Origin of the sequence: Mucilaginibacter sp. (assembly GCF_041088075.1) — a bacterium.
In the GTDB taxonomy this organism is placed as follows: Bacteria; Bacteroidota; Bacteroidia; order Sphingobacteriales; family Sphingobacteriaceae; genus Mucilaginibacter_A.
This window is the reverse complement of sequence record NZ_JBGCVY010000065.1, coordinates 57,672-104,116: the sequence shown is the minus strand read 5'-3', so window position 1 is coordinate 104,116 and position 46,445 is coordinate 57,672. Positions and strand designations below refer to the sequence as shown.

The window sequence follows — 46,445 nt, the reverse complement described above, 5'->3', positions numbered from 1 at the left end:
CGCTTGGATGGACGGCTTTAAGGGATTGGTTATCAGATATGAAGTCCTATCCAGGAACTGGATGGCGATGCACTGGATGGCATTCTGCGTATTTTTCCTCAGAAGAATTAACAAAAAAATAAAAGTTTAAACAACTTCAATTTAAAAAACACACCCCTACCCCTCTCAAGAGGGGAAAGCTGCACGAACGACACCAGAAAGACAAAACACTCCCTAACCCTACCAAAAGGGGAAAGCGCACAAACGACACCAGAAAGATAGACGCTATACTTCCCCTCTCGAGAGGGGTTAGGGGTGTGTCCTTTTTTAATCATTTATTTTATTGTTAAACCCATCTGCATAAATTTCTAACGTCCTTAAAACATTAAACATATCTGTTTGCACTTCCTGTTCTGTAAACCTTAATATCGTTAGTTGCTGTTGTTCTAATTCTTCCGTTCGCTTTAAATCTTTATCTGTAATTTCCTCATGGTATCTTCCGTCAATTTCAATCACTAAATTTAGTTCTGCGCAGTAAAAATCTACAACATAATTTAACAACGGTTTTTGACGATGAAAATCATATCCTAAAAACTGTTTCGCCTTTAATTCCTGCCAAAGCCTGATTTCTCCCGGTGTGCTGTTGTTTCGGAGATTTCGTGCCAGTTCTTTTAGTTTTGGGTTGTAGGGAATGATTTTTCTTGGCATACATTGAACATTAAAGCTAATCGAAAAACACACCCCTGCCCCCTCTCGAGAGGGGAATGCAGGGTGTAAACCTACCTAAATTAACCCTTGCAAAACTATCATACTTCTTTTATGCCCTAAAAAACTATAAACTTTCTTTGATCTTTTGGATGATATTGGTGCTCGAACTGTTGTTCAAATAATTGATCAACTCTACTTTTCCGCCATGGCTGATTACCCAATCTGCACCGGCAATATCTTCTACGCGGTAATCGCCGCCTTTTACCAACACATCGGGGCTGACTGCCCGGATCAGTTTTTCGGGCGTGTCTTCATCAAAAATAATCACCGCATCAATAAAGTGCATGGATGCCAGCAGCAAAGCGCGGCCTTCTTCATTTTGTACCGGCCGGTTGGCGCCTTTTAACCTTTTTGTGGAAGCATCCGAATTTACACCGACAATTAAACGGTTGCCAAAAGAAGCAGCACCAGCCAAACTGATGACGTGGCCAGGATGCAAAATATCAAAACAACCGTTGGTGAAAACAATCTTTTGCGACATGAGCCGCCAGGTAACCAACGCGTTTTGCAACTGATCCAGGTTCAGTACCTTTTTTTTGATAACGGCTAATTTGTCCAGCATTTTCTAAATCAATTTATTATCGGCATCCGGGAAAACCAGGATCGGCTCGTAAACTTTCGCTTCTTCCATCGGCAAAAAACCGTACGACATGATGATTACAATATCGCCTATCTGCGCCAAACGCGCCGTTGCACCGTTCAAACATACCATGCCCGATCCACGTGCCCCTTTTATCGCATAAGTTTCAAAACGCGCACCGTTGTTGTTGTTCACAATTTGCACACGCTCGTTGGCAATAATGTTGGCCGCATCCATCAAATCTTCATCAATGGTAATGCTGCCCACGTAGTTCAGTTCGGCCTGCGTTATTTTAACCCGATGGATTTTCGATTTTAATAGCTGAATAACCATAGCACAAAGGTAGTATTGATTTATGATTTATGGCGAATGCTGATTTTCAACCTAAAATCATATTATCAATCAGCCGCGTTTGGCCAACTTTGGCCGCAACCAAGGCGATTGTTCCTTTTTCTGGATGGCTTAAATCTTCGCTCAGATCATCGGCATTTACTATTTCCAGGTATTCCAGTTCTACGCCGGGTTCGGCTTTTATCATTTCCACAGCTTCTTTTAAAATGATTTGTGCCGATGCTTCTTTTACCGGTACATTTTTAAGATGGTTTAAAGCGCGCGATAAAACCAAAGCATGTTGCCGTTCTTCCGCAGTTAAATGAATGTTGCGCGAACTCATTGCCAGCCCGTCTGCTTCCCGGATAATCGGACACATGACCAATTTTACAGGCAGTTTTTTCAGTTCTGCCATCTTCTCAATCACCCGGAACTGCTGAAAATCTTTTTGCCCAAAAAAAGCCAGGTCAGGTTTTACAGCCACAAAAAGCTTGTAAACAATCTGCATCACGCCCTGATAATGGCCCGGCCGAAATTTGCCTTCCAAACGGTGCTCAACCTCGCCGATATCCAAATGCCAATGCTCTTTTTGCGGGTACATTTCTGTTGTTTCGGGCATAAACAAAACATCGCATTCGGCTTGTTCCAGCTTTATAATATCGGTTTCTATCGGCCGCGGGTATTTTTCGAGATCAAGCGCGTTGGTAAATTGGGTCGGGTTCACAAAAATACTGCAAACCACAATAGCTGTTTGCGCTTTGGCCAGGGCAATTAACGACAGATGGCCTTGGTGCAAAGCGCCCATTGTTGGCACTAAACCAATTGTTTTTTTGTTTTGCTGTTGCAGGTATTTTTGCAGCGCGGCAATGGTTTTCAGGATTTTCAAGGCCGTAAAAGTTCTGATAATTTTTAAAGGATCAAACTGTTTCCGGTTCAAAATTGCGCATTTGGTTAAAATAAGCTGCTACTGGCTTGTACAATTGATTGATAAATCATAAGATAATCCTATCTTTGTAGCCTTAATTGTAAATTCCTTTACATATAATTAACAACAATAAAAGATGAGTAAATCGAAACTTTTGTTTATTACACAAGAAATGTCGCCTTTTCTTGAACTTTCTAAAATTTCCGAAATCACCCGTCAGCTCCCGCAGGCCATGCAGGAAAAAGGGTTCGAGATCAGGATACTGATGCCGAGGTTTGGAAATATTAATGAACGAAGGAACCGTTTACACGAAGTGATCCGCCTATCGGGCATGAACATCATTATTGATGACAACGATAACCCATTAATCATTAAAGTAGCTTCAATTCCTGCGGCACGGATGCAGGTTTACTTTCTCGACAACGAAGAATACTTTCAGCGCAAATACGTTTTCCGGGATAAAGAGGACAAATTTTATGCCGATAACGACGAACGCATGATTTTCTTTTGCAAAGGCGCTTTGGAAACCGTAAAAAAATTAGGCTGGGCACCGGATATTATTCATTGCCACGGCTGGTTGACTTCGCTGGTTCCGGCTTATGTAAAAACCAGCTACAAAGACGACCCGACGTTTAAAAACTCCAAAGTGATATACTCTTTTTACGACCATAATTTCAGTGAAAACCTAAATGCCGGTTTCACCCAAAAAGCGGTGATGAACGGCATGGCCGAAAAACAGATCGAAGCTTATAAAGAAGGCAATAGTTTGGCTTTGGACAATGGTGCTTTGCAATATGCCGATGGTTTGGTTTTGGGCAGCCAGGAGCTTAGCCCGGAACTGTTAAATAATGTTAAAAAGAGCGGCAAACCGGTTCTGGAGTACGATTTAACACTTGATCCGGAAAATTTTTACAACTTTTACGAAGAAATTACCAGTGATGAATTGGTACATGTTGCATAAGATTTGATCCGAATATGAAATTTTCTAAATTAGGCTTATTAACGCTGTTGATAAGCCTTTTTATTTTAAACAGTTGCAAAAAGCCCGATACCGTTGGCCTGGCTGTTGACCCTTCCGAAGTGATTAACGGCACTTTGCTGGACACCGTTTCCATCAACACCACTACTTTGCGGGACGACAGCATTGTTACCACCAACCTAACTGCCAGCCAAGCCGGTGCTTCTGTTGCGGTTTTTCCTTTGGCTTATTATAAAGACCCAATATTTGGCGTTACAGAAGCAAACGCCGCCCTCTCTTTGGGCACGCCTGCCGGTGCTTTTACCAGGCCAACCGGAACCGTTACCGTAGATTCTGCTGTTTTGGTATTGCGCTATGGCAGGAATTTTTATGGCGATACTACGGCAACCAATTATAAACTAAACGTTTACCAGTTGAACGAGCAGCCCTTAAACCAGGCTTACTACAACACCAAAACATGGGCATATAACCCCACTTTAATTGGCACACGCAGTTTTCATGCCCGCCCCAATGACAGCGTTAAAGTATTGCAAATAGTTACAGGCGCAAAAGACACCATTAAAAAATTACAGCCGCAAATCAGGATACCTGTTAATACGGCTTTTGTTAAGAACAATATTTTATTGACCGATTCTTCCAAACTGATCGGGACAGAAGCTTTTAAAAGATATTTTAAAGGCTTGTACTTAACGTTCGACAAAGCACAAACAACCGGAGGCCCGGGCGGTAATTTTTATATGTTAACAGATTCCTGTGCTTTAAATATTTATTACAAAAACACCAGCAGCACCGGCACTATTGATACGGTGATGGCTTCTTTCCCGGCCTCGGGAAATTATGCCGCCCAGATCAAACATGATTATACCGGGACAACAATCCCGGCTGCTTTAAGCAATACAAAATCATCAGGGACTGTTTACCTGCAAGGTTTGGCTGGTTTGCGTGCCAAAATAGCTTTTCCTTCATTGGCCACCAATGTTAAAAAATTGATTGGCAACGCTGCTTTAAACCGCGCCGAACTGATCATCACACCGGTTGCAGGCACACAGATTTATCCTTTTTTGCCTGCGCCAAGGCTTACCATGTACCGCTACAATGTAGCCAAACAACGTACTTTAATACCTGATGCCAATAGTAATGACCCCCGTTTTATAAGCCTGCTTTCTTATGGTTTTGGCGGCCTTTATAACCCATATAAAAACGAATACCATTTTGTGATTACGGGCTACATCCAGGATTTACTTTCCGGGAAAACAATTGATTACGGAACCTTTTTAGCACCTGCAAATTACTACAACACAACATCTGTTGAATATAGTACCGGTTCTGCCTTCAGTGCCGCAAGATTGGTTGCCGGGGGCGATAAAACTTCTGCTTATAAAATGAAATTAAACATCATTTATACACCGGCTTTGGTGAAGTAACTATCAACTTTTTTAAGGTTGAACCCGTAAAAGTTACCATACTTCTTTTACCACTATAAAATTGGTGGTTCATTTTTTTCCATTAAAGAAGCTGAATGGTTTTTATGCCATAAAAGAAGCATGGAACATTCGATAAAAATTTCAGCAAGATTAAATATAAAAACACTCAATAGCTTTTATATTTGATCTTGCTTTGTAAAACTGCTGCCTTGTTATGTGTGGAATTGTAGGATATATTGGCTTTCGGGATGCCTACCCGATTGTAATAAAAGGTTTGCACCGCTTGGAATACCGCGGTTACGACAGTGCCGGTGTTGCCTTGCTTGACCAGGAAGTTAAGGTTTACAAAAAAGCCGGCAAGGTTAGCGACCTGGAAAATTTTGTAAAAGACATTCCCATGAAAGGCACCGCCGGGATGGGCCATACGCGTTGGGCCACGCATGGCGCGCCAAGCGACCGCAACTCGCACCCGCATTCTTCCGGCAACCGCGAGTTAACCATCATCCACAACGGCATCATCGAGAATTATGCAACGATAAAAGAAGCATTGATCGAAAAGGGCCACGAGTTTAAAAGTGATACCGATACGGAAGTCCTGATCCATTTGATCGAAAATATCCAGGACGAAACCCAACTCGGTTTGCAGGAAGCTGTCCGCATTGCTTTAAACCAGGTTATCGGCGCTTATGCCATCGTAATTATGAGCAACAATGAGCCAGACCAGTTAATTGCCGCGCGAAAAGGAAGCCCGATGGTAATTGGCGTAGGCAAAGGCGAATATTTTATTGCTTCGGATGCCACGCCGATTGTAGAATATACACGCAATGTGATCTACCTGAACGATAATGAAATTGCTTATATCAGCCGGGAGAATCTGTTGATTAAAAGTATTGACAATGTTGTCCAAATCCCCTACATTCAGGAACTGGAACTGAAACTCGAAATGCTGGAAAAAGGCGGTTTCGACCATTTTATGCTGAAGGAAATTTACGAGCAGCCACGTTCGGTACGCGACTGTATGCGTGGCCGAATTTATCCGCAACAAGGAAGGGTGCAACTGGGCGGCCTGACAGAATACGCCGAAAAACTGAAAAATATTGACCGCATTATCATTGTTGCCTGCGGAACGTCTTGGCACGCTGGTTTGGTGGGCGAATATTTGATTGAAGAATATGGCCGCGTTTCGGTTGAAGTAGAATATGCTTCCGAATTCAGATACCGCAACCCGATCATTTCTGAAAAAGATTTGGTGATTGCCATTTCCCAATCCGGAGAAACCGCCGATACGATGGCTGCTTTGGATTTGGCAAAAGAAAAAGGTGCCACCATTTTTGGCATTTGCAATGTGGTTGGCGCTTCCATTCCGCGCATTACGGATGCCGGCGTTTACACCCATGCCGGCCCGGAAATCGGCGTCGCTTCCACCAAAGCTTTTACCGCGCAGGTAACGGTTTTAACGCTGATCGCTTTTTATATTGCCCAAGTCCGCGGCACGTTATCGCAAAGCAAACTCATCAGCTTGTTAACCGAACTGAACGAAATCCCGCAACTAATTGAGCAAACGCTGCTGACCAACGATAAGATCAAAACGATTGCCGCGAGGTTCAAAGATTCGCCAAACTGTTTGTTTTTGGGCCGGGGAAGTGCTTTTCCGGTTGCTTTGGAAGGCGCGTTAAAACTAAAAGAAATTTCCTACATCCATGCAGAAGGTTATCCGGCGGCGGAAATGAAACACGGGCCGATTGCTTTGATTGATGAAGCGATGCCGGTGATTTTTATCGCCACCAAACATTCTTCTTATGAAAAAGTCATCAGCAACATTCAGGAAGTAAAAGCACGCGGCGGAAAACTGATTGCCATTGTTTCTGAAGGCGATACCGAAGTGAAAAAAATGGCGGATTACGTGATCGAGATCCCGCAAACAGACGAAGCATTTTTACCTTTACTGGCCACTATCCCGCTCCAGTTATTAGCCTATCACATTGCGTTGATGCGTGGTTGTAATGTTGACCAGCCGCGTAATTTGGCCAAATCGGTAACGGTGGAATGAAGGAAAGTTGATAGTCAATTGTTGATGGTTCATGGGTAATTGCCGAAACCTCTTACCAATTTTTAGGTGGTAAAAGAAGCATCAACCTGAAATGACAAACAAAAAGCGCACCGGTATAAAAGCTGGTACTGTTTTTACACCATGACCCATTAACTATGAACCTTTTCAAAAGTATAAAACCCGATACTGTTTTTACCGGCATAAAATCAGCCATCAATTCCGCAATACAATCTTACCGAACTGGGCCGAATCATCCATTTTTCTGATTGCCTTTTCTGCTTCGGCCATCGGGAAAACTTCATCCACAACCGGTACAATTTGGTGTTGGTTGATGAGTTCGAGCATCGCTTTAAAATCTTCTTGTGTGCCCATCGTCGTTCCTAAAATGCTGATTTGTTTCCAAAAAATAACGCGCGCATTTAAAGCGGGCAAATTTCCGGCTGTTCCGCCAAAAAACACAATCCGCGCACCGGGATTACACAGATCAAGCAGCGGTGCAAACCCTTCGCCCAAAGCACTGTCAATAATCACATCAAAACCACCGGCCAAATGCTTTAACTGGTCGGCCCAATCCTGCGCTTTGTAATTGACACCGGCAGCAGCGCCTAATTTTTTTGCCGCATCAATTTTTTCTCCCGAACCGGAAGTTACAAAAACCTGGCAACCGGCGGCAACGGCAAACTGCAAGGCAAAAGAACCCGTCCCCGCACCTACGCCAACGATCAATACCTTATCGCCCTTTTTAGCTTTTCCTTTGGTAAACAAAGCACGGTAAGCCGTTAAACCAGCCAGCGGAATGGCAGCCGCCTGCTCCCAGGTTAAATGCGAAGGTTTCGGGTACAAATATTCGGCACCGGTTTTTACAAATTCTGCAAAAGCCCCGTCATCCGGCAAACCTAAAATTTTAAATTCTTTTTGCTGAAACTCCGGATGATCGCCCCAATTGTTTCCCGGGTTGATGATCACTTCTTTCCCGATCCAAGTTTGATCAACATCCGGCCCAACTTCGGCAACAATCCCCGAACCATCAGAACCTAAAATTGAGGGATATTTAATGCCGGCGTATTGTCCTTTGGTAATCCACCAGTCGCGGCGGTTTAAAGCGGCGGCTTTAATTTGCACCAAAACTTCGCCAGCTTGCAGCGTTGGCTTTTCAATATCTTTCCAAACCAGCGGCTGATCGGCGGCTTCTAAAACAATTGCTTTCATAATTGATAAAATAAAAAACCGGCCGGATGTTTATCCAAGCCGGTTTCACTGATTTTTATGCGATAAAAAAAGTATTAAGCCATTGCTTTTTTATACAATTCGTTCACCTGGTTCCAGTTTACTACGTTCCAAAAAGCGGCTATGTAATCCGGCCTTCTGTTCTGATATTTCAGGTAGTAAGCGTGTTCCCAAACATCCATTCCTAAAATTGGCGTGCCTTTCACTTCAGCAATATCCATTAACGGATTATCCTGGTTTGGTGTAGAACTAATTTGCAGTTTTTTATCCGCACCAACAGTTAACCAAGCCCAGCCAGAACCAAAACGGGTTGCACCGGCTTCGGCAAATTTGGTTTTAAAATCGGCAAAAGAACCGAAAGCAGAATTAATGGCAGTTGCTAATTCTCCGCTTGGCTCGCCGCCGCCGTTTGGCGAAAGCCAAGTCCAGAACATCGTGTGGTTGTAATGGCCGCCGCCATTGTTGCGCACCGCAGGCGGAAATTTAGAAATGTTTTTGATGATATCTTCAATCGGACTGTTTGCTTCCGGTTTGCCTTCCAAAGCTTTGTTCAGGTTGGTTACGTAAGCCTGGTGATGTTTGCCGTGGTGGATTTCCATCGTCATTTTATCAATGTGCGGTTCTAATGCGTCGGTGGCGTAAGGTAACGCCGGTAATACAAATGCCATATCGGTTAATTTAAGGGTGAAAGAATCTGATTGGTACAAACCTAAATAATTTTTTTGCCGGTACTGTTTTTACTGGCAATAAAATGAATTTGAGGTGAGATTGACAACCTGAAATACAAAGCGGCAAGGCACGGATTTGTTCTGTTGCTGCTTAATTTTTAATCCGTTTTTGTTTGAAAAACGACCGCACCAGTTCCGAACATTCATTTTCCAAAATGCCGCCGGTAACTACAGTTTTTGGGTGCGTAATTTTTTGGTTGATACGGCCAAAACCACGCTGAGGATCGTAAGCGCCAAAAACAATTTTTCCGATCTGGAACCAATATGTGGCACCGGCACACATCACGCAAGGTTCCATCGTAACGTAAAGCGTGCAGTTTTGCAGGTATTTGCCACCCATTGCGTTTGCGGCTGCCGTCAGCGCCTGCATTTCGGCATGGGCAGAAACATCGTTCAAACGCTCGGTTAAATTGTGTCCGCGGCCAATGACCTGTCCTTCACAAACCACAATGGCACCGATCGGGATTTCATCTTCTTTTAAAGCTGCTTTAGCTTCCTGCAAAGCCAGTTGCATATAAAAATCATCCGGCGAAACCACGGGGTCATCGGTAAAACTATAATATCTCATCTTGATTTTTGGGTGGTAAAAACAGTATTTTAAAGCGAATCTAAAGGTTTATTAAAATTTTAAAGGCGTTTTGTTTTATCTTTAAGTATTAAATTTAAAGCAATGAAAACGTTAAAGGTTAGCATTCCCGAAAAAGAAGTACAAAATTTATCTCTCAGGGAATTGCTTTTAAATAACTTCATAGTAGGTTTCGGCTAAAGCCGTTTTTCGTCCCTTTGCTACCGTCCCATAAATGGGACGGCAATGAATACCTTTAGCCGTCCTAAACTGGCTCAATCCTTAACTCATTCATTGCCGTTGGCTTCAGCCAACGGTTAAATAGGCAGCAGCAGGCCAGGCTTCAGCCAAAAAATTTGCGCAAATTTTTAAAAGCGATTTACCTGGCCTTTCTCCTTTCCACCCTTCACCTTTCACCTTCAAACCCTACCTTTGCCCTTCCATGAACGAAGTATTTTTAAAAAAAGGCAAAGAAAAAGCAGTATTGCAACGCCATCCCTGGGTTTTTTCGGGCGCGGTTGAACGCGTAAAAGGCAAACCGGAAAACGGCGAAATTGTAAGGTTATCAGACAGCAAAGGCAGTTTCCTGGCTTATGGCTTTTACAACAACCAATCGCGCGTGGCGGTGCGTTTGCTGGAGTGGAACGATGCTGTTTTTATCAATGAAAATTGGTGGAGAAAACGTATTGCAAACGCTGTTAATAACCGAAAAACTATTTTAAACGAACAAACCAATACCTGCCGTTTAATTTTTAGCGAAGCCGATTTTTTGCCGGGCTTAATTGTGGATAAATATGCCGATCATCTTTCGGTCCAAATCCTTACCTCCGGGATGGAAAAAGTAAAGGAAATTTGGATTGATGAACTGCAAAAACAGCTTCAGCCAAAAAGTATTTTCGACCGCAGCGATGCCACTTCGCGCTCGCACGAAGGTTTGGCAGCTTCTTTTGGTTTGCTTTACGGAGAAAACCCTCCGGATTTTGTGGAAGTTGTAGAGAATGGAATTAAGTATGAAATAAGCATCGCAGAAGGGCAAAAATCCGGCTTTTACTGCGACCAGCGAGATAACCGGCGTTTGGTTGCGGCACATGCTTCGGGAAAAAAAGTGCTTGATTGCTTTAGTTACACCGGCGGTTTCAGTTTAAATTGTTTGCAGCAGGGTGCGGATTTAGTTACCGGCGTGGACAGTTCTGCTTTGGCGATTGAGACTTTACAGAAAAACATCAAACTCAATAATTTTGATGCTAAAAGAAGCATTGCCATACAATCCGATGTGAACAAGCAGTTGCGCAAGTTTCGGGAAGAAGATGAAAAGTTTGATTTGATCATCCTCGACCCGCCAAAGTATGCGCCTTCGCGTTCGGCTTTGGACCGTGCTTCGCGTGCTTATAAAGATTTAAACCGGTTGGCGATGTTGCTGCTGAACAAAGGCGGGCTGTTGGCCACCTATTCCTGTTCCGGCGCGATGGACATGCCAACTTTTAAACAAATTTTGGCCTGGGCCGCGCTGGATGCCGGCAAAGAAGTGCAGTTTATCGGCCAGTTGGTGCAGCCGGAAGACCATCCGATCCGTTCTTCTTTCCCCGAAGGAGAATATTTAAAAGGGCTGCTTTGCCGGGTGAGTTAAGTTTTGGTTTTTGTCATGCCGAACTTGTTTCGGCATCCCACAAGCAAGGTTTGTTAATTTCATGAGAGATCCTGAAACAAGTTCAGGATGACAAATACTTCTTTTACACTACTTTTTCCAGTTTTTTCTTTTTCGATTTCGAGCGTAGCCGTAAATTTAGCATCTCTACCAAAATAGAAAAACCCATGGCAAAATACAGGTAGCCTTTCGGGATGTGCTGGTCAAAACCTTCGGCCAGCAAGGAGAAACCGATCAACAATAAAAACGACAAGGCCAGCATTTTTACGGTTGGGTGCGTATTGACAAAATTTCCCACACTGCCTGATGCCCACATCATGATTCCAACGGAAATGACCACGGCAGCAATCATCACTTCGATATGGCTGGCAATACCAACGGCGGTGATGACAGAATCCAGCGAAAAAACAATGTCCAGCAGCACAATCTGCACAATGGTTGACCAAAAAGGTTTCGGTTTTACGTTGTCTTCGTCGTCCTCATCGCCTTCAAATTTTTCATGGATCTCGCTGGTGCTTTTATAGATCAGGAACAAGCCGCCCACGATCAAAATTAAATCATGGCCGGAAATAGCGAGTTTTTCTACCCAATCCGGATCAGTGATCCCAAAAACGCCGGAAAGGTTGAACAGCGGTTTGGTCAGGCTCATGATCCAGGTGAGCGAAAGCAGCAGCAAAATCCGCGTAAACATCGCCAAAAACAAACCCAGCCTGCGGCCTTTGTTTTGCTGCTCGGCCGGCAGTTTCCCGGAAAGGATAGAGATAAAAATGATATTGTCAATCCCTAAAACAATTTCTAAAATGGTTAGCGTAATCAGCGATATCCAGGCTTCGGGTTGGGTCAAAAATTCCATATTGCAAAAATGCTTCTTTTACCGGCATAAAATCAACAAAGAAATTCGTTATTATTTTGCCGCAACTATACCTTAATGTTTGTTTTAAACGTTTAAAAACCAGTTTGCTAATTGTTACAGATGCCATCCACCCTGCTTTACGCACCAGTTTCGGTTTGCCAGGCTGCGTGCTTTATACTGTTTTTGCCGGCATAAAAGAAGCATGGCGTAATGATTTGGTTTACAGGCTTTGGCTTAAAAACAATTCATTGTAATATTGTTATCATTAACACAGACAGCCGTTTTGACTGTCTTTTTTTTGTTTTAAATTAGCAAACTGTATTTACCAAATAGACGAATGCCTGCTGGAGAATTTAATTTAATGCGTATAAAAAACATGTTCAAAAAGTTATATATGATGGCTATCCTGGGCGCTTCGGTTGCCTGCCACGCCACGCCCGGAACGCCGATAAAAGTAGCAGGCTCTAAAAACATAGAGCCCGACGAACAACAGGCCATTGTTTGTAAGGAAGTAACCGAAATGATTACCAATTACAACTACAAAAAAATCAAGCTGAACGATTCGATCTCAACTGTGATCTACAACCGCTACCTGAAAGCGCTGGACGAAAACCACAATTATTTGCTGGCTTCGGATGTGAAGGATTTTGACCAGTATAAAACGCAATTGGACGATGATTTGCAGAACGGCGAATTGAACCACGTGTTCTACATCTTTAATGTTTATCAAAAACGGTACAACGAAAGGATTAAATATTCGCTGGCACAATTGGGCAAAAACTACGATTTTAACCAGCAGGAAAGCTTTACGTTTGACCGCGAAAACCTGCCCTGGTTTTCGACGGCAAGCGACCTGAACAAGTTTTGGGACAAGCGTGTGAAATACGATCTGCTGAACCTGAATTTGGCCACGCCGGATATCAACAAAGACAAAGAAATCTTAAAAAAGCGTTACGAAAACCTGATCACACAATCGGACAAGCTGAACAACCAGGACGTTTTCCAGATTTTTATGGATGCCTTTACCGAATCCATTGACCCGCATACCAACTATTTTAACCCTTCCAATGCGGCACAGTTTAACATTCAAATGTCTAAAACTTTGGAAGGCATCGGGGCATCGTTGCAATTTGAAAACGAGTACATCACCATTAAAGCCATTGTAAAAGGCGGCCCGGCCGAACGCAGCAAACAGTTGATGGTTGATGACCGCATTATTGGTGTGGCGCAAGGCAAAACCGGCGAGTTCCAGGATATTATTGGTTGGAGGATTGACAATGCGATTAATTTGATCCGCGGGCCAAAAGGAACTGTTGTCCGCTTAAAAATCCTTTCTAAAGGAAAAACCGCCACTAACGCAAAAATTGTTGAAATGGTGCGCGAAAAAATTGTGGTGGAAGACCAATTGGCGAGCAAAGAAATAAGGACTTACGACCAAAACGGCAAAAAACTGAAGATCGGGATCATTACCGTTCCGGGATTTTATTTAGACTACAAAGCTTACCAGGCCGGCGACAAAAACTACCGCAGCGTAAGCCGGGACGTTAAAGTAATTTTAGACAGCCTGAAAGCGCAAAAAGTAGATGGCGTAGTGCTTGACCTTCGCCAAAACGGCGGTGGTTCTTTGCCCGAAGCGATACAATTAACCGGTCTGTTTATCAAAACCGGCCCGGTTGTACAGGTTCGGGACATTAAAAACCGGATTGAGCAGGATACAGACGACGACCCTTCCATCGCCTGGACTGGCCCTATGGCCGTACTGGTTGACCGTTTCAGCGCTTCGGCTTCCGAAATTTTTGCCGCTGCCATTCAGGATTACGGCCGCGGTTTAATTGTTGGAACACAAACTTATGGCAAAGGCACCGTACAATCCGCCATTGATTTAGACCGGGTTATTGGTAATTCTTTCTCCAAATTACTGGCCAATGTAAAAGGAAAGTCAGAAAGTTTAAAAACAGACGGACAACCCGTTGGTTATGGTCAAATCAACCTCACCATTGCCAAATTTTACCGCATCAATGGTAGTTCTACCCAGCATAAAGGTGTAGTGCCGGATATCCAGTTTCCGTCGGCCATTCCATTGGATAAATACGGTGAAGATACCGAGCCTTCTGCCCTGCCTTTTGATATGATCCAAAAAAGCAGTTATACCACCTACGGAAGTTTTACGTCCGTAATCCCGCAGTTGAAAACGCAGCACGATACACGGATGCAAAGCAACGTAAACTACAAAAACCTGCTGGAAGATATTGCCGAATACAAAAAACGCGATGCCGAAAAAACAGTTACGCTAAACGAACCAGCGTTGAAAAAGCAACACGAAGAAGACGATGCAAAATCATTGGCACATGATAACGCACGCAGAGCGGCACTTGGCTTAAAACCTTTGGCCAAAGGCGAAAAACAGGCGAAAGACAAGGATGCCGACTTCCTAAAAATAGAAGCCGGGCAAATCCTGACAGATTACATCGGGTTAAAAAAACCATAATTTTTACCAAAACCTCCGGCCAAAACCCGGAGGTTTTTTGTTTCAAACCAAATTAGGGCTTGTTTAAATTTATGTCAAAAAAATTTACAATGCTTCTTTTATGGCTATAAAATTGGTGCCTGAATTATATACCAATGCAAAAAGCATGGAGGTTTGATGTTTTTTAAGGTGGTAAAAGAAGCATAGAAATTAAATCGAACAAAATTTAAACAGGCTCTTACGGCTTTGCTGCTTATCTTTGGATATGGCAAAGCAGCTCCTCCAGTTTACCGATAACGGTATTTTTTGTGCTCAAGGCAATTTCTACATTGACCCGTGGCGGCCTGTTGATGATGCCGTGCTTACCCATGCCCACGCCGACCATGCCCGAACCGGAAGCAAAAGATACCTGGCGCACGAGCTTTCCCATGAAATTTTAAAATACCGTTTAGGCGCTGATATTTCTTTGCAAACCATTCCTTATGGCGAAACAGTTTATAAAAACGGCGTGCAGATTTCGCTTTTTCCGGCCGGGCATATCATTGGTTCGGCGCAGGTTCGGGTAGAATATCAGGGCGAAGTTTGGGTGGTTTCGGGAGATTACAAAGTGGAAGATGACGGTATCTCCACACCTTTTGAACCGGTGAAATGCCACCATTTTATTTCAGAATGCACTTTTGGGATGCCGGTTTACCAGTGGAAACCGCAGCAATTGATTTTTAACGAAATCAACCGTTGGTGGGAAAAGAATATTGAAGAAGGCAAGGCAACCATCATCGCCGGCTATTCGCTGGGTAAAGCGCAGCGTATTTTATGCAACCTTGACCTTTCGCTCGGTACTGTTTTTACCCATGGCGTGATCGAAAACACCAATGACGCTTTGCGCCACAACGGAATTGATTTGCCAAAAACAGTACGCATCACACCGGAAATCCCGAAGGAAGAAATAAAAAAAGGCATAGTTTTGCTGCCGCCTTCCGCAGTTGGCAGCAACTGGATGCGCAAACTGGCACCTTTTGAATTTGGTTTTTGTTCCGGCTGGATGAATGTGCGCGGCGCCAAAAAACGCCGTGCCGCCGATCGTGGTTTTGTACTTTCTGACCATGCTGATTGGGACGGTTTGATTGCTGCCATTGATGCAACCGGCTGCGAATCGGTGTACCTCACCCACGGTTATACGGCTTCTTTTTCCAGGTATTTACGGGAAATTGGTTTTGATGCGCACGAAGTCCACACCTTGTACGGCGATGATGAAAGTGAGGGCGAAGTTCCGTCTGAAGATTTAGGAGCGGGGAGCGGGGAAAATGAGAGCGGAAAAGCCGGGAGCGCAAAAGGATCAGACACCAAAAAAACAGGTGTAAAAGAAGCATCCGCAGAAAACGAAACTATTGCAACATTTGGTGAAGCCGAAGCCAATCAACCCGAATCCTTATGAAACATTTTGCCGCCTTGTTCGCCGCCCTCGACGAAACCAACAAAACCAACGAAAAGGTAAATGCCATTAAAGCTTACTTTTTAACCGTAAGCGATGCCGACAAAATGCACATGCTGGCTTTGTTTAGTGGCCGAAAACCCAAGCGGCAGATCAACTCGACTTTGGTAAAAAACTGGGCGATTGAACTGGCCAACATTCCGGTCTGGCTGTTTGAGGAAAGTTACCAAGTGGTTGGCGATCTGGCCGAAACCATTTCGCTGCTGCTGCCCGAAAGCAACAATACTTCCAACAAAAGCCTGACCGAATGGATTGCCGAAATCAACGCTTTAAACAAGCTGGACGAAGCCGAACGCAAGTTGTGGCTCACCGAATCTTGGGCTTCGTTAACGCGGCAGGAACGCTTTGTTTTTAATAAATTATTGACCAGCAGTTTCCGAGTTGGTGTTTCGCAAAGCCTGGTGGTCAAAGCGCTGGCCGATATTTCCAAGCTCGATGCCGCAACTTTAACGCACCGCATTATGGGCAACTGGGACCCTGAAGTTTATACTTTTGCGCAATTGATGGAAGAACAAGGCGCGCTGGACGATCTGTCGCGCCCGTATCCATTTTTTCTGGCTTACCCGATCCAGGAAACTTCCGAAAAACAGAAATCGCCGGAGGAAATGCAAACCGCCTTGGGCAACGCCGGCGAGTGGCAGGCCGAGTGGAAATGGGACGGCATCCGCGCGCAATTGATCCACCGAAAAAGCGAGATTTTTATCTGGAGCCGCGGCGAAGATTTGGCAACGGAGAAGTTCCCGGAACTGCATCCGTTCATTCAAGCTTTACCAGACGGAACGGTTTTAGACGGCGAATTGCTTACTTTCCGTGATGAGCAACCGCTTCCGTTTAATCTGCTGCAAACTCGCATCGGACGGAAAAACCTCACCAAAAAAATCCTGGAAGAAAACCCGGTTGCTTTTATTGCTTATGATTGTTTGGAAGTTGGCGGCGAAGATATCCGTACCAAAACACAAACCGAGCGCCGGGAAATTTTGGATCAATTGCAGCGCAATACTTCTTTTAGCACTATATTTCGGGTCTCGCCTTTGATCAGTTTCGGTTCCTGGGAAGAATTGGCGGAGATCCGAAAAAATTCTCGCGAAATGGTTGCCGAAGGAATTATGCTGAAACGGAAAAACGCCATGTACCAGGTTGGCCGCAAACGCGGCGACTGGTGGAAATGGAAAATTGACCCGCTTTCGGTGGATGCCGTGATGATTTACGCCCAAAAAGGCCACGGCCGCCGCGCTGATCTTTATACGGATTACACCTTCGCCGTTTGGGACGGCGATCGTTTAGTGCCTTTTGCCAAAGCTTATTCCGGTTTAACCGACCAGGAAATTGGCAAAGTGGATGCTTTTGTAAAACGCAACACGCTCGAAAAATTTGGTCCCGTGCGCACCGTAAAACCCGAACTGGTTTTTGAAATCGGTTTTGAAGGCATCAACCAGTCTTCGCGGCATAAATCGGGCATTGCCTTGCGTTTCCCTCGTATTTTGCGCTGGCGGCATGATAAGAAAAAAGAGGAAGCGGATACGCTGGAAAGTTTGAGGAGTTTGTTGTGATGAAGGTTGGGCTGATGCTTCTTTTATCGGTGTTTTTTTAAGTACCAACAACTATTAAAACTGGGAAATAGCTTTTTTAAAAAATTAGTTTGTCTTTATCAAAATAATTTTTATAATTTTATTGTAACAATTATTATACTTAATAACGCTTTTCTGATTTCCTAAAATTACCAAAAGCCACCTGCTACTTCTAACGTATAAAATTTTCTTTTTGTTGTTGCTCATAGTTTTATAAAAAATGCTTATGAAAACACTGCCTTACCTGTTTAAGAAACCGCTTAAAACGCTTTCCTTATTTTCTTTACTATGCTTTCTGCTTTTTACAAACATGAAATGCAAAAAGTATTTCCCCGAACCCGGCCCGGAAACCCTTCCTGCCGAAACTCAAACTGGTACCCGTACATTTGGCTGCTTGGTTGATGGAAAAGTTTGGTTGCCTAAAGGGAATTTTCCTTACTCTTCACTAAGTACAACGATTCAATATGACATATTGAATCTACAAGCTAGAAGAGGTAATGAAGGTATCAATATATCAATAAGCAAATTGACTTCAACGGGAGATTATGATTTAACACAGAGCAAGAATTTTATTGTGTATGCGGTAAATGATGTTCTTTATCAATGTACCCAAGGTTCTTTAACGATCACCAGATACGATAAGACAAACAAAATTCTTTCGGGCCGTTTTTCATTTATCGGGCAAGATACTGTTAGTAAAAAAACTGTGTCTGTAACAGATGGCAGGCTTGATGTAACTTTTACAAATTAATCTTGCTTATTAACTTAACAACTTTTATGAAAAAACTACTACTTTTTTCCCTGCTTGGATTGTTATTCAACAGGAATTTACAGGCACAGGAAACACCGGATGATTTTTCTAACCGCGTGAAAAGCATTTTCCAATATGTAAATACAAGCCCGGTCAATACAGGTATTTTGTTGGACTGCGGTGTGGATTTTTTAAACTTGGATAATTTTAACGGTACTACACTTGTAGACAGCAACTTTGTAAGTATGCGGGAATGGCGCAGTATTTACGGCAGCCTGTTGACTTCACAGTTTAACAACCAGGTAAGCTTTACTTCGTTTCCAGCTTTTAACAGTACGCTGAATAGCTATGTTGGCAGTACACAGCCAACGCCTTTTGCCTTTTTGTATTATAACTACCAGGTACTAAGGAGTGATGCCATAAATGCCGGGCTGATGTATGCCAGCAACGATCAGTTGTATGATGTGGCCAACCGTAGTCAAAGTCCTTATGTAACCAAAACAGCATTTGCCATAGCCCCTCAAAAAGATTATTTTACTGCAGTTGGCGGATCGGTAAGCTTTGTTTTCCCTACTGCCCTGATGTTTGGCAATACCGGTAAAAGTATAAGTCAGCTTAAAATTAATTTAGATGATGGAAATGGCTTGAGAAATGTAGCCATCGGTTCCGCATTTACAGCTACATACAGCACCGGGGGCTTAAAAAACGTAACTTACGAAGTTACATTCAACGACTATACCGTTCTAACTTCGCATAGTAAAATTTATATTGAAAAAGTAGCTGAGGATTATTACGCACCTGGTGGAGGTGATTATTCCGAGCAATTTCATGCCAGGACTAATGTTGATTTAGTGGCAAATACTTCAAACGGAACTAAACGGGCTACATTACAAATACGACTAAGTAATAACCATGCAAACGATGACATTTTAAAACCTTTAATCGTAGTAGAAGGAATAGATTTTTGGAGAATTACCGGTAGCCCTGATTTTACGGTTAATCAATTTCTATTAAATTTGGCTGTTAATCAATTTCCAAACAACGATCTCTTAAGCAACCAGATAGATATTGCAGGTTACGACATCATCTTTGTAAATTTTGATGAAGGTACTGCTGCCCTTGAAGATAACGCACAATTGGTGCAGCAGGCCATAACTTGGGTAAACAACAATAAAACCGGCACAACCCAAAATGTGGTGATGGGCTTGAGTATGGGCTGTGTCCTATCCCGGTATGTTTTGCGCACAATGGAAATAAATGGGATACCTCATAACACGAGGTTGTTTGTTAGTATGGACGGCCCGCATCAGGGTGGCAATTTTCCGCTAAGCCTGCAAGCATTAGTTAAAAATATTAATACTGCCAGTTTAAGTATCTTTCAAGGTGCTTTTTCTCTTCAGCTAAGGGATATGTTCCCGGAAGTGGCCATTGCTAATAGTATTTTAAATACGCCTGCAGCAAAACAATTGTTAATTTACAGAATTGGCGATGGCAATAATTTGCCTATTGATAATACAATACACGATAATTTTTACAGTACTTACCATGCACTCGGTATGCCGTCCTGCCGTAACATTGCTATAAGTAACGGTTCTGAATGCGGAACAACCCAAAACTATCCGCCTTTGACCACTTTGTTTGAGATGAAAATGGAAAAGCAAGCTCCAGGAGGTTTAGCAAATATCTTTGATTTTTTTACTACAGCTTATCAAGTTGCGTTTGGACTTTTTACGAATAGGCCTTTAATAGGATTGGGTTCACTGCTGGGAACCTTTTCGACAAAGACAAGTTTTGTAGTAGATTTCCAGGCCAAAGCACTGCCCGATCATTCCACTCAACAGATTTATAAAGGTTTTGTAGGAGTAAAAAGAAAAATTTTGTTCCTATTTACTGTTAATTCATCCATTACAAACCGAACTGTAAATGCACAGTCATATATGCTTCCTTTGGATACTGCTCCTGGTGGCTTGGCAAGTTTCGCTGGAGGTGGTGGTATTGGTTTGCCATCAGGGTTATCAGATATTATTAAAGTAAGCAGCGTTTGTTTTGTGCCTACAGTAAGCGCATTGGACATTGGTTCGGGTAATTCAACCATTAATACATCGCAACTGAATAGTGCTTATAGTATCGACAGTCCGCCTGCCAATCCTTACAATACCCCTTTTAACAATTTTGTTACCGCTGTACGTTATAATGAAGAACACTTGACTTTTGGGCCACGAAATGGAGATTTTATATTGAAAGAGTTAAATAGCACTACAACCGGTTTTGGTAGTTGTGCTTTGTTCTGTAATACAAATTTAATTACAGGTTCGCCAAGTATATGTTCTACCGCTAATTACTATATTAACAGTCTACCTGCAAATGCATCCGTTAGTTGGACAGCAAGCCCATCAAATGCTGTAAGCATTACCCAATCTAATAATGTTGCAACAGTAACACCGCAAGGCAATGCGTCAATTACCCTTACTGCTTTGGTAAAAAGCGCTTGTGGTGATATCCCAATTGTAAAACCAGTTGTTGTTTCGTCTTCTCCAACCATAACATCTATAAACTACTATCAAAGTGGTTCTTGCTACAATGGCTCTCAAACCTGGTATTTACAAGCTACACCAAGTTCTGCTGGCGCAACCAATTGGCATTGGTATGTAGATAACCCTTCATCCGGAACTTTTTATATTCAAAGTCCAAATTCTCAAAGTACCTATATAACTGTGCGTGGCGGCGGAGGTGTTTCTGTAACTTATACAGATCAATGTGGCAATACTTCAACCAGAAGTGGAGTAACAATTTACAGCCCTTGCGGTACAGGAAGCAGTATAGCATCTTATCCAAACCCGGCAGACCAGGAAATGACGGTTAGTTACCAAACTACATCCAGTCCCAATCAGGCTGCAACATCTGATGCCGACACGCAAAGCAAACCAATAAATAGTTTTAGTGTAGAACTGTACAACGATAAAGGCAAGGTTTTAAAATCAGGCAAAAGCAGTAACGGCAAAGGCGTGGTTTTAAATACGGCCGACATCCAAAACGGCAATTACTTTTTGCATGTAAAGGATGGCAAAGAGGTAATCAAAAAGCAAGTGGTAATCCATCATCCGTAAACCTATACCAAATTATAGGTGGTAAAAGAAGCATGCTGTTTTTACCACCTATAAACTGTTGGCCGGAACAGAAACCACAGCCGTGTTGGATGGATAGCTTTCGTTCTTCAACCGGTCTAAAGCGGTAACTACGTACTGGTAATTTTTACCGGCTTCCACAGTCGGGTCGTCAAAAGTGCGCTGCTGGGTGTATGCAATGTTCAAAATATGCTTCGGATCGGCCAGGTTGATGGCTTCATGCTGGTCGAAACGGTAAACCACATAACCATAAGCCGTGTTACCATCACTGGCGGTCAAAGGCAGTTGCCATTGCAGGTTGATTGTTTTTCCGGTTATTTTGGCTACGAGTTCGCGCGGGATATTTGGCGAAACGGCATCGCGCCAAAGCATCACTGGCGGCAAAGCCGGGTAACGGTAAAAATCAGTTTTCAGACTGTCGGTAAAACCCAGCAGGTTGCGCTGCAAAGATTTGGAACTGAAATAAACGCTGCCCTGCACGCGCGGGTTTTCCCGGTCGTAACGGAGCTGCCGCGGCATTTGCGTGCTTTCTTTCCAACTGGCGCTCATCCGTTCGTTGATCCGATAGGCGGCCATTCCGATATACAAATGCCGGCCGTAGGTGTTGTTGCTCCACCAGTCCACCAGTTTTTCGTAGGCGGCAGCGCGGTTGTTAAAAGGCCAGTAAAGTTGCGGGTTGATGTAGTCCAGCCATCCTTGTTTAATCCATTTGCGCGAATCGGCAAACTGCTCGTAATAAGACGAACCGCCGCCAGTTTCGGAACCTTCAGGGTTTTGGCGCACATTTGCCCAGATACCAAACGGACTGATGCCAAATTTCACAAAGTTTTTATGGTGATGGATACTGTCGCTCAGGGCATGGATCAACGTATCCACATTGTGTCGGCGCCAATCTTTAATATCGGTAAAACCATCGGCATGGTCGGCAAAAGTTTGGGCATCGTCAATAGACTGCCCGGAAATTGGGTACGGATAAAAGTAATCGTCCAGATGCACACCGTCAATGTCGTAGTTGTCCACCACATCCAAAATCACTTTGATAATGTATTCGCGTACTTCGGGCAAACCGGGGTTAAACAATTTCCGGCCGGCATAAGTAAAAAACCATTCGGGCTTTTGCTTGGTGATGTGGTCATCGCTGATGCCTTTTGGACTGGCCGAAAAAGTAGCCCGGTAAGGGTTAAACCAGGCGTGCAGTTCCATGCCGCGCTGGTGCGCTTCGGTGATGGCAAATTCTAAAGGGTCGTAAATGGGGTTGGGCGCTTTGCCTTGTTTCCCGGTCAGCCATTGCGACCACGGCTCGCGGCTTTTGGCGTACAAAGCATCGGCAGCAGGCCGCACCTGAAACATCACGGCGTTGATGCCGGTTTGATGATGGGCGCTTAAAATATCCAGCAGTTCCTGTTTTTGCTGCTGCGAAGTGGCTTTGCTGTTGCTTGGCCAGTCAATATTGGCAACGGTAGCAACCCAAACGCCCCGAAATTCCCTTTTGGGCTGCGGCAATACTTGCGCCTGCACATATCCAACCGCCATCAGCAACAGCAATACTGTTTTTATACCTCTAAACATCAAACTAATATTAAAAATGGCAAAGATAGTTAAACTCGGTACAAAGCATTTTATTGGCACAAAAAATTTAATTTGGATAAAAATGCAGCGTTTGCTTAAAAATTACTTTACAGGTTTCAATGCTTCTTTTACCCTATAAAATTTGGCAACCGCTTGGTTTTGGTTTATTTAAATTGATCAGGCCACCTAATTTTATAGGGTAAAAGAAGCATCGGCATTTCGTGTATAAATTTTAACAGGCCATTACCAACAAGCTTAAAAAAACCTGTCCCGGTTTATTTTACGTACTTTTTTTTACCGATTAAAACGTGAATATCCTATCTTCGGTTGTGTATTTTTTTGTTAGAGATACAATATACCATCAGAAATGATAGTTTTAACCCATACAAAAGTTACAGCAAACAGCAATTTTAACCAATATTACCATTAAAAACCGAACCTAAAAAACGTATTCACCTATTTAAACCTTAAACATGGACAATCAAAACCCACAAACGCCTGCCAACAAATCCAACTTAGTTTACTTTCTGATCGTTGTTGTGCTGGCGTTGCTTGGCACCAATGCTTACCTGTATTTTCAGAAAAATAAATCGGAAGAAAGATTGATCACCCAAAGTGTGGACGACAACAAAGTTTTGGTAAGTACACAAACCCGTTTAAAATCGTCTTTAGACAGTTTAACCACGCAGCTTGACTCTGCCAACAGCGGAAAACACCGCATTTCGCAGGCATTGCAGGCAAAAGACGAGCAGTTGAAAGCCAAGATCACGCAATTGAGAAAAGCTTTGGCCAGCGGGCAATTGACTGTGGCCCAGTTAAATTCGGCCAAAGAAGACATTAAACAACTGCGCTATTTTGTTACCAAATACACCGCTGATATTGAAGAGTTGAAACAGCAAAACGTGGCTTTAACCACCGAGCGCGATACCTTAAAAACCAACCTCGCTACGGTTAACCAAAAAGCGACCACGCTGCAACAGCAAAACCAGGATTTAAGCACGAAAGTAAAAACGGCGGCTGCGATCAAAACATCTTCTGTAGCAATTACGGCTTATAAAATTAAACACAGCGGAAAAGAAGTGGACGTAACGCGTGCTTCTACGGCCAAAAAAATCAAGATCAATTTTACGGTTACCACCAATGAACTTGCAGAAAAAGGTTTCCATGATATTTACTTGCGGGTGATTGACCCGACCGGAAACTTAGTTACTACGCCGGAATCAAACACTTTTAACATTAATGGGCAAGACCTGCAATACACTTACAAAAGCGCTATTGATTTTAAAAACGATGGCAGCGGCTACGCGATTGACTGGGTAAACCCGGCGGAGTTTCAAAAAGGGACGTATTCCGTTGTGCTGTATGCCGATGGCTATCAAATGGGAAAATCTTCTTTTAGTTTAAGATAAACTTAACCGACAAATAATTAAAAAAAGGGAATTTAGTTTCCCTTTTTTTATGCCATAAAAGAAGCATTGTGTTTGACGGGAACTTGTTAATTAAATTTTTATGGTGTTTAAACTTTTAACTGCCATCATGCTATTATTTGTTTGCTTTGATAAAAGGACACACCCCTTGCCCCTCTCAAGAGGGGAACCTGCAAACGCTGCCTTTCTAAACGTTAAAAAGGTAGGCGCCATATTTCCCCTCTCGAGAGGGGTTAGGGGTGTGTTTCGGATTTATAGTTGATCTTTCATTGGGATCAGGAATAATAACAATACTTCTTTTACCACATAAAATTTTGTATTTGCAACAGGATTTTCTAAAAAAACGCAGAAAGCTTTACTGTTTTTTAGGTGATAAAAGAAGCATGGTAAATAAACCGGCCTAAATTTAAACCGTTGGCAAAGAGGCCGATGGAAAAAGCAGGTGAAATGTTGTGCCGACATTGATCTCGGTTTCAAACCAAATTTTGCCGCCCGTATTTTCGATGGCGCTTTTGATAAAAGCCAAACCCAAACCTGTGCCAGAGCTTTTGGTGGTAAAATTAGGCTGAAAAATATTGTCGCGGATTTTTTCGGGGATGCCGCTGCCGTTGTCTTTTACATCAATCAGGATATGCTCTTTGGTGGTTTGATAAGTAATGGCGATGATGCCCGGCTGGCCGTCTGACATCGCTTCGATACCGTTTTTAAGCAGGTTGTTAAAGCAGCGCAGCAATTGGTCTTTATCTACACGCACCAGGTACAAATCCGGCGAAGGCGTATAATCAATGCGGAGGTTATCACTTTGGTTAAAAACGTTGACCGCCCTGGAAATAATATCAAAAATATTGACCACTTCGGGCTTGGTATCGGGCAGTTTTGCAAAATCTGAAAACTCGGTTGCAATGCGCGACAAACTTTCAATCTGCTCGATAAAAGAAAGGCTGAACCGCTGGAACTTGACATCGAACTTCGGGTCTTTGTCTTTCCAGGCTTTGCTGAGCAATTGCAAGCCCAGTTTTAAAGGGGTAAGCGGGTTTTTGATTTCGTGCGCTACCTGTTTGGCCATTTCGCGCCAGGCATTTTCCCGTTCGGATTTGGCCAGCCGGTTTGCGCTCAGCTCCAAAGAAGCAATCATTTTGTTGTATTCTTTGATCAATGAACCAATTTCGTCGTTCCTTTTCCAGTTGATCGGTTCGGTTTTTCGGCCATACATCGTGTTGCTTAAGCCCTGCTGGATCAAAGTAAGCGGGTTGGTAATTTTTTTGGCGATAAAAACAGCAAACAAACCAATGGCCACCAGCACTAAAGCATAGGCATTGATCATGGAGTTAACAAAATAACCGATACGGTTTTTATACTCTACCTCGTTGTCAAAATAAGGCAGTTGCAAAAAATTGACCACATTGTTTTCCGAGTTACGGATGGGCATATAAGCAGATTTGAACTTGAATTTGCCGATCTCTTCTTCGTTCAAAAACTCTGATTTTTGCAAGCGCTTCATGTTGATGTAGGCAACGGCATTCATCCGCCGGCCCAGCAGGCCATAATCGTACAACTGCGGCCGGGTGTACAAAACGGGCACGCCGCAGGTATCATAAATCATCATATCAGCCGAATAAGTTTCGGCAAAAGCATTGAAACGCATTTCCAGGTCTTCGCGGTCTTTGGTGTTGCCGTCCATCATCTGGCTTTCGTAATCATTGGCAATACGCTTTATTTTTTCGTGGTTGATGTCGTCCTGCTGTTTTTGGTACTGCTTGCTAAAAGTGACCATGGTAACCAAACCAATAATCAACAAGGTAAAAACAACCGAAGTAACCATGGATATCTGGATCCGCGTTTTATAAAGCAGGTTGTTGGCGGCCACATTCAAACTCCACCACAAATGGTTGAAGTTGAAGCCTTGAATTTTGCTGAAAAACCAGTACAAGGCCACCACAATAAGCGAAAACACCAGAAAGACCACAAAGAAAAATATAAAAGTAGACAGGCTATTGCTCCAGGTTGTGTCTTCCAGGCTTACCACAACCAGTTTTCGCTCGGTAGGCTGATAAATTAAATGATTGTAATGGCTGTAGTCCTCGCTGGTAGTTTCCAAGGTGGTATAACTTTTCAGCCTACCTTTAAACTGTGTATTGTGCAGGTTGTACTCAAACTTCCCGTTCTGGCTCACCAATTTATTATCGTTGTAAAAAGCGTACGAATAATTTTTATAATCGTTTTGCTGCTTCAACTTTTCATCAACCAGCAAAGGCGGAAAAGAAGCACCGCTTTCTAAAACTTTGGATTTTAAATCAACCACCAGCGTCCCAAAAACTTCGTGGCTGGCTTTGATGGGGATAAGCGCAAAATATCTCCGCTCGCCAAAAGCATCTGCAGCGCGATAAAAGTAATTGGTGTTATCTACTTTCAACGAACCAAAAAACACCTGGCTTTTAAAAACATCCAATTCGTAATCCTGCTGGCCTGAAATGTTATGGCTTTGATGATCGTACGCATACATTTTGAAGTTGTATTTGGAAAGATAATCGTCGAAATAAAGTTTTCGTAATTGGTTTTTCAGATAAACCTCGTTTCGGTTGGGGTTGGTTACATAACGCAACAAATCAGGGTCGTTAACAAGCCTGCTTTCGATATTTCTGAAAATGTATTCGGCATTGGAATCAACAGAATTGACCAACTGGTGTACTACGGCTTTGCGCTGGTCTCGTTCCAGCTTTTCCTGTATCCGCGAAAGCTGATTGGTGGCCACAACTGATGAAACAGCCAGGACCAGGATAAAAGCGATGGCAGGCATTTCGCCATTTTCATAAAAAACATTGTAAGCACGCCAGGCAACAGCAGCGGCCCACAACAAATAATACCAGGTAAAATATTGATAATGCCACCAATGCCAGCCGGTAGCCAGCAAAATTATACCGATAAAAACAGCAAGTTTATCGCGGTCGGTAATGTTAAGTTTTGCACAAATGCTGATACAGGTTTCGCTGATTAGGTAAAAAATAAGATAAGACAGGCACAACATCACGGTGCCAATAAAATTATAAGCGGTCAGGTTTAACAGGTTATCAATATCAAACTGGATTTGGGAATCAATGGTAATCCCATAAAACAAATTGGAAAAAGTGACGGACAAACCTACCAGCAGCAGGCCCATCAGCACTAAAATCAGGTAACTTTTGACTTTGTTGACAACGGGTTTTGCCAGTAGGCCACGATGATTGGACAAAAAAATGGCAAACCAGGTAGCAAACAGGATCAAAAACGCAATATTTTTAATAGAATAGAACGAACGATAGCTTTTTTGAAACTGTACCAGCGAAACCCGGGAACCCGATGGCAAAGTTTCCAGTACATGCAAAAAGAAGATGGCGCCGGTACACAGCACCACAAATAAAAGCGCCAGCAAAACAGCCGTTTTACGATAACCTTTATCCGCAATGTAACCGCACAAATTGTAAACCAGCACAAAAAGCACCGTGATGCTCAACAGCCATAAAATACCTTCGGCAGAAGCAAAATTGCCTGAAGCAGGACGGCCGGGCTTAAGCTTGACGGCAAACAAAGGCACATTGTGCAAACTGTTTATTTTGAACGCCTGCTTATCCTGCAAAGATGCAAGGGCAAGGTAATCATTGTTTAAAAGCTGGGGCGAGAAATGGTCAACCAGGTATTGGTTTTGATAACTGTATGCTGTTTTTACCGGTATAAAAAAGAGCACCGAAAAATTGCCTTCTGTTTTTTTGACCAATTCATAATAGCCGTTTTTTTCGCTGATAAAAGAAGTACCGTTTTGATAGGCCGAAGAATTATCCGGAACGATGCGGATGCTGCTCCAAAAATCAAGCTTGTTGTTTTTATAAGTGCAGAAGTAGATTTTTTTTGTAGCCGATAAATTCTTGATCAGTTTTAAAGCTTCCTTTTCATCCTGATTAATGTTTTTAAGGCTGGCAAAGTTGGCCGGGCTGTTTAAAAAATCTTCAACAAAAGCTTCGTTTTCGTTGAGGTTTTTTTGCAGCGTAAGGGCCGAACTTTTAAGCAGATTGTCTGCATTGTAAGAGGTTTTTACGGTCAAAGCCGTAAAAAAAAGGCTTATGCACAGCACAACCAACAACAAGCGCACTTTAACAGATGTATCCAAAGCAATGATTAAACCTGTATAAAAGTAGTATTAATTTTAGCCAGGTTAAAAAAATTTATATCCAGGCATGTGCTGTTGCCGCATTGCGGTCAACCTTTTTAACTAAGCCTTGCAAAACATTTCCCGGCCCGGTTTCTATAAACTGGGTAGCACCATCTTGGATCATTCGTTGCATGGTTTGCGTCCAGCGCACGGCACCGGTCAACTGTTTGTTTAAGTTGATTCTGATCGTATCCGGATATGTGGTTGGTTGGGCGTTTACGTTTTGATAAACCGGGCAAACAGGCACTTTAATCGTTGTGTTTAAAATAGCGGCTTCCAATTCTACGCGTGCCAGTTCCATCAACGGAGAATGAAATGCGCCGCCCACATTTAACGGCAAAACGCGCTTTGCTCCTGCTGCTTTTAATTTTTCACTGGCTTCCTGCACACCTTCTATTGTACCGGAAATAACCAATTGGCCTGGACAGTTATAATTAGCCGGGACAACTACGCGCGTTACCTGGTGGCAAATATCTTCCACCGTAAAATCATCCAAACCCAAAACTGCCGCCATGGTTGATGGTTGCAGTTCGCAGGCGTGTTGCATGGCATTGGCACGCGCCGCAACCAAACGTAATCCGTCTTCAAAATCAATCGCCCCTGCTGCAACCAAAGCCGAAAATTCGCCCAAAGAATGGCCGGCAACCATTTTCGGTTCAAAAGTACTGCCCAAAGTTTTGGCCAGGATAACCGAATGTAAAAAGATAGCCGGTTGCGTAACTTTGGTTTGTTTCAAATCTTCTTCCGTCCCGTTAAACATGATGTCCGTAATGCGGAAACCTAAAATTTCGTTGGCGCGTTCAAATAATTCCCGGGCTTCTTCGTGCTTTTCGTACAAACCGGTTGCCATTCCGGTAAACTGTGCGCCCTGGCCCGGAAATAAATATGCTTTCATAAATTCAAAAAATTTGCAGCCTTAGCTTAATTTAGAGGAGATTAACTGTAAAAACTCCAATCTGGTTTTTTCATTCAAAAATGCACCGGTAAAAGCAGAAGTGGTGGTAACCGAATTTTGCTTCTGAATGCCGCGCATGCTCATACATAAATGTCGGCATTCAATCACTACGCCAACACCAATCGGGTTTAAAGTTTGCTGGATGCAATCGCGGATTTCGTTCGTCAAACGTTCCTGTACCTGCAAGCGACGGGCAAAAGCATCAACCACACGCGGCAGTTTGCTTAAACCAACAATATGCCCGTTTGGAATATAAGCGATGTGTGCTTTGCCAAAAAACGGCAGCATGTGATGTTCGCACATCGAGTAAACTTCAATATCTTTTACCAGTACCATCTGGCTGTATTCTTCTTTAAACATAGCCGATTTTAAAATATCGGTCGGGTTTAAATCGTAGCCGTGCGTGAGATAAGTTAAGGCTTTGGCCACGCGTTCCGGGGTTTTTAACAAGCCTTCGCGGTTTGGGTTTTCGCCCAATTGGGTTAAAATATCTTCGTAATGACCGGCAATCTTGCTGATCATTTCCGGGTTGTAGCGGTCTATTTTAACATAGCCATCCAAATCTTCATCCAAATCATGGCTGTGGTTTTCGTTGCTCATTTTATTTGTTTTTGTTCAGGGCAATGCTTCTTTTACCACCTAAAAATTAGTGTTTCAAAAAGAACAATAAAACTTTATTTAATACTTCTTTTTACCCGCCAAAATATTCGGCCGAGTTGTTTTCGGTTTCAAACAGTTTTACCGAATGCAGCAAAACGCCCTGGTGTTGTTCTATCGGCTTCTTCAACTGGTTAAAAATCTCAATCGTCAATAATTCTGTGGAAGCCATTTTGCCTTTCATAAAATCAACATCCAAATTGATGTTTTTATGGTCCAATTTCTCGATCACATAATTATTGATGATCACTTTCAGGTCTTTCAAATCCATCAAATAACCGGTTTCCTGCGTAACTTCGCCTTTAATCGTAACAAACAGATTGTAATTGTGGCCGTGCCAGTTGGGGTTGGCGCATTTGCCAAACACTTCCTGGTTTTGTTCGGCACTCCATTCGTCGCGGTACATCCGGTGCGCCGCGTTAAAATGTTCTTTCCGTGTAATGTAGATCATCATAAATAAACTGCCGCAAATATATCAAAACAAAAGGAGCCAGCTATTTTTAACCTTACCTTTGACAAACCGCTTATGAATATCCTCTTGGTAGCCGCCACCCACGCCGAAATACAGCCGTTGTTAACGCATTCTGAAGGAGAAAAACCTTTTGATGTGCTGATTACCGGCGTTGGCATGGTGGCAACTGCTTTTGCTTTAGGGCAACAATTTGCGCAAAAAAAATACGATTTAGCCATCAATCTCGGCATTGCCGGAAGCTTTGACCGCAATATTGCTTTAGGCGAAGTGGTTGAAGTTACCGAAGATATTTTGGCCGAATTTAGTGCCGAAGACGACAACCAGTTTTTAACGATGGAAGAATTAGGTTTTGGAAAAAGCAGGTTTTTGGCCAGCCATCAACTCGATGCAATGTTTCTTTTACCGGCAAAAAAAGTGTGTGCAATCACGGTAAACACGGTTCATGGCGAAGAAACTTCCATCCAAAAAATAACAGAACGGTTGCGGCCACAACTGGAAAGTATGGAAGGCGCAGCCTTTTTTTATGCCTGTAAAAGAAGCATGGTGCCTTCGCTGCAAATCAGGTCGGTGTCAAATTATGTAGAGAAGCGCAACCGCGAAAACTGGAAAATTGGATTGGCTGTTAAGCATTTGAATGATTTTGCTGTTGAATTATTAGAAAAGCTGTGAGTTGTCATTCTGAACTTGTTTCAGAATCCCTCTTGAATGGTTTTAAACTTTTATAATGAGATGCCGAAACAAGTTCGGCATGACAAAGCAAAACCTCATATCTAAAACCCCCATACCTCAAAACCCCCATGAAACTTACCCTCGGCTTTTCGCCTTGCCCAAACGATACGTTTATTTTTGATGCTTTGATCCACCATAAAATTGATACTCAAGGTTTGGAGTTTGAGGTTTTTTTTGATGATGTGGAAACACTCAACCAAAAAGCTTTCCGCGGAGAACTGGACGTTACGAAGTTGAGTTACCATGCTTTTGCTTACGTAACCCATCAATATGTTCTGCTGGATGCCGGCAGCGCTTTGGGTTTTGGCGTTGGGCCGATGTTGATTTGCAAAAATGAAAAGTTTTTAGACCAGGAATATCTGAAAGCCCATATTTCCAACTTAAAAATTGCCATTCCCGGAAAATATACGACGGCAAACTTTTTGTTGAGCCTGGCTTTCCCCGAAGGGAAAAACAAAAATGAAGTGCTTTTTTCGGAGATTGAAAACCAGTTGCTGCGCGGCGAAACGGATTTGGGTTTGATCATCCACGAAAACCGTTTTACCTATCAACAAAAAGGCTTGCATAAAATCATGGATCTGGGCGATTTTTGGGAACAGCAAACCGGTTGCGCCATTCCGCTTGGCGGTATTGTGGCCAACCGAAATTTGCCCGAAGAAATTCAATATAAACTCAACCGTGTTTTAAAAAAATCGGTGGAGTTTGCTTTTGAAAACCCAAAATCAGGCTTGGAATTTATCCGCCAGCACGCGCAGGAAATGAGCGAAGAAGTGATGTACAAACACATTGATCTATACGTGAATAAATATTCGGTTGACCTGGGCGAAGAAGGCCGCAAAGCAATCAAAATCCTGTTTGACAAAGCTTTAGCTTTGGGCGTGATACCAAAAATCGAAAAAGATTTATTTTTAACAAAGTAATTTCCCCCTATAATTTAAAAGAAAAAAATTTGAATCAATAATAGATGCGCGTCCGTAAAAACAACCTGCAAAACCGGACAAATTTATCGGCATAAAAACAGTATGAATTATTTTACCGAAACGATCAACCTGTTAGAAAACTCTAACTTTTACTATGTTATCATTGCCGGGATGGACAGCAATTACAGCTATGTAAACACACGTTATGCCGATGCCTTTGGTTACATTGCCCAAAATATGGTGGGCAAGCCGTACCACATTACTATGCACCCGGACGATACAAAAGTTTGTGCAGAAGTAGCGGCCAAATGTTTTCAAAACCCAGGGAAATCGTTTCCGGCAACCATCCGAAAGCACGATGGCAAAGGCGGCTACATTATCACGCAGTGGGAATACCGCGCTATTTTTGATGCCCAAAACCAGCCCGACGGCGTTTTTTGTATGGGCTATGATATTACCGAATACGAAAAAGCCAGCCAGCAATTGGAAGTTGCCAAAACAGAAATCGAAGAGAAAAAAAGCATTTTAGAACAGATAGGCTGGGAACAATCGCACGTGATCCGCAGGCCGGTGGCCAATATTATTGGCTTGGTCAATATTTTAAACAAGATGGAAATTGACCAAAACCTGAGCAATATTTGCGGGATGCTAAGCGACAGTGCCGAACAATTGGACAAAGCGATAAGCAGCATCGTTAAAAAAACAGATTAGGCATACTGTTTTTAGCCACTAATTTTTGGGGTGAAATTTTTTCTTCACTGATTTTTAGGGGGTAAAAGAAGCATCGGCCAAAGACTATTTATCGGTGAGCATTAAGGGCGCGCCTTTGCTGTTGCCCATAATTATCACTTTGGTATTTGGCGATAACGCAACCGCTTTTTGCGCCAAAATAGATTCGTACTGCAACTGTTTATCGCTCAAATTGGTAGAAATAATGCGCTGATAATCGGCAATCCCCTGTGCCTGGATGCGTTTCTGCTCGGCTTCCTGGCGCTCTTTCTGCAACACAAACTGCATTTTTTGCGCGTCCTGCTCGGCATTGATTTTTGATTCGATGGTTGTCCGTACAGATTGCGGCAAGGTAATGTTCCGCACCAAAAGCTGTTGCAGCTCGATGCCCCTTTTAGCAAAACTTTCGCTGATGGTTTTGTAGATTTTATCCTGAAACTCCTGCCTTTTGGTAGAATACAAAGCAACGGCTTCATAATAAACCGCATTATCGCGAATGGCCGTGCGCGAAACCGGACGAACGATTTTATCTACGTAATCGGCACCAATATTTTGCAGCACAAAAGGCGCCTGGTCTGCTTTCAAACGAAAAAGCACCGACAAATCAATGGTTACTTCCAACCCGTCTGCCGATAAAATACGGATGGCATCGTCGCCTTCTTTCTGCCCTTCTGTGGTAACGCCGCTCATCGTATAGTTTTGGGTTTTTACGTCGAAAGTAGTAACATCAACCAAAGGGTTTATCAGATGCAATCCGCTCGGCAACACATCGTTGTCAACTTTGCCGAACAACGTTTTAACGCCTACTTTGCCAGGGTCTATCACTTTAAAAACCGAAAAACTTAGCCCTAAAAGAAGCATGGCAACGCCCACAATAGAAATAACCGGGCTATAGGCCGGGTTAACGGAAGGCGTGCGTTTAAAAACACCGGCCACGATGAGCAGGATAACACCCAGGATAATTAACAGCATGTATATAAAATTAAGGAATTTACTTTTTTTGAAGCGCGCGTACTTCTTTTGCCAGCCTGATTTTCAGAAAAATGGTAATGGCGATGATAAAAACGCCTGCCGCAGTCCAGTCGTAACGCACATGTTTTACGCTCCAGTAAATCAATACAACGCACAATATAATGGCTACATTATACAGGATATTTAAAAAAAGTTTGGCGGCCATTTTAGTAAACCTGCATTTCCGGGTCAATCTCTTCGGCCCAAGCCAGCATCCCGCCTTTTAAGTTATACAAATCTTTAAAACCCTGCTGCTCCAATTGCATTATTGCTGCAGCACTGCGTTTGCCGCTGCGGCACATCACTACTACAGGTTTATCTTTTTTGATTTTGCCGGATTCGATCATAATCCCGCTCAACGGAATCAATTCTCCGCCCAAGTTAGACATTTCGTATTCAAAATCTTCGCGCACATCTATCAGTTGGAAATCTTCGCCTGCGTCCATTTTTTCTTTTAGTTCCTGTACCGTTATTTCTTTCATTTTTGTAAATATTATACCCCAAAGTTAAGTGTTTAATTGATTAAAATAAGCGTGTAACAATCGGTAGATAATTTATTCTTAAACAAGTTCGTTCTTTGTAACACATACTGTTTTTATCGGGTAAAAAAAGCATTGCGCTTATGGGTATCTGATGAAAAATGAGGCAATTAAGCCTTAGATATGTATTTTTGAAAATTATGAAACAAGTAAACCGTTTTTTCTGGTTCTGTTCCGGTGTGCATCTGGATACCTTGAAAAAGTATCCGATCGAAATGAACAAATATGTAGGCATCGGCGCAACTATATTTTTTACCGCTTTGTTTGCTTCCTTGTCTGGCGGTTATGCCATGTATTTTGTTTTCAGCGGAAACCCTGGCGCACCGTTTTTTGCCATCTTGTTTGGTTTGATTTGGGGTGCGGCCATCTTTAACATGGACCGCTACATTGTGGGCAGCATCAACAAAAGAGGTTCTACCAACCAACAGATTTTGCAGGCCACACCGCGTATTTTGTTGGCCATCATGATCGGGATTGTGATTTCCCGTCCGCTGGAACTAAAGATTTTTGACAAAGAGATCCGCTCGAAACTAAAAAACGCTTACTTAAAAGGCCAACGTTCTAAAATTGATACCATGAACATTACGTTCAACAAAAAGTACGGCATGGATTTGGCAAAAGCGGCCGACGTTAAAGCAGAAAGGGATTCGTTGGAAAAAGACATCAACCGTTCGCGCTACCAGTTGAACCAGGAAATTTTTGGTGATAAAACCAACCAGACTTCGGGCAAAACCGGTTTCGGCACTTACGCCAAACAAAAAGACGAGGTTTTGAAGGAGAAAGAATCCCGCTTAAATACCGTGCGGCAAGACCAGGCCAAATTGGAACAGTACATTGCCACACGAAAAGATGTGGAAGGCGTAACCGATACAAAACTGTTTAACGACCGGCAGTTGGACAGCTTGAGCAACGTAGCAGGTTTTGCCGACCGGAACTGGGCGCTTGGCCAGCTTTCTTACAATCCCAACGGCACGCGCGAACTGGACACTTATCTGGCGCAATCGTTCATCAGTTACTTGTTTATTTTGTTTGAATGTTTGCCGGTTTTGGTTAAGCTGATGTCGCCAAAAGGCCCGTATGATGTGGCTTTGGGCAAAACCGAAGAAGCCAACATCCATTTTGCCGAGAAAGACATGGAGCAGGACATGACCGTTACCGATGCCGTGCAGGATTACCGCATTAACACCAATATCAACCTCACCAAAAACAATATTTCCAAACGCGCCGAACGGAAGTTGATGCGCGAAGATTTGAAAACGTAATGCTTCTTTTATCGTGCTTTTTTTGTTGTACCCTCGCTTTTAGCCATTAAACTTTTTATGAAATTAAACCGGATACTGTTTTTACCTGCCTTTTTTTGTTGCCAAACCTTCGCCCAAAAACCCGAACAACTGATTGTTAAAGCCAATGTGGAGCGCGTGATCAAAACGCTTTCGGCAGATGACATGCAAGGCCGGGCAACGTTTACGCCGGGCATCGAAAAAGCAGCGCGTTTTATCGAAAGCGAATATAAAAACATCGGTTTGCTGCCATTAAGCGGGAATAAAGATTACCGCCAAAACTTTAGCATGTACAAAAGCACGCCGGTAAGTGTTTCGGTTTCCATCAGCAATAATATTGTACCGAAAGAAAATATAATTGCCATCAGCGGCGCGGCTTCTTTTAACTGGAACAACGATGCCGATGTTGAAATCGTAAAAATTGATGCCGAAAAGAATTTTAGGACAGAATATTCTAAAATCATCAGCAGTAATAAAAAAATACTGGTACTGGTTGACCCGCAATTTGAAGCTTTGTTTAAACGCATTGCAGCACGCAACAACAGCGGCAACATCAGCAAAGAAGTAAACACCAACCAACAATTGGTTTTTGTTTTGGGCGATTTTGCCGATGTTAAATCTTACGCCGTAAAATATACCGGCAAAGTAGAAAAACTGCCTTTGTTTAACCTAACCGGCATGATCCCCGGAAAAACAAAAAAGGAAGAATACGTTGTTTTTTCCGGCCATTACGATCATTTAGGAATTATCAAACCGGTTGGACAAGATTCTATTGCCAATGGTGCAGATGACGATGCCAGCGGGACAACAGCCGTAATCGAACTGGCCAAATACTACAAAAAACCGAACAACAATGTGCGCACGCTGATTTTTGTAGCTTTTACAGCAGAAGAAATCGGCGAATATGGATCGGCATATTTTGCCACACAAATCAATCCTGAGAAAACAATAGCTATGTTTAACATCGAAATGATTGGCAAAGCTTCTAAGTTCGGGCCAAACACTGCTTTTATCACCGGTTTTGAGCGTTCTGATTTCGGTATGATTTTGCAGAAAAACCTGGAAGGAACGAGCTTTAAATTTTACCCTGACCCGTATCCGGAGCAAAACTTATTTTATAGAAGCGATAATGCTTCGCTGGCCAAAGTTGGCGTTCCGGCGCATACCATTTCCACCGATCAGATTGATTCGGACAAATTGTACCACAGCGTAAAAGATGAATACAGTTCGTTGGATGTGAACAATATTACGGCAACCATCCGTGCCATTGCTTTAAGTTCGAGAAGTATTGTGGATGGAAAGGATACACCGAAACGGATTCCGAAGTTGGAGGAATAAGGGCTTTAACAGTTTGTTTTCTATCCGATATTACACCAAAAATTGTCCCTGTTTTTTTCAGCAACAATAACTTTGAAATCTATCTATGTATTTTGAAAAATTAGATCAGAGCAAAACGCAGCTTGTCAAGCTTGACAAATCTTTGGAGAAACTAAGAGGTAAAAACTTATTTTCTATAAAGCTTGCAAAGGCGAATGAAGTAATTGCAAGGGTTGGACTTCCAAAGAAATAAAATTACGCACAACAAGCGTATTGCCAATAGCAGGGGCTTGACTTTGGAGCAGTGGCCGGATCTGTAACAGCCAATAATCAAACTCACACCTCCTTCTGCATCACAAAATCCGTAAGCAAATATTCGCCCAATGGCCGATCTACTTCTTTTACCATCTTAAAATTTAGCTTTTCATAAAAGTTCCGGGCTTTGTTTTGCCGGTGGACGTACAATTGCAAAATGCTTTTCCCGGCCTCGCGTGCTTTGGTTTCAACGGTTTGGATGAGCAATTTGCCGTAGCCTTTGCCCTGCATTTCGGGCAGGCAGTAAATTTTTTCCAGCGTCATCAATTGTGGGTTTTCTTGATCCGCAGAAAAAGCGGCGAAACTTATGGGAATGTTGTTTTCAGATAAAATCAAAAACGTTTGTTCGCCGCTTGTTATTTGCTGCCGAAGTTTTTCTTCATCATAAATCACATCCAGCATAAACCTGATTTGTTCTTTGCTGAGGATTTCCTGATACGTTGGCCACCATATTTTTTCTGCCAATAAACGAAGCATGGGCGCATCGTCGGCAGTTGCGTATCGCAATTCTGTTTCCATCTAAACTAAACCGCAAAATAGCTTTCCAGTTCGGCCAATGTGTTTACATCGGTGTGGATATCTTTGATGATCCGGCCTTTTTCCATCAGCAAAATGCGCTGGCAAATATCGGTTACGTGGTTTAAATCATGACTGGAAACAATGGTGGTCATGCTGTTTTTATCACCTAAATTTTTGAGCAGGTTTTTCAACCGGATTTGTGTGGTTGGGTCAATGTTGGCAAAAGGCTCATCCAGCATCAAAAGTTCGGGGTTTTGGAGAAGGCAAGCCGCAACGCCAACTTTGCACTGGTTTCCTTTTGAAAGATCGCGGATGTATTTGCCCTTCTGTAGAATCTCGCCGTTAAAAAAATCAGTCAGCATGGCCAGCTTTTCATCTACATAAACCTTGTTTTCGTTGTGTAAACTGCCGATGAAATAAAAATATTCTTCGGGCGTGAGGTAATCAATCAAGAAACCTTCATCCAGGTACGAAGCAGTGTAATTTTTCCAGGTTTCATCGTGCATTACATTTTTTCCGTTGGATAAAACCTCGCCGCTTTCCGGCCTGATCAAATCCAGAATCATCCTGAAAAGCGTTGTTTTACCGGCACCGTTATTGCCCACCAAACCAATCGTTTCGCCTTTTTGGATATGCAGTTCAGGAATATCCACCACCGTAACGCCAGCGTAAATTTTGGTTAAGTTTTTAATTTCGATCATAGAAATTGTTTAATTTTTTTGTCCCTCTTTTTTCAGGTTGATGCTTCTTTTACCGGGTAAAATTTGGACATTGATTTTCAAGTCTGATCTAATGCAGACACCAATTTTTACCTGGTAAAAGAAGCATGGCATATTTTTATGGTATAAAAAATTCAGGCCGCTTCATCATTATTTGTTTCTGAAACCTTCGGCAATGGTATATTTTTTTTCGTAAAAATCAGCTTCTAATTGTTTAACCCAATAGCTGCGCGTTAGTACAAACAGGATTCCGGTCAGCCCGATCAAAATCAAACCAAAATCCGGATGCCCTAACCACTTGCAGGGCAAATAAATGATGTACGGGCATAAAATTAACGGCAAACCCAGCAGCAATTGCGTGGCGCCAACACCTTCCCAATTAAAAGATGCGCCTTTGGAAAGGTCAATGCGCCTGTAATTCCGGTTGGCAAAAAAAAGTACGATCACGGTGTTTACGCCAATGTTCCACAAATACATCATAAAATGGATGAAAATAACGTGCCAGCCAAAATAAACGTAAGGCAACGTGAGCAGAAAAGCCAGCGTAGAAACGGCGGTAAAAAGCAACAATTTGGCTTTCAGGAAATCCGTAAAACTAATTTTGCTGATCAAAATGCCATCAAATTGCGAGGCTTGCCAGCTAAACATAAACTGCCCGTAATTGATGATGAAAAGGCCGGTCATAAAAATTGCCGGAAACAGTTTCATACTGTCGCTATAGCTTTTATTGGTGTAAAACAGGATGCCGTAAAACAGGAAACCGCCTGTCATCACGATGGAGGAACGGCTTCTTTTATTTCTTAAAATGAGTTTGATCTCGTTGGAAACCAAGTCGCCAACTTTACCAAAACGGCTGAAGAACGGAATATCGGTACTGCTTTTATAGGTAGTTTTTTTGGAACCGAGTTCCTCCAAATACAAATTATTTTTTAAGTAGCTAAAATTGATGTAGTACATCAGCGCAGCCAAAACAACCGGCAGCAAAACGTAATACGGATGCCGGATCAAGCCGTTAAAAAAAGCAAACGACACGGTACGGATAGAATACCAATGCCAGGAAAAATCGGCCAAACCCAACAACACCAAAAACAGCGCAAAGCCAACATAAACCCAGCCGTTTAGGTTTGCTTTCCGTTTGATAAACAGGCTGAAATAATTGTTTAAAACCGTAAAACCAATGATGGCAACAATAAAAAGTAAAGCGGTTATGTGGCCGGCATCCACCCAAATCACCTTAAAAATGAAGGGTAAAAACAGTATGACCGGCCACAAATTGAAAAAGGAAAGCAGCGAGGCGAACGACAAATACCGCACAATGGTGTTTTTTTTGATGGGCAAATGCAGGTAAGGCTGCACCTGCAAAGTTGGCAGCTCCTGTAGTTGGAAACGCCAAAGCAAATCAATCATGAAATAATATAATATGATTTTGCAAAAGGAAACAACCAAATCTTCATTCGGGAAAACGGCTTCCAAAATTCTGTCCATAAAAAAAGCAAGTGCCAAAACGTTGAGCAGCAGGTATAAAATCAAAATACCCATTACCACTTTTACGGCGATGCTTTTGCCCGCGCCAACGGTACGCAGAAAAGATTTGATTTCGTGTTGGATAAAAATGCTGGTCATAGGCGAAGGGATTTCGGCAAGTAATTTACAATTTTAAAAAGTGGAAGCAAGAAAATTAATAGCAGGATTTAAGGTTTCTGTAATCAATATCTTTCATCAGATTTCTAATGCAAAGATTGATTTTATTGTTTCTAATAGCTCTTGCATTTTTGCTATGTCATCAACCTTGGAAATCCTTTTAATAATTAAATCACCTTCTATTACCAATATCTTTTTGCAATAAGCATATTGAGAGTTATGCGGAGGCTTAAAAGCAATAGAAACATGGTTGTTGTTTATTTCAACAGCTAAAGTTCTGTCTTTTATATTTTGAGTAGTTAGTTGTATTATAATTACATCTTTTGATATTTGGTTTACCAATGAATTAGAAACCACAATTCCCGGCCTAACTTTTGACCCTTGTTGATCAGTAAATGGAAAAGGCAGCAATACAATATCGCCTTGCTTAAATTGCATTATTGGTTAGTTTTCAAGATAAGAGTTCCAATAACTATCATCTTCTTTGTCCCATAATCCTGCCAACGATTGCTCAGATGCTTGCATAGAAAATAAAGTCATTTCTTTTTCTTCGGTTGCAGAAACAGAATTGTTTGTTTCCAATGTTTCTGTTGAAAAACCATCCAGTTCTTTAAAAGAAAAATTTAGCGCATCGGCCATTTCTTTTAAAAGTTCAATATGTTCCTCATTAAAGTTTTCTAAAATTAATCTCATCATAATTTAATGCTTTTACACAAATCTACCTATAAATTAACAATTGCCCATTTATAAACTACGCTGTCTCTAATACCCATACTTCCCTTTCCACAAACCCTTCAACCGCTCTTTAAATTTCGCTTCCGCCGGATTGTTGCCCGGCTCGTACAACTTTGTTCCGCTGATTTGTTCGGGCAAATATTCCTGATCGGCAAAATTATTTTCAAAAGCATGAGCATATTGGTATTCTTTACCGTAGCCGATATTTTTCATCAGCTTAGTTGGCGCGTTGCGCAAATGCAAAGGCACGGGCAGATCGCCGGTTTGCGTTACCAATTGCTGTGCTTTGCCGATCGCTTCGTAACTGGCATTGCTTTTTGGGGAATTGGCCAGATAAACAACGGTTTGCGAAAGGATAATGCGCGATTCGGGCCAGCCGATAACGTTAACCGCCTGGAAACAATTATTGGCTAAAAGCAGCGCGTTTGGGTTAGCGTTGCCCACATCTTCCGAAGCCAGGATCAACAATCTTCGGGCGATAAACAAAGCATCTTCGCCGCCGGCAATCATTCGCGCCAACCAATAAACGGCGGCATTTGGGTCGCTGCCACGGATGGATTTGATAAAGGCCGAAATAATATCGTAATGCTGCTCGCCGGCTTTGTCGTACAAAGCCATGTTTTGCTGCACATTATCCAACACCAATTTGTTGGTGATGGTAATTTCGTCGCTGTCCAACGCATTTACCAAAAGCTCAAAAATGTTCAACAACTTACGTGCATCACCGCCGGAAAGCCGGATCAAAGCTTCATATTCTTCGATTGTTATTTTTTTAGTGCTAAAAACAGTATCGGTTTCGATGGCCTTTTGCAGCAAACCGATGAGTTCCTGCTCGGTCAGATTCTTTAAAATATAAACCTGACAGCGCGAAAGCAAAGCCGAAATAACTTCAAAAGACGGGTTTTCCGTAGTGGCGCCAATCAGTGTGATAATTCCTTTTTCAACCGCGCCAAGCAAAGAATCTTGTTGCGATTTGGAGAAACGATGGATTTCATCAATAAATAAAATAGGTTGCGGTTGTCCGCCTTTTTTTAAGAGTGAAGCTTTTTCAATTACTTCGCGCACTTCTTTTACCCCTGAATTTATCGCGCTTAAAGCAAAAAACGGCCGGTTTAAAGATTGGGAAACGATACCCGCCAACGTAGTTTTGCCAACGCCTGGCGGCCCCCACAAAATCAGGGAAGGCATGTTGCCCGATTCGATCGCTTTACGCAAAACCGCGCCCGGCCCAACCAAATGCTGCTGACCGGCATAATCGTCCAGGCTTTTTGGCCGCATCCGTTCGGCTAAAGGAGGTAGGTTGTTCATCGGAATAAAATTCGAGATTATAAGACCGAAATCCTAATCCAAAAAACTATTAACAGAACGCACACATAAATTTACCCGATAAAAGAAGCATCAATATAACTCACGGCATCACCTCAAACAGCAAAAACTGCGTTTTCTCCGTCTTCGCAAAGTTATTATCGGCCACAAAGATGATCGTTTGATGTCCGTTTGGCAAAGTCGGGCCAAAGGTTGCGCCTTCTACGTTATCAATGTAAATTTTCAAGTCGTCCATGTTTAACAGTAGTTTTTTGCGGATCAAATGTTGCGGCGGGTTTTTGATGAATGAAGGGTTTGAAATCACATTATCAGCATTACTTAAATCAGCCAAAAAAACACGGATCACGCAGCCTTCGCGGCCGTCAGAAAAAGAACGCTCGGTAACCAGCAACTGGTTTTTGTTGATGGAAAGAATATCCGGGATACCATTTATTTTAAACCCATTTTCCGGCTTCGCGGGATAAGCAACAGGCTCCAGTTTGTAGGCATACTGCGCCGTGTTTTGCTTCGTTTTCCAATTAAATTTATAAATACGGATGAGCGCATTGTTTGGCGTTACATCGGCACGTGGCCCGTCCTGGTACAATGGTTCTTCCAGGTTTACGTAAAGCGTTTGGTAGTTATCGGCAAAAGTTAAACCTTCTAAAACGCCGTTTCTGCGCGGCCCGGTTTCCTGCGCGTGCATTTTTAAATTTGCTGGTAAAGGAAGTGTGCTAATCAATTTCCCGGAAGTAGAAATGATATTCACCGCAGGATCAATCAAAACCGCATCTCCTTGTTTTACAATTCGTTCGCCTTCACTGCTCCAAATTAACTGATTGGTTTTAGGGTTATAACGGATGGCTTCCGGGTCAACGGTTTCTTTGGTGTGATGCTTCAAATCCGGGTAAGGCTGACCGTTTTGCTGCTTTAAAGTATTTACGGCAACCAGTTTTACGCTGTTGATTTCCTTTCCAATTAAACTAATTTTGGCCGTATAAAATCGCGAAGGATTGATCTCCGAACGGTCATCGCTAATGATATAATACACATCGTTTTTCGCGTCGTAATCAATCCCGGACAAACCGCCGACCGTTGTGTTTTGATATTGCAGGTTGTACGGCAAATCGTACTCGTCCAGAAACTTTAAACTGCTGATGGTTGTCGATACTTCTTTTACCGGTACTTTTTTGAGGGAAGAGCAAGCGGAAACGCACCAAAAAAACAGTGCTAAAAACAGTATGGGTTGAAGGCGGTTGAATCGAAAAATATGATGGTTCATGAACTTATTTTGATTAAGACAATAATGCAAATATCAAACTCCTTTTCTGTTTTATGTGGAGTATTTTGGGTTAATAAAAACTCAATTTAAAAAAGTTATTTATATTCAAAACCGTTTTATCAATTGCGAACGCAATGCGTTCGCAATGTTGCATCTTTCAATTGCGAATACACTGTATTAGCAATTGGTCGCGCGAGTCTATTTTGTTTAATATTTTCTAATGATCACTTCCTTCACCCAACAAAACCTAAACCAGCTTTGCAATGAAATGGCCAGCCGCGATGCTTCTTTTACCGGCATAATTTCAGTGTACGGTTACCCGCCTTTTTGGAGCAGGCCAAATACGTTTGAATCCTTGGTGCATATCATTTTAGAACAACAGGTTTCGTTGGCTTCGGCTTTATCGGCACTGCAAAAACTGAAAGAAAGGATTGGGGAAATTTCCGCAGAAAACCTGCTGGCTTTAACGGATGAAGAACTGAAAGCCTGTTATTTTAGCCGGCAAAAAACAGTTTATGCCAGAGATTTAGCAGTAAATATTTTAAACGGAAATTTAGATTTAGAAGAATTGCCCTTGTTGCCAGATGATGAAGTCCGGACAAAACTGACCGCGATAAAAGGCATCGGCAACTGGACGAGTGAAATTTACCTCATCTTTATTTTGCACCGCACGGATGTTTTCCCAATTGGCGATTTGGCCGTTGTACAAGCCATCAAAAGGGTGAAAAACCTGACGCCCGAAACTTCAAAAGAAAGGCTTCTGCAAATTGCAGAAGCCTGGAAACCTTGTAGAACCATCGCAACACTGCTTTTATGGCACGAATATTTGAGCCGAAGGAAAGTTAAATAGTTTTTCCTGCCCGTTCTTTTTCCTGAAATTTTTGCACCATTTCAATTGCATTGTCCACCACATCGCTCAAGGCTACAATAAAAGCGCCTGGCTTTGCCATCCGGATAGCATGTTCAATCACGTCCATTTCCTTGGGCGCAATTTCGTACGCTGTCTTTTTTTCTGCCGATAAAACGCCTTCTTCCATTAACCGCAGCAATTCTTCCTTTTTGCGGCCGCGCAAATGGTTTTCCTGCCGGAGAATGATATGATCAAACATTTCTGCTGCGATACGCCCGATTTCGCGGATGTCTTCGTCTCGGCGGTCGCCGGTTGCGGCAATCAAACCGATTTTTTGCGGAGAATCAATGGTTTGCAAAAATTGTTTGATGCCATTAAAACCATCCGGGTTGTGGGCAAAATCAACCATGATTTTAAAATCTTTAAACGGAAAAATATTCATCCGGCCGGGCGTTTGCGCTGCCGAAGGGATAAAAGTTTCGAGCGAAGTTTTTATATCTTCGGTACGGAAACCCCAAACAAAAGCCGTAAGCGTGGCCGCCAAAACATTTTGGATCATAAAACTTACCGTTCCGCCAAAAGTGAGCGGGATTTGTGCCGCTTTTTGCACGCGTATTTTCCAGCCGCCTTTTTTTATCGTGATGTAGCCGTTTTCGTAAACGCAGGAAATATTGCCCAGGTTGGATTGTTGTACGATAATTGGGTTGTTTTCGTCCATACTGAAATAAACCACATGGCAACCGGCCCTTTTTCCGATTTTCACGCAGTATTCATTGTCCGCATTGATAACCGCCCAGCCGCTTTTTTTTACCGAATTGATCACTACTTCTTTTACCCTTGCTAAATCATCAAGCGTGTGGATATCGTTCAAGCCCAGATGGTCTTCCTGGATATTGGTCAAAACGCCGATATCGCATTGGCCGAAACCCAAACCCGACCGTAAAATTCCGCCGCGTGCCGTTTCCAGCACGGCAAATTCGACCGTTGGGTCTTTTAAAATGAATTCTGCACTTACCGGTCCGGTGGTATCGCCTTTTAACATCAATGTATTTTGAACGTAAATGCCATCCGAAGTGGTAAAACCAACCCGGTAGCCGTTATTTTTTACTAAATGAGCAATCAAACGCGTGGTGGTGGTTTTACCGTTCGTGCCGGTGATGGCAATGATCGGGATGCGGGCCGATTTACCGTAAGGGTACAACATATCAATCACCGGCGCCGCTACATTTCGGGGCAAACCTTCGCTTGGCGCCAAATGCATCCGGAAACCGGGCGCGGCATTTACTTCCAGCACTACGCCGCCATTTTCGGTTAATGGCTGGGTAAGGTTTTCGGCCATGATGTCAATCCCACAAATATCCAAACCAATGATACGCGCAATACGTTCGCAGAAGAAAATATTTTGCGGATGCACCATGTCGGTAACATCAACCGAAGTTCCGCCGGTACTTAAATTAGCGGTGGATTTCAGGAAAACCTGTTCGCCTACTGTTGGGATACTTTCTAAAGTATAGCTTCTTTTATCGAGCAAATCTAAGAGGTCGCGGTCAATGTTGATTTCGGTCAGCACGTTTTCGTGGCCATAACCACGCCGCGGATCGCTGTTGGCCAAATCAATTAACTGTTGAACGGTTGATTTTCCATCGCCAATTACATTTGCCGGAACGCGTAGTGCCGCGGCCATCATTTTGTAATCAATCACCAAAACCCGAAAATCGTAACCGGTAATAAAACGCTCTACAATTACTTTGCGGGAAACCTTTGCGGCGTGTTCAAAAGCATCCAAAGCTTCCTGTTCGGTTTTTACGTTGATGGTTGCGCCGCGACCGTGGTTA

Annotated in this window: 42 protein-coding genes (1 of these 42 only partly in view); 18 read left to right on the top strand and 24 right to left on the bottom strand. The window is 42.7% G+C overall.

Annotated features, from left to right (window positions below; translation table 11 throughout):
- Positions 1–306: 306 nt before the first annotated feature.
- The 4 genes from V5804_RS16145 to panC form a co-directional block, all read right to left on the bottom strand.
- Complete coding sequence (locus V5804_RS16145; RefSeq protein ID WP_369592436.1) at positions 307–687, bottom strand: endonuclease domain-containing protein; 381 nt, start codon at positions 685–687, stop codon at positions 307–309.
- Between the two features lie 124 nt (positions 688–811).
- Positions 812–1,309, bottom strand: coding sequence for a D-glycero-beta-D-manno-heptose 1-phosphate adenylyltransferase (gene rfaE2 / locus V5804_RS16140; RefSeq protein ID WP_369592435.1), 498 nt, complete (start codon positions 1,307–1,309; stop codon positions 812–814).
- 3 nt (positions 1,310–1,312) lie between these two features.
- A complete protein-coding gene (panD, locus tag V5804_RS16135) occupies positions 1,313–1,660 on the bottom strand; it encodes an aspartate 1-decarboxylase (RefSeq protein WP_369592434.1) in 348 nt (115 codons plus the stop codon).
- 46 nt (positions 1,661–1,706) lie between these two features.
- On the bottom strand, positions 1,707–2,594 hold the full coding sequence (gene panC, locus V5804_RS16130) for a pantoate--beta-alanine ligase (protein WP_369592433.1): 888 nt from the start codon (positions 2,592–2,594) through the stop codon (positions 1,707–1,709).
- Between the two features lie 124 nt (positions 2,595–2,718).
- Between panC and V5804_RS16125 the strand changes: the two genes are divergently transcribed.
- The 3 genes from V5804_RS16125 to glmS all read left to right on the top strand — a co-directional run bounded on the left by V5804_RS16125 (position 2,719) and on the right by glmS (position 7,035).
- Positions 2,719–3,543, top strand: a complete 825-nt coding sequence (locus V5804_RS16125) for a glycogen/starch synthase (protein ID WP_369592432.1) — start codon at positions 2,719–2,721, stop codon at positions 3,541–3,543.
- Positions 3,544–3,557: 14 nt separating this feature from the next.
- Positions 3,558–4,985, top strand: a complete 1,428-nt coding sequence (locus V5804_RS16120; protein ID WP_369592431.1) for a DUF4270 family protein — start codon at positions 3,558–3,560, stop codon at positions 4,983–4,985.
- A 214-nt stretch (positions 4,986–5,199) separates the two neighbouring features.
- On the top strand, positions 5,200–7,035 hold the full coding sequence (gene glmS, locus V5804_RS16115) for a glutamine--fructose-6-phosphate transaminase (isomerizing) (protein WP_369592430.1): 1,836 nt from the start codon (positions 5,200–5,202) through the stop codon (positions 7,033–7,035).
- 213 nt (positions 7,036–7,248) lie between these two features.
- Here the strand turns inward: glmS and V5804_RS16110 are convergent, their stop codons facing one another.
- The 3 genes from V5804_RS16110 to V5804_RS16100 all read right to left on the bottom strand — a co-directional run bounded on the left by V5804_RS16110 (position 7,249) and on the right by V5804_RS16100 (position 9,558).
- Positions 7,249–8,244 carry a zinc-binding alcohol dehydrogenase family protein gene (locus tag V5804_RS16110; RefSeq protein WP_369592429.1) on the bottom strand — a complete coding sequence of 332 codons (996 nt, stop codon included), beginning with the start codon at positions 8,242–8,244 and terminating at the stop codon, positions 7,249–7,251.
- Between the two features lie 74 nt (positions 8,245–8,318).
- Entirely contained in the window at positions 8,319–8,930 is a 612-nt protein-coding gene (locus V5804_RS16105; RefSeq protein ID WP_369592428.1) for a superoxide dismutase, read from the bottom strand.
- A 151-nt stretch (positions 8,931–9,081) separates the two neighbouring features.
- On the bottom strand, positions 9,082–9,558 hold the full coding sequence (locus V5804_RS16100) for a nucleoside deaminase (RefSeq protein WP_369592427.1): 477 nt from the start codon (positions 9,556–9,558) through the stop codon (positions 9,082–9,084).
- 439 nt (positions 9,559–9,997) lie between these two features.
- Here V5804_RS16100 and V5804_RS16095 point away from each other — a divergent pair, with 439 nt between their 5' ends.
- Positions 9,998–11,182, top strand: a complete 1,185-nt coding sequence (locus tag V5804_RS16095) for a class I SAM-dependent rRNA methyltransferase (RefSeq protein ID WP_369592426.1) — start codon at positions 9,998–10,000, stop codon at positions 11,180–11,182.
- Positions 11,183–11,285: 103 nt separating this feature from the next.
- Here the strand turns inward: V5804_RS16095 and V5804_RS16090 are convergent, their stop codons facing one another.
- The gene (locus tag V5804_RS16090; protein ID WP_369592425.1) at positions 11,286–12,053 is read right to left on the bottom strand and encodes a TerC family protein; all 768 of its coding nucleotides are present in this window, start codon (positions 12,051–12,053) and stop codon (positions 11,286–11,288) included.
- A gap of 104 nt (positions 12,054–12,157) precedes the next feature.
- Here V5804_RS16090 and V5804_RS16085 point away from each other — a divergent pair, with 104 nt between their 5' ends.
- From V5804_RS16085 to V5804_RS16060, 6 genes are all read left to right on the top strand, one after another.
- Positions 12,158–12,307, top strand: a complete 150-nt coding sequence (locus tag V5804_RS16085) for a hypothetical protein (protein ID WP_369592424.1) — start codon at positions 12,158–12,160, stop codon at positions 12,305–12,307.
- Between the two features lie 122 nt (positions 12,308–12,429).
- On the top strand, positions 12,430–14,541 hold the full coding sequence (locus tag V5804_RS16080) for a carboxy terminal-processing peptidase (protein ID WP_369592423.1): 2,112 nt from the start codon (positions 12,430–12,432) through the stop codon (positions 14,539–14,541).
- 244 nt (positions 14,542–14,785) lie between these two features.
- Positions 14,786–15,955, top strand: coding sequence for a ligase-associated DNA damage response exonuclease (locus V5804_RS16075; protein ID WP_369592422.1), 1,170 nt, complete (start codon positions 14,786–14,788; stop codon positions 15,953–15,955).
- The gene (locus V5804_RS16070) at positions 15,952–17,562 is read left to right on the top strand and encodes an ATP-dependent DNA ligase (RefSeq protein ID WP_369592421.1); all 1,611 of its coding nucleotides are present in this window, start codon (positions 15,952–15,954) and stop codon (positions 17,560–17,562) included. Before V5804_RS16075 ends, V5804_RS16070 begins: the two co-directional genes overlap by 4 nt.
- Before the next feature lie 244 nt (positions 17,563–17,806).
- Entirely contained in the window at positions 17,807–18,331 is a 525-nt protein-coding gene (locus V5804_RS16065; RefSeq protein ID WP_369592420.1) for a DUF6252 family protein, read from the top strand.
- Between the two features lie 26 nt (positions 18,332–18,357).
- The gene (locus tag V5804_RS16060; RefSeq protein ID WP_369592419.1) at positions 18,358–21,438 is read left to right on the top strand and encodes a T9SS type A sorting domain-containing protein; all 3,081 of its coding nucleotides are present in this window, start codon (positions 18,358–18,360) and stop codon (positions 21,436–21,438) included.
- A gap of 48 nt (positions 21,439–21,486) precedes the next feature.
- On the opposite strand, the gene V5804_RS16055 is transcribed toward V5804_RS16060, so the two are convergent.
- The gene (locus V5804_RS16055; RefSeq protein ID WP_369592418.1) at positions 21,487–23,025 is read right to left on the bottom strand and encodes a glycoside hydrolase family 10 protein; all 1,539 of its coding nucleotides are present in this window, start codon (positions 23,023–23,025) and stop codon (positions 21,487–21,489) included.
- Between the two features lie 473 nt (positions 23,026–23,498).
- Here V5804_RS16055 and V5804_RS16050 point away from each other — a divergent pair, with 473 nt between their 5' ends.
- The gene (locus V5804_RS16050; RefSeq protein WP_369592417.1) at positions 23,499–24,434 is read left to right on the top strand and encodes a hypothetical protein; all 936 of its coding nucleotides are present in this window, start codon (positions 23,499–23,501) and stop codon (positions 24,432–24,434) included.
- Positions 24,435–24,858: 424 nt separating this feature from the next.
- Here the strand turns inward: V5804_RS16050 and V5804_RS16045 are convergent, their stop codons facing one another.
- From V5804_RS16045 to V5804_RS16030, 4 genes are all read right to left on the bottom strand, one after another.
- Positions 24,859–28,593: an ATP-binding protein gene (locus tag V5804_RS16045; RefSeq protein ID WP_369592416.1), complete on the bottom strand. Its 3,735-nt coding sequence runs from the start codon at positions 28,591–28,593 to the stop codon at positions 24,859–24,861.
- Positions 28,594–28,648: 55 nt separating this feature from the next.
- A complete protein-coding gene (gene fabD, locus V5804_RS16040) occupies positions 28,649–29,530 on the bottom strand; it encodes an ACP S-malonyltransferase (protein ID WP_369592415.1) in 882 nt (293 codons plus the stop codon).
- Positions 29,531–29,551: 21 nt separating this feature from the next.
- Positions 29,552–30,190: a GTP cyclohydrolase I FolE gene (gene folE / locus V5804_RS16035; RefSeq protein WP_369592414.1), complete on the bottom strand. Its 639-nt coding sequence runs from the start codon at positions 30,188–30,190 to the stop codon at positions 29,552–29,554.
- Between the two features lie 91 nt (positions 30,191–30,281).
- Positions 30,282–30,698, bottom strand: coding sequence for a 6-pyruvoyl tetrahydropterin synthase family protein (locus tag V5804_RS16030; protein ID WP_369592439.1), 417 nt, complete (start codon positions 30,696–30,698; stop codon positions 30,282–30,284).
- Between the two features lie 75 nt (positions 30,699–30,773).
- Between V5804_RS16030 and mqnB the strand changes: the two genes are divergently transcribed.
- The 3 genes from mqnB to V5804_RS16015 all read left to right on the top strand — a co-directional run bounded on the left by mqnB (position 30,774) and on the right by V5804_RS16015 (position 33,079).
- Entirely contained in the window at positions 30,774–31,388 is a 615-nt protein-coding gene (gene mqnB, locus V5804_RS16025) for a futalosine hydrolase (protein ID WP_369592413.1), read from the top strand.
- 128 nt (positions 31,389–31,516) lie between these two features.
- Positions 31,517–32,368, top strand: coding sequence for a menaquinone biosynthesis family protein (locus V5804_RS16020; protein WP_369592412.1), 852 nt, complete (start codon positions 31,517–31,519; stop codon positions 32,366–32,368).
- A 102-nt stretch (positions 32,369–32,470) separates the two neighbouring features.
- Positions 32,471–33,079: a PAS domain S-box protein gene (locus tag V5804_RS16015; protein WP_369592411.1), complete on the top strand. Its 609-nt coding sequence runs from the start codon at positions 32,471–32,473 to the stop codon at positions 33,077–33,079.
- 84 nt (positions 33,080–33,163) lie between these two features.
- On the opposite strand, the gene V5804_RS16010 is transcribed toward V5804_RS16015, so the two are convergent.
- The 3 genes from V5804_RS16010 to V5804_RS16000 are packed head-to-tail and all read right to left on the bottom strand — an operon-like array spanning position 33,164 to position 34,590.
- Entirely contained in the window at positions 33,164–34,069 is a 906-nt protein-coding gene (locus V5804_RS16010; RefSeq protein WP_369592410.1) for a prohibitin family protein, read from the bottom strand.
- A gap of 19 nt (positions 34,070–34,088) precedes the next feature.
- The gene (locus V5804_RS16005) at positions 34,089–34,274 is read right to left on the bottom strand and encodes a DUF6358 family protein (RefSeq protein ID WP_369592409.1); all 186 of its coding nucleotides are present in this window, start codon (positions 34,272–34,274) and stop codon (positions 34,089–34,091) included.
- Between the two features lies 1 nt (position 34,275).
- Positions 34,276–34,590 (bottom strand): rhodanese-like domain-containing protein, encoded by a 315-nt coding sequence (locus V5804_RS16000; protein ID WP_369592408.1) that lies wholly within the window; start codon positions 34,588–34,590, stop codon positions 34,276–34,278.
- Positions 34,591–34,787: 197 nt separating this feature from the next.
- Between V5804_RS16000 and V5804_RS15995 the strand changes: the two genes are divergently transcribed.
- The 3 genes from V5804_RS15995 (at position 34,788) to V5804_RS15985 (ending at position 37,497) form a co-directional block, all read left to right on the top strand.
- On the top strand, positions 34,788–35,909 hold the full coding sequence (locus V5804_RS15995) for a DUF4407 domain-containing protein (RefSeq protein WP_369592407.1): 1,122 nt from the start codon (positions 34,788–34,790) through the stop codon (positions 35,907–35,909).
- A gap of 57 nt (positions 35,910–35,966) precedes the next feature.
- A complete protein-coding gene (locus tag V5804_RS15990) occupies positions 35,967–37,265 on the top strand; it encodes a M28 family peptidase (RefSeq protein WP_369592406.1) in 1,299 nt (432 codons plus the stop codon).
- Between the two features lie 85 nt (positions 37,266–37,350).
- A complete protein-coding gene (locus V5804_RS15985; RefSeq protein WP_369592405.1) occupies positions 37,351–37,497 on the top strand; it encodes a hypothetical protein in 147 nt (48 codons plus the stop codon).
- 83 nt (positions 37,498–37,580) lie between these two features.
- On the opposite strand, the gene V5804_RS15980 is transcribed toward V5804_RS15985, so the two are convergent.
- From V5804_RS15980 to V5804_RS15950, 7 genes are all read right to left on the bottom strand, one after another.
- Positions 37,581–38,078: an N-acetyltransferase family protein gene (locus V5804_RS15980; protein ID WP_369592404.1), complete on the bottom strand. Its 498-nt coding sequence runs from the start codon at positions 38,076–38,078 to the stop codon at positions 37,581–37,583.
- A 5-nt stretch (positions 38,079–38,083) separates the two neighbouring features.
- The gene (locus V5804_RS15975) at positions 38,084–38,779 is read right to left on the bottom strand and encodes an ABC transporter ATP-binding protein (RefSeq protein ID WP_369592403.1); all 696 of its coding nucleotides are present in this window, start codon (positions 38,777–38,779) and stop codon (positions 38,084–38,086) included.
- Positions 38,780–38,947: 168 nt separating this feature from the next.
- Positions 38,948–40,420, bottom strand: a complete 1,473-nt coding sequence (locus V5804_RS15970) for a DUF5687 family protein (protein ID WP_369592402.1) — start codon at positions 40,418–40,420, stop codon at positions 38,948–38,950.
- 96 nt (positions 40,421–40,516) lie between these two features.
- Positions 40,517–40,876: a type II toxin-antitoxin system PemK/MazF family toxin gene (locus V5804_RS15965; protein ID WP_369592401.1), complete on the bottom strand. Its 360-nt coding sequence runs from the start codon at positions 40,874–40,876 to the stop codon at positions 40,517–40,519.
- A gap of 6 nt (positions 40,877–40,882) precedes the next feature.
- A complete protein-coding gene (locus V5804_RS15960; protein ID WP_369592400.1) occupies positions 40,883–41,134 on the bottom strand; it encodes a hypothetical protein in 252 nt (83 codons plus the stop codon).
- 66 nt (positions 41,135–41,200) lie between these two features.
- The gene (locus V5804_RS15955) at positions 41,201–42,481 is read right to left on the bottom strand and encodes a replication-associated recombination protein A (RefSeq protein WP_369592399.1); all 1,281 of its coding nucleotides are present in this window, start codon (positions 42,479–42,481) and stop codon (positions 41,201–41,203) included.
- A 100-nt stretch (positions 42,482–42,581) separates the two neighbouring features.
- Positions 42,582–43,760: an esterase-like activity of phytase family protein gene (locus V5804_RS15950; RefSeq protein WP_369592398.1), complete on the bottom strand. Its 1,179-nt coding sequence runs from the start codon at positions 43,758–43,760 to the stop codon at positions 42,582–42,584.
- 220 nt (positions 43,761–43,980) lie between these two features.
- Between V5804_RS15950 and V5804_RS15945 the strand changes: the two genes are divergently transcribed.
- Positions 43,981–44,610 carry a DNA-3-methyladenine glycosylase gene (locus V5804_RS15945; RefSeq protein WP_369592397.1) on the top strand — a complete coding sequence of 210 codons (630 nt, stop codon included), beginning with the start codon at positions 43,981–43,983 and terminating at the stop codon, positions 44,608–44,610.
- On the opposite strand, the gene cphA is transcribed toward V5804_RS15945, so the two are convergent.
- Positions 44,603–46,445, bottom strand: partial view of a cyanophycin synthetase gene (gene cphA / locus V5804_RS15940; RefSeq protein ID WP_369592396.1) — the 3' portion only. Its footprint extends 782 nt past the window's final position; only the last 1,843 of its 2,625 coding nucleotides appear in the window; the start codon falls outside the window, past its right edge; it ends in the stop codon at positions 44,603–44,605. The two genes, V5804_RS15945 and cphA, sit on opposite strands and share 8 nt — an antisense overlap.

Excerpts from the sequence above, each read along its gene's own strand:
- V5804_RS16145 (WP_369592436.1), bottom strand. The coding sequence starts at position 687 with ATGCCAAGAAAAATCATTCCCTACAACCCAAAACTAAAAGAACTGGCA.
- rfaE2 (WP_369592435.1), bottom strand. The coding sequence starts at position 1,309 with ATGCTGGACAAATTAGCCGTTATCAAAAAAAAGGTACTGAACCTGGAT.
- panD (WP_369592434.1), bottom strand. The coding sequence starts at position 1,660 with ATGGTTATTCAGCTATTAAAATCGAAAATCCATCGGGTTAAAATAACG.
- V5804_RS16125 (WP_369592432.1), top strand. The coding sequence starts at position 2,719 with ATGAGTAAATCGAAACTTTTGTTTATTACACAAGAAATGTCGCCTTTT.
- V5804_RS16120 (WP_369592431.1), top strand. The coding sequence starts at position 3,558 with ATGAAATTTTCTAAATTAGGCTTATTAACGCTGTTGATAAGCCTTTTT.
- glmS (WP_369592430.1), top strand. The coding sequence starts at position 5,200 with ATGTGTGGAATTGTAGGATATATTGGCTTTCGGGATGCCTACCCGATT.
- V5804_RS16110 (WP_369592429.1), bottom strand. The coding sequence starts at position 8,244 with ATGAAAGCAATTGTTTTAGAAGCCGCCGATCAGCCGCTGGTTTGGAAA.
- V5804_RS16105 (WP_369592428.1), bottom strand. The coding sequence starts at position 8,930 with ATGGCATTTGTATTACCGGCGTTACCTTACGCCACCGACGCATTAGAA.
- V5804_RS16100 (WP_369592427.1), bottom strand. The coding sequence starts at position 9,558 with ATGAGATATTATAGTTTTACCGATGACCCCGTGGTTTCGCCGGATGAT.
- V5804_RS16095 (WP_369592426.1), top strand. The coding sequence starts at position 9,998 with ATGAACGAAGTATTTTTAAAAAAAGGCAAAGAAAAAGCAGTATTGCAA.
- V5804_RS16090 (WP_369592425.1), bottom strand. The coding sequence starts at position 12,053 with ATGGAATTTTTGACCCAACCCGAAGCCTGGATATCGCTGATTACGCTA.
- V5804_RS16080 (WP_369592423.1), top strand. The coding sequence starts at position 12,430 with ATGTTCAAAAAGTTATATATGATGGCTATCCTGGGCGCTTCGGTTGCC.
- V5804_RS16075 (WP_369592422.1), top strand. The coding sequence starts at position 14,786 with ATGGCAAAGCAGCTCCTCCAGTTTACCGATAACGGTATTTTTTGTGCT.
- V5804_RS16070 (WP_369592421.1), top strand. The coding sequence starts at position 15,952 with ATGAAACATTTTGCCGCCTTGTTCGCCGCCCTCGACGAAACCAACAAA.
- V5804_RS16065 (WP_369592420.1), top strand. The coding sequence starts at position 17,807 with ATGAAAACACTGCCTTACCTGTTTAAGAAACCGCTTAAAACGCTTTCC.
- V5804_RS16060 (WP_369592419.1), top strand. The coding sequence starts at position 18,358 with ATGAAAAAACTACTACTTTTTTCCCTGCTTGGATTGTTATTCAACAGG.
- V5804_RS16055 (WP_369592418.1), bottom strand. The coding sequence starts at position 23,025 with ATGTTTAGAGGTATAAAAACAGTATTGCTGTTGCTGATGGCGGTTGGA.
- V5804_RS16050 (WP_369592417.1), top strand. The coding sequence starts at position 23,499 with ATGGACAATCAAAACCCACAAACGCCTGCCAACAAATCCAACTTAGTT.
- fabD (WP_369592415.1), bottom strand. The coding sequence starts at position 29,530 with ATGAAAGCATATTTATTTCCGGGCCAGGGCGCACAGTTTACCGGAATG.
- folE (WP_369592414.1), bottom strand. The coding sequence starts at position 30,190 with ATGAGCAACGAAAACCACAGCCATGATTTGGATGAAGATTTGGATGGC.
- V5804_RS16030 (WP_369592439.1), bottom strand. The coding sequence starts at position 30,698 with ATGATCTACATTACACGGAAAGAACATTTTAACGCGGCGCACCGGATG.
- mqnB (WP_369592413.1), top strand. The coding sequence starts at position 30,774 with ATGAATATCCTCTTGGTAGCCGCCACCCACGCCGAAATACAGCCGTTG.
- V5804_RS16020 (WP_369592412.1), top strand. The coding sequence starts at position 31,517 with ATGAAACTTACCCTCGGCTTTTCGCCTTGCCCAAACGATACGTTTATT.
- V5804_RS16015 (WP_369592411.1), top strand. The coding sequence starts at position 32,471 with ATGAATTATTTTACCGAAACGATCAACCTGTTAGAAAACTCTAACTTT.
- V5804_RS16010 (WP_369592410.1), bottom strand. The coding sequence starts at position 34,069 with ATGCTGTTAATTATCCTGGGTGTTATCCTGCTCATCGTGGCCGGTGTT.
- V5804_RS16005 (WP_369592409.1), bottom strand. The coding sequence starts at position 34,274 with ATGGCCGCCAAACTTTTTTTAAATATCCTGTATAATGTAGCCATTATA.
- V5804_RS16000 (WP_369592408.1), bottom strand. The coding sequence starts at position 34,590 with ATGAAAGAAATAACGGTACAGGAACTAAAAGAAAAAATGGACGCAGGC.
- V5804_RS15995 (WP_369592407.1), top strand. The coding sequence starts at position 34,788 with ATGAAACAAGTAAACCGTTTTTTCTGGTTCTGTTCCGGTGTGCATCTG.
- V5804_RS15990 (WP_369592406.1), top strand. The coding sequence starts at position 35,967 with ATGAAATTAAACCGGATACTGTTTTTACCTGCCTTTTTTTGTTGCCAA.
- V5804_RS15985 (WP_369592405.1), top strand. The coding sequence starts at position 37,351 with ATGTATTTTGAAAAATTAGATCAGAGCAAAACGCAGCTTGTCAAGCTT.
- V5804_RS15980 (WP_369592404.1), bottom strand. The coding sequence starts at position 38,078 with ATGGAAACAGAATTGCGATACGCAACTGCCGACGATGCGCCCATGCTT.
- V5804_RS15975 (WP_369592403.1), bottom strand. The coding sequence starts at position 38,779 with ATGATCGAAATTAAAAACTTAACCAAAATTTACGCTGGCGTTACGGTG.
- V5804_RS15970 (WP_369592402.1), bottom strand. The coding sequence starts at position 40,420 with ATGACCAGCATTTTTATCCAACACGAAATCAAATCTTTTCTGCGTACC.
- V5804_RS15965 (WP_369592401.1), bottom strand. The coding sequence starts at position 40,876 with ATGCAATTTAAGCAAGGCGATATTGTATTGCTGCCTTTTCCATTTACT.
- V5804_RS15960 (WP_369592400.1), bottom strand. The coding sequence starts at position 41,134 with ATGATGAGATTAATTTTAGAAAACTTTAATGAGGAACATATTGAACTT.
- V5804_RS15955 (WP_369592399.1), bottom strand. The coding sequence starts at position 42,481 with ATGAACAACCTACCTCCTTTAGCCGAACGGATGCGGCCAAAAAGCCTG.
- V5804_RS15950 (WP_369592398.1), bottom strand. The coding sequence starts at position 43,760 with ATGAACCATCATATTTTTCGATTCAACCGCCTTCAACCCATACTGTTT.
- V5804_RS15945 (WP_369592397.1), top strand. The coding sequence starts at position 43,981 with ATGATCACTTCCTTCACCCAACAAAACCTAAACCAGCTTTGCAATGAA.